The organism is Streptomyces sp. MBT53, from assembly GCF_016654115.1.
Taxonomy (GTDB): Bacteria; Actinomycetota; Actinomycetes; order Streptomycetales; family Streptomycetaceae; genus Streptomyces.
The window spans coordinates 1-55,060 of sequence record NZ_JAEQAZ010000084.1 but is presented as its reverse complement, the minus strand read 5'-3'; the positions used below and the strand labels follow the sequence as shown (position 1 = coordinate 55,060).

Genomic DNA, 55,060 nt, shown 5'->3' with positions numbered 1-55,060 from the left:
CCCTCCCCCACCCCAACCCGCCGCACCGCCGGAAACAGCACGTCCGGCAACGCCACGTTGTCCCGCTCCGGCTGCTGCCAGCCGGCGTTGGGCCCGTACCGCTCCACGTCCCCGTAGTCGATGTGCGGCTGTGTCTGGAAGCCGGCCCATTTGCCGCCCGCTACCGCCGAGTTGAAGCGGTCGGCGAGGGCGAAGTCCCGCGCGAGGGCCGCCTCCGCCGCGTCCGCCAGGGAGTTTGTCGCGGCCCGGCCCTGCGCCGCGTACAGCAGGTTCGTGAACTCGGCCGACCGCAGTTCATACAGGTTGGCGGTCGCCGCCACCGCGTACCCGACGAGTTCGAACCACGCGTCCCGCACTCCACCGCCCGGCAGCCGCCGCCCGATCCGCTCGGCCCGTCGCCCCAGCTCCCGCCACTCCTCCGTGACCCGCTCCAACTCCCGGTGCCCGAAGGCGAACGGCGTCTGCTGATCGTCGTAGACCACCTGGCCGTCGACGAGGGTGATCCGCCGGTTCAGCAGTTCCGGCTTGCGGCGCGCCTGCAGCTGCCCGTACGCGGCCAGCACCGAGGCGATCTCATCGGCCTGCCCTGCCCCGAAGTTCTGCCGCGCGTACCGCCGTTCCCACTCCCCGAGTCGCCCCAGGTCCCAATCCTCCGGATTCCAGGCGTAGTTGAGGAAGAACTCGGTCGGCAGTTCGTTCCCCTTCAGGTCGCCCACATTCGCGACCCACAACTCCCGGTTCCCGTACGCGTGCGCCGTGTGCAGCTGCTCCCACACGTTCCGCAGGTTCGCCGTGTCCACCCACTTGTAGTTCCGCCCGGCGCCCACATAGTCGAAGTGGTAGTAGAGCCCGTAGCCCCCGACGCGCCCGGGTTCAGCGGGATCCGGATGCTTGCGGACGTTCCCCCAGTTGTCGTCCGTGAGCACGACCGTGACATCCTCCGGCGCTCTCAACCCCCGGTCCCAGTACCGCTGGACCTCCTTGTACAGCGTCCACACCTGCCGGGTCTCCGCCGCCGGCCGGTCCGTCACTTCCTCGATGATCTGCCGCTGGGCCGCGATGATCTCCTGCATGAGTTCAATACCGTCGCCATCCGGGAGGCTCGTGTCGCCGTTGCCGCGCATGCCTAGCGTGACGACACCCTCGAAGCCCTGGTCGACCATCCGCTGCACACCGGCCCGCCAATAGGCCTGTATCGCCCGGGAGTTGAGCCGGTACGACCACTCCCCCGTCCCGCCGTACGGATCGTGGCCCGGTGTCACGATCGCGCCGGAGGAGTCGCGCACGGCGGCCACCGCGTGCCGGTTCCACTCCTCGATGCCGCGCATCATCGGCGCCTCGTGAGACGTGCCCATGACAATCCCGTACTCCGACGCCCGCCGGTGGTTCTCCGGGTCGTCCTCCGCGAAGGCCCGCCCCCACACCGCCGGCCAGAGGTAGTTCCCCTTCAGACGGAGCAGCACCTCGAAGACGCGGGCGTAGAAGTCCGCGGTGAAGCCGCCCGGATACCCCGGCGCCTTGCCCGGCCCGAAGTACGCCGGTGCCCAGGTCCCGAGCGCCGGGTTCTCGTCGTTGATGAAGAAGCCGCGGTACTTCACCGCGGGCGTGCCCTGCGAGTAGCGGCCCGGGAGGACCCATATCTCGTCACGCCGCGTCGGCGGTACATCGTCCCACCAGTGCCAGGGCGAGACCCCGATGCCGTACGAGACGTCGTAGGCACCGAAGATCGTGCCGCGCGGGTCGCTGCCCGCGACGACGAACGCCCGGTCCACCCCCGGCAGCGGACGCTCGACCACCGTCTGCAGCGAGGTCTCCCAGCTGCCGCGGATTCCGGAGACGTCCAGTTTTCCGGCGGCCACCAGACCGTCGATGAGCGCGCTGCGGCCGATCGTGCCGACCAGCACCACCTCCCGCGCGAGTCCCCCACCGGGGCGTACGCCCGTGACCCGTTCGATGTCGGCCCGCAGGTCCCCCGCCACCCGTACTACTCCGGGGTGATCGTCGGGGTCCACCACGACCGGGGCGCCGACGAGGGGGAAGGCACCCGTCGTACGTGAGAAGGAGATGTACGCACCCGCCTCCATGGGCTGGGGGCTCCTCGACGACAGCACCGGTACCGCGGCAAGTCCCGCTCCCAGAACGGCTCTTCGGCTGACGGACGCAGACATGGCACACCCCTCCACACCTCTCCGGACCTCATTTGGTCAGTGGCATGACAAATGGTGGGGCGGGTGGCCGGGGGCGACAACGGGTCGTACCCGCCGAATAGTTTCGTAACAGCGGGCACGGCGACGACAAAGGGGCCCGTACGACCGAAGTCGTACGGGCCCCTCTGGAAACCGCTACCTGAAACTACAACCAGGTCAGATCAGAACTACTTGTTGATCTTGATGACCTGGCCGGCGCCCACCGTGCGGCCACCCTCACGGATGGCGAACTTCAGGCCCTCTTCCATGGCGACGGGCTGGATGAGCGAAACGGTCATCTCAGTGTTGTCGCCCGGCATGACCATCTCGGTGCCCTCGGGGAGGGTCACGACGCCGGTCACGTCCGTGGTGCGGAAGTAGAACTGGGGACGGTAGTTGTTGAAGAACGGCGTGTGACGGCCACCCTCGTCCTTGGACAGGATGTACGCCTGGGCCTCGAACTCCGTGTGCGGGGTGACCGAGCCGGGCTTGATGATGACCTGGCCGCGCTCGACGTCCTCGCGCTTGATGCCACGGAGGAGGAGACCGACGTTCTCACCGGCCTGGCCCTCGTCGAGCAGCTTGCGGAACATCTCGATGCCGGTGACCGTGGTGGTGGTCTTCTCCTGCTTGATGCCGATGATGTCAACGGTCTCGTTGACCTTCAGGACACCACGCTCGATACGGCCGGTGACGACCGTACCGCGACCGGTGATCGTGAAGACGTCCTCGACGGGCATGAGGAACGGCTTGTCGACGTCACGCTCGGGGGTCGGGATCGACTCGTCGACGGCGGCCATCAGGTCGAGGACCGTCTGGCCCCACTCCTTGTCGCCCTCGAGAGCCTTGAGCGCCGAGACCTTGACGACCGGCAGGTCGTCGCCCGGGAACTCGTACTCGGAGAGGAGCTCACGGACCTCGAGCTCGACGAGCTCCAGGATCTCCTCGTCGTCCACCATGTCGGCCTTGTTCAGGGCTACGACGATGTACGGAACGCCGACCTGGCGGGCCAGGAGCACGTGCTCCTTGGTCTGCGGCATCGGGCCGTCGGTGGCCGCGACCACGAGGATGGCGCCGTCCATCTGCGCCGCACCCGTGATCATGTTCTTGATGTAGTCCGCGTGACCGGGGCAGTCGACGTGGGCGTAGTGACGCGTCTCGGTCTGGTACTCGACGTGCGCGATCGAGATCGTGATACCGCGCTGGCGCTCCTCAGGAGCCTTGTCGATCTGGTCGAAGGCCGAGGCCTCGTTCAGGTCCGGGTACGCGTCGTGCAGCACCTTGGTAATGGCGGCCGTGAGGGTCGTCTTACCGTGGTCGATGTGACCGATGGTGCCGATGTTGACGTGCGGCTTAGTCCGCTCGAACTTTGCCTTCGCCACTGGGGTCCTCCTGCGGAGTGGTTCTGGTACGCCTTACTCATCGGCGCCAGGTGATCTTTGCTGGGATGCCGCCCGCCGGGGTCTGCCCTCCCGGGTGAGACCCGGCGGTCGGTGTCAAGCCTAAAGCGTGCAAACGGTGTGTGTTACTCGCCCTTGGCCTTCGCGATGATCTCCTCGGCGACGTTCCGGGGAACCTCGGCGTAGGAGTCGAACTGCATCGAGTAGCTTGCGCGACCCGAGGTCTTGCTGCGGAGGTCGCCGACGTAGCCGAACATCTCCGAGAGGGGCACGAGGCCCTTCACGACGCGGGCACCGGCACGCTCCTCCATGGCCTGGATCTGGCCACGGCGGGAGTTGATGTCGCCGATGACGTCACCCATGTAGTCCTCGGGCGTGGTCACCTCGACGGCCATCATCGGCTCGAGGAGCACGGGAGACGCCTTGCGGGCGGCCTCCTTGAACGCCTGCGAACCGGCGATCTTGAACGCGAGCTCGGAGGAGTCGACCTCGTGGTAGGCACCGTCGAGCAGCGTGATGCGGACGCCCGTCATCTCGTACCCGGCGAGGATGCCGAACTGCATGGCCTCCTGCGCACCGGCGTCCACCGACGGGATGTACTCCCGCGGGATACGGCCACCGGTGACCTTGTTCACGAACTCGTACGCCGGACCGTCGGTCTCGGTGATCGGCTCGATCGCGATCTGCACCTTGGCGAACTGACCGGTACCACCGGTCTGCTTCTTGTGGGTGTAGTCCACGCGCTCGACGGCCTTACGGATCGTCTCACGGTAGGCGACCTGCGGCTTGCCGACGTTGGCCTCGACCTTGAACTCACGGCGCATACGGTCGACCAGCACCTCGAGGTGCAGCTCGCCCATACCACCGATGATCGTCTGGCCGGTCTCCTCGTCCGAGTGGACCTGGAAGGAGGGGTCCTCCTCCGCGAGACGCTGGATGGCGACACCCAGCTTCTCCTGGTCGCCCTTGGACTTGGGCTCGATCGCGACCTGGATGACCGGCGCCGGGAAGTCCATGGACTCCAGGATCACCGGGTTCTTGTCGTCGGACAGCGTCTCACCGGTGGTGGTCTGCTTCAGGCCCATGACGGCGACGATGTCGCCGGCGCCCACCGACTCGATCTCCTCACGCTTGTTCGCGTGCATGCGGTAGATCTTGCCGATGCGCTCCTTCTTGCCCTTGACCGAGTTCAGCACAGCCGAACCCGCCTCCAGGCGGCCCGAGTAGACCCGGACGAAGGTGAGCTTGCCCAGGTGCGGGTCGCTCATGATCTTGAACGCGAGCGCGGACAGCGGCTCGTCCACGGACGGCTTGCGCTTGACGACCAGCTCGGGGTCCTTCACGTCGTGGCCTTCGATGGCCTCGACGTCGAGCGGGGTCGGCAGGTAGCGCACGACCGCGTCGAGCAGGGGCTGGACGCCCTTGTTCTTGAACGCGGTGCCACAGAACACCGGGGTGACCGTGACGCCCTTGGACTTGCCGGACGCGATGGTGACGCGACGGATCGCGGCGTACAGCTGCTCCTCGGTGGGCTCCTGGCCCTCCAGGAACAGCTCCATGATCTCGTCGTCGTTCTCGGCGACGGCCTCGACCAGCTTGCCGCGGTACTCCTCGGCCGCCTCGGTGTGCGTGGCCGGGATGTCGACGACGTCGTACATCTCGCCCTTCGCCGCCTCGGCGGACCACACGAGCGCCTTCATGCGGACCAGGTCCACAACGCCCTTGAAGTCCATCTCGGCACCGATCGGAAGCTGCATGATCAGCGGTACCGCACCGAGGCGGTCCTTGATCATGTCGACGCAGCGGTGGAACTCCGCGCCGGTCCGGTCGAGCTTGTTGACGAAGCAGATGCGCGGCACGCCGTAACGGTCGGCCTGACGCCACACCGTCTCGGACTGCGGCTCGACACCGGCGACACCGTCGAACACCGTGACGGCACCGTCGAGGACGCGCAGCGAACGCTCCACCTCGACGGTGAAGTCGACGTGCCCCGGGGTGTCGATGATGTTGATCGTGTAGTCGTTGTCCTCAAGCGGCCAGTGACAGGTGGTGGCAGCAGAGGTGATCGTGATGCCACGCTCCTGCTCCTGCTCCATCCAGTCCATGGTGGCAGCGCCGTCGTGGACCTCACCGATCTTGTAGCTGACGCCGGTGTAGAAGAGGATCCGCTCAGTGGTGGTCGTCTTGCCCGCGTCGATGTGGGCCATGATCCCGATGTTCCGGACCTTGGCCAGGTCAAGTGAAGTGGTAGCCATAAGGCTTCGGTCTTCTCTCGGTCTCGATGTGGGTAGCGACTACCAGCGGTAGTGCGCGAAGGCCTTGTTGGACTCGGCCATCTTGTGGGTGTCCTCGCGCTTCTTGACGGCCGCACCGAGGCCGTTCGAAGCGTCGAGAAGCTCGTTGAGCAGACGCTCGGTCATGGTCTTCTCGCGACGGGCGCGGGAGTAACCGACCAGCCAGCGCAGCGCGAGCGTGTTGGCGCGACCGGGCTTGACCTCGATCGGAACCTGGTACGTCGCACCACCGACACGGCGGGACTTGACCTCGAGCGTGGGCTTGATGTTCTCGAGCGCGCGCTTGAGCGTGATGACCGGGTCGTTGCTGGTCTTCTCGCGCAGGCCCTCCATGGCGCCGTACACGATGCGCTCGGCGGTGGAGCGCTTGCCGTTCAGCAGCACCTTGTTGATCAGGGAGGTGACAAGAGGAGAACCGTAGACCGGGTCGATGATGACCGGGCGCTTCGGGGCGGGGCCCTTACGAGGCATTTTCTACTTCTCCTTCTTGGCGCCGTAGCGGCTGCGGGCCTGCTTGCGGTTCTTGACACCCTGGGTGTCAAGGGAGCCGCGGATGATCTTGTAGCGAACACCGGGCAGGTCCTTCACACGACCGCCACGCACGAGCACGATGGAGTGCTCCTGCAGGTTGTGTCCCTCACCCGGAATGTAGGCCGTGACCTCGATCCCGCTGGTCAGACGCACACGCGCGACCTTACGCAGGGCCGAGTTCGGCTTCTTCGGGGTGGTCGTGAACACACGCGTGCAGACGCCGCGACGCTGGGGCGAACCCTCGAGTGCGGGCGTCTTGTTCTTCTCGACCTTGTCCTGCCGGCCCTTCCGGACCAGCTGCTGGATCGTAGGCACTACTTCTCCGGTTTCTGTGTGCCGATGGTGAAGCTAACCTGGAACGTCGCCGACCCACGCGGTCGGGTGTGTCGAATCCCGCAGACTTTCGCCGGGCAGCAAAAGGGGCGCAGATTGCGGTGGCCAGTGTCGGCCCCCTTAGTGCGGTTCAAGGCACGCACGAGGGCCAGGGCACACCCCAGGCACAAGGTCTGAGCGTACCTACCTCATTCGCTGCGGTCAAAACAAATGGGTGTCACCCACGGCTCGGCACGGAACATGCCGAAGCCGCACCCGCTCCGCGATCTTCGAATCTACGGTCCGGAACGGTCAGGCGGAGCTCGCTCCGGCCACCACCAGCAGCATGAGGAACAGGGTCCAGGCGCTCACGGCGAGCCAGCCGAAGACCAGCCCGGTCAGCGCCAGCCCGTCACCCACCTCGTCGCTCCGCCGTATCTCCGCGCGGGCCGTGTGGCCGAGAATCACCGCCGGGATGCCGGTCAGACCCAGCGTCGGCACGATCAGCAGGCCGCAGACCAGGGCGCCGACCGCCTTGCCGTTGGTCGGCGGCAGCGGGGCCGGCAGGAAGGTCGGCGGCACCGGACGGAAACCCGGCGGCGGCACCTGGACGACCGCCGCCTGCGGGCCCTGGGGCAGATCGGCGACCAGCAGCATCAACTCGCCGACCGTACGGGCGTCGTAGGCCCGCGCCACCCGCTTCTCCAGCTCGTCCTCCCGCAGCCGCCCCTCGGCGAAGCCCGCCCGGAGCACATCCACGGCGCGCTCGCGGTCGGCGGTCGCGGCCAGCATGGACGCTCCGCCGTGCGGCTGCCACGGCTGCTGCGGTCCCTGCCCCTGCCACGGTGTCGGGTACGACACTGAGCACCTCCCCCGGCGCCGGAGACCGAATGCCTCCATGATGCTCCAACGTGTCGAAAACGGCACCGGTTCCCCTGCAACGCCGAAGGGCGGCCGTCCGGCCACGACGGCCGGTTGTCGCCCGTTCCTCCCACGTCTGCTTCAAGTACGTTGACAGGTTGCGAAGCCAATGACATCGGCGCAGGTGAACACGGGGGCAGTGGGATGGTCGTGGGCCGGACGCACGCGTGGGACGACGACGGTTTCGACGATCGGGTGCCGTTCCTCGCCCGGCTGGAGAAAGCGGACCGGATCGCCCTCCTCGCCATCGGCCGACCGCTGCGCTACCGGGCGCGGAACGTCATCCTGCGCCAGGACGAACCGTCCGCCCACGTCCTGCTGATCCTGCACGGCTGGACCAAGGTCACGGCGATCGCCGCCAACGGCTACGAGGCCCTGCTCGCGCTGCGCGGGCCGGGTGACATCGTCGGCGAGGGCGCGGCCCTCAGCAGGCGACAGCGGTCGGCGACCGTCACGGCCCTGGAGCCGGTCGAGGCCGTGGTCATCGAGCAGAGTCGTTTCACCGCCTTCCTCGGCGACCACCCCCCGGTGGCGCTGCACCTGCTCGGCCTCGCCACCGACCGGCAGCGGTCGACCGATCGCCGCAGACTCGAATGGGCGGCGCTCACCGTGCGCGAGCGGCTGGCCGTCCTGCTGCTCGAACTCGTCCGCACCCACGGCCACCGCACGGACGAGGGCATCGAACTCACCATCGGGCTCAGCCAGCAGGAGTTCGCCGGCTCGGTCGGCTCGTCCCGGGAGGCCGTGGCCCGGCTCCTCAGGGAGCTGCGCACCCGCAAGGTCGTCACGACCGAGCGCCGTCGCATCGTGGTCCTCCGTCCCGACGTACTGCGCCGTATCGTCGGCGGCCACATCGTCTGACCGTACGGCCGCACGCTGTCAAGCGGCCTTCTGTGCACACGGTCACAGTTCCTCCGTGTCATCGGCCCTCTGCCGCGCGCCCCGGACCCGCCATCGTGCTGGGCAACCGTCCGACCCGCGAGAGGCGACCATGACCGACCCCGTGTACCGAACCATCCTTCTCTTCGACATCGAGCAGTTCGGCAAACGCGACAACGTGGAGCAGGCCTACCTGCGCCGGGTGCTCTACGACGTCGTCGACGACACACTCCGCGCGGCCGACGTGGACGAGACGTCCCGGCTGCGCGCGGACCGCGGTGACTCCGTGATGGAACTCATCGACACCCAGGTCTCCGTACCGACGCTCACCAAGACCCTCCTGACGGAGACCCCCGCGCTCCTGCACAGCAAGAACCGGCTGATCGCCGACAGCACGCGGATGCGCCTGCGGATCGTGCTCGCCGCCGGCTACGTCGCCGTGGACGAGCTCGGCGGCTGGGTCGGCCGGGATCTCAACCACGCGGTGCGGCTGCTGAACTCCGATCCCCTGCGGGCCGCCTTGCGGGACCGCGGCGAGGACTGCGTCCTGTGCACGTCCGACGGCGTCTACGAGGGGGTCGTACGCAACGGTCCGCTGGGCGTACGACCGGAGGACTTCCACCGGATCACGGTGGAGACGAAGGAAGGGCCGACGGTGGCCTGGCTGCACGGGGCACCCCGCGCACCCGGCTCCCCGGCAGCCGCCCCCGCGCTCCCGGACGCGCCCGGCGGACTCCCGGCCACCCAGCACAACGAGACCCATGTCGAACACGACCACATCGGTATGAGCGGTGGCACGGCCCACGGCGATCTCAACTTCACGATCGGCCGGCCGGAGAGCGGTGACCCCCGGTGAGCCAGGACGAGGCGTCGGCGGGCGGCGCGGCAGCCGCCGACGGGAAGCCGTCGGACGGCGATCAGAAGAAGCAGGACGACACGGCCGAGGCCCAGGAACAACAGCGGCAGGAGGCCTGGGCCGCCCGCCGGGCGCTGATCGCGCACGGCCCGGAGTTCGTCACCGCGCTGGCCCGGACCGCCACGGACGTCGGACGTGACCAGTACGGCCTCAGCGGCGGTGTGGTCCATCGCGACGTGAACTTCAACATCGGCCTCCCGCCCGGGCGTTCCGAACACCTCTCCGGCGAGGTGCCTCCGGACGACGTCGAGGAGCTGGCTCAGGTCTTCCACGGCTGCCCGAGCTTCGACGAGGCACTGGCCCGGCTGAAGCGCGGCGACCGGATCGTCGTGCTGTCCGGCGGCCGGGACACCGGCCGGGGCACGGCGGCGCGGATGCTGCTGCGCAGCCTGGACGCCATGCCCATGCGCATCCTCGACCCGCCCGGCTCCCTCTCCGCCCTGCCCGAACAGTTGAACGGAGCGGCCGGCTACCTCCTGCTCAACCTGACCACCAGCCGGAGCCATCCCCTGCGCGAACCGCATCTGCTGGGCCTGCGTGAGCGGCTGGAACGCGCCCAGGGCCACCTGGTGATAACGGTCGAGCCGTCCGCGGCCCTGGAGGACGTACCGTACGTCCGCTGGGAGCCGCCCACGGCCGAGGACATGCTGCGCTCCCACGTCACCCCGCACACCGGCGAGGACGCGTGGGCCGGCCTGTGCGGGCTGACCCCGGTGAAGGAGTTCCTCGCCCGGCACCAACAGCCGGGCGGGATCGCCGGGTTCGCGGAGCGGCTCGTCGCCTTCCAGCGCGAGGAGACCGACGAGGAGTCACTCGCCGCCTACGGGAAGGCGGCCGTGGCGGCCCAGGTCTCCGGCTGGCTCACCGACGCCGAGCTGCCCCTGCACGAGAAGGCCTTCCTCATCTCGCTCGCCGTCTTCGACAAGGCCCCGTACGCGATCGCCGCCGAGTGCGCCGACACGCTCTACACAGAGCTGCAGCGCACCGCCAATCCCCGTGAACCGGCCGTCATCCCGGTCTTCGGCAGCTCCCGGGAGGAGCGGCTCGGCCTGGCCCAGGCCCGTGGGTACGTGGACACCGAGGTCACCGAGTGGGGGCCGCTCGTCGGCAGGTACTTCGCCGCGTTCCGGGAGGAGGACACCGCCCGGATCCTGCTGGAGCAGGTGTGGAACCTCCACCCGTCCGCGCGTCCCGCCCTCGTCGAGTGGATCCAGGACCTCGCGGACGACGGCCGCCCCCTGGTGTGGACCCGGGCGGCCTCGGCGACCGCTCTGCTCGCGCAGGCCGATCTGTCGTCCGCCATGGCTCTCCTCATCGAACCCTGGGCGGACGACGACCACTTCGGCTCCTGGCTGACCGCGGCCAACGCGCTGACCATGGCCCAGCTGCTGTCGGTGCCCACCGTCCTCAGGATCCTGCACGACTGGTGCACCGAGGACTACGGCGACCTCGAAGGCCGCCGCTGGACCGCCATCCGCGCGTACGGCCTGCTGGGCCCCGTCCACTATGAACGCGCCCTGGAGGCTCTGCTCGACGCCATCCACCGGCCGCGCCCCCACGACGATCCGGAGGCCGACGAGGAAGAGGCCGCGGAGTACGCGAAGGAGGAGGCCTACCAGTTCGCCGACGCCCTCGAACTCCTGCTCCTCGCGGTACGGAACCCGGTGCTGAGCGCCCTCGCCGAACGCCTCCCCAAGGACCGCACGCTCCGCCCACACGCGCTGCTCGCCTTCCTCCAGAGCTGCAAGCAGTCCGACGAGCGCACCGGGCGCCCGATCGTCCTCGACTGGTACGCCGAGGCCGCCGCGGCCGTCGACGACACCACGGCACGGCATCTGGTCGCGTTCTGGGAGGCCGCGCTGACCGACCGCGCGCGTACCTCCGAGGCCCTGCGCATCCTGCGCGGCTGGATCCTCACGGCCGCCGGCGACCCGACGTCCGAGGCGGCCCTCACCTCGCTGCTGCCCGCCCTCGCCGCCCAGCCCACCAACCACCGGCGCGTCAGCCATCTGCTGCGCACGGTCCGCGACGGCACGAAGCCCGCCGCGCCGGTGGCGGAGCGGCTGCTGGCGCGTATCACCGCCCGCTGATCCCCGTCCCCGGAGAGCGAAGGACATCAAGGAGGTCGACCATGGAACACCCCGGCCCACGGCCCGAGGACGCCGCACGGGACGAAAAGAACGAACAGAATGAAAATGACGGACAGGATGAACAGGACGAACGGCTCGACTGGTTCCGTCAGCGGCCCGATTTCCCCGTGCCGCGCGACGCCGACGCGGACCCCGTCGTCAAGGTCTGGCAGCTGACCCGCTTCCGCCTCCGCAGCCGCCGCTTCACCGGACGCGTCGACCACGCGCTGGTCCTCGTCACCCGCAAGGGGTCCTACCGGGTGTTCCTGCCTCCCGAGCGGCCCACCGGCGTGCGGGGCTGCATCGCCCTGTACGAGGTGGACACGGACACCCACTCCTTCCGGCTGGACGTGCCCCTGCCCAGCCGGGAGGACACCTTCGAGTTCGAGGTCACCGCCGACGTCACCTGGCGTGTCATGCGGCCGGACCTGTTCGTCGCGAGCCAGGAGCGTGACGTACCGGGCCTCGTCGCCCGCCACCTCCTGCCCGTCCTGCGGGCGGCGAGCCGGAGCCACCCCATGACGGAGAGCGCCGCCGCCGAGGAGGCCGTACGACGCGCGGTGGAGGCCAACTCGTCCGTCGGCGCCGCCGAGGGCCTACGGGTCACCTGCTTCGTACGGCTGCGCCGCGACGCCACCGAACGCTCGCACCAGGCCCGCCTGCGAACCGCCCGGCACGCCTGGGAAGCCGCCGAACCGGAACACCGGGCCTCCACCCTCCGCGACCGGTACGAGGCGGCACGACTGGCCGAGAAGATCAAGTTCTACGACGATCAGCTGGCCAAGGGCGGAACGGTCGTCCTCGCCCTGCACCTGGCGGCCCACCCCGAGGACACCCTGGCGGTCCTGGAACGCCTCCGCGCCGACGACGCGGAACGGGTCAAGAACCAACTGCACCTGATCGACCAGGCGTTGGAGGGCAAACGGCTGGAGGACTACCAGCTCGCGGAGCCCCACCAGCTCATCGCCGAACGGATGGCGGCCATCCTGCACCCGAAGGAGCCCGCGCCGGCCACCGAACTCCCGCCGCACCACAGCGAGTTGACGCGCGAGGACAGCCCGGAGTCCGGCACATGACCGCGGCACCGGGCGACCGGCGGTCGCCCGCCGGCGTCCGACTGCTCGCCGACCTGCGCGGCGAGATCGCCCGCGCCGACGCCAAGGCCTCGATCCTGGTGGCCATGCTCGGCATCACCACGGGCGTGCTGAGCGCGGTGCTGATCGACCGCCGCTGGAGCCCGGCCCTGCTCCCGGCCCGGGCCGCCGTCCTGTGGTGGACCGGAGCGGCACTGCTCGTCACCTCGCTGTTCGCCCTGCTCCTCGCCGTGCTGCCCCGCTACCGCCGCAGCCGCTGGGCCCCCGGCCTGCCGCTCACCTACTTCGGCGACATCCGACGCGCCGTACGCACCGGCCGGCTCGTCACCGCCCTCGCGGACACGGAACGCGCCTCCGCCCAGGCGCTGTGCGCCGCCCTCGCCGAGAACAGCCGCATCACCGTACGCAAGCACTTCTGGATCCGCACCGGCCTGATCGCCTTCGCCGGCGCGGCGGTACTGCTCCCCACGTCGCTGCTCGTCGCCTGAACCGCTCTCTCCCCACGGAAGGACCGCCATGTCTCAGCCGCGCGAACCCGAGGAACCGGAGAAAGAGGCACCGGAGAAACAGGGGAACGAGGATCTGCGGTTGCGCCGCGGCCGCGTCCACATCGCCGCCCGGCAACGGGGCGTGGACGCCACCGCCCTCGGCCATCTCGCCCTGCACCTCCCCCACCTGGCGGGCAGCCTGGGCGTGGTCTTCGTGCTGTCGTACCTCGTCGACGCCCTGAGCGGCCTGCCCTGGTGGCTCCCGTTCGGCTGCTGGGTGCTCAGCGGCGTCCTGGTCTTCCACCGGCCCAGCGAGCGCCTCCTGGCCCGCCTGCTGTTCCACCTCCGGTACCCGTCCCCGGACGAGGCGTCGAAGTTGCAGCCCGTCTGGCGGGAGGTGGCCGGCCGGGCGGGAGTCGACGCCGACGCGTACCAGCTGTGGATAGAGAACAGCGACGACATCAACGCCCTGGCGGCCGCCGGCCACATCGTCAGCGTCACCAGCCACTCCATGAGGGCGCTCACCCCGGCCCAGCTCGGCGGCGTACTCGCCCACGAGCTCGCCCATCACACCCGGGGCCATGCCTGGACCTCGCTGCTCGCCTTCTGGTACGCGTTACCCGCGCGCCTGGCCTGGCGCCTGCTGCTCAGGCTCGCCGCACGCGTCGAACACCTCTCGGCGGGCGCCACCACCCTGGCGGTCGTCGTCACGGTGGCCGTCGTCATCGCGCTCGCGACCGCCACCTACGGCCTGATCCTCCTGCCGCTGGCCACGCCCTACCTGGTGGCCGCGGTCTCCCGCCGATCGGAACTGCGGGCCGACGAGCACGCCGCGCGTCTCGGCTTCGCCGCCCAGTTGCTGGCCGTCCTGCGCAAGGAGCACGACCGGGAGGAGACCGCCCGGGCCGCCGCCGCGGCGGCGGGTGTCCCCATCGCCGAGGAAGGCGCGATCCTACGGCTGCTGGACTCGCACCCGGACGTCCACACGCGCATGCACCACCTCCAGACCTATCTGGAACGCGGGCGCTGACACGCCGAAGGGCGGCCACCCCGTACGAAACGAGGTGACCGCCCTTCAGAACCAACTACTACTGGTTGTACGGACCGTAGTCGTAGTCCTCCAGCGGGACGGCCTGGCCGGAGCCGGTGCCGAACGGGCTGTAGTCGATGTCGTCGTAGCCGACGGCCGAGTACATCGCGGCCTTGGCCTCCTCGGTGGGCTCCACCCGGATGTTGCGGTAGCGGGACAGACCCGTACCGGCCGGGATGAGCTTACCGATGATGACGTTCTCCTTGAGGCCGATCAGGGAGTCGGACTTGGCGTTGATCGCCGCGTCCGTCAGGACCCTGGTCGTCTCCTGGAAGGACGCCGCCGACAGCCAGGACTCCGTGGCCAGCGAGGCCTTGGTGATACCCATGAGCTGCGGACGACCGGAGGCCGGGTGACCGCCCTCCTGCACCACACGACGGTTCTCCTGCTCGAAGCGGGAGCGCTCGACCAGCTCGCCGGGCAGCAGCTCGGCGTCGCCGGACTCGATGATCGTCACACGGCGGAGCATCTGCCGGATGATGATCTCGATGTGCTTGTCGTGGATCGACACACCCTGCGAGTTGTAGACCTTCTGGACCTCGCCGACCAGGTGGACCTGGACGGCACGCTGACCCAGGATGCGCAGCACGTCGTGCGGGTTGGTGGCACCCACGGTGAGCTTCTGGCCCACCTCGACGTGCTCGCCCTCGCTGACCAGAAGACGGGCACGCTTCGAGATCGGGAACGCCGTCTCGTCGCTGCCGTCGTCCGGGGTGACGACGATCTTCTTGGTCTTCTCGGTCTCCTCGATCCGCACGCGGCCCTGGGCCTCGGAGATCGGGGCGACACCCTTCGGCGTACGAGCCTCGAAGAGCTCGACGACACGGGGCAGACCCTGGGTGATGTCGTCACCGGCCACACCACCGGTGTGGAAGGTACGCATCGTCAGCTGCGTGCCGGGCTCACCGATGGACTGGGCGGCGATGATGCCGACCGCCTCACCGATGTCGACCAGCTTGCCGGTGGCCAGCGAGCGGCCGTAGCACATGGCGCAGGTACCGACGGCGGACTCGCAGGTCAGGACCGAACGGGTCTTGACCGTCTCGATGCCGTGCTTGACCAGCTCGTCGATGAGGACGTCGCCGAGGTCGGTGTTGGCCGGGGCCAGCACCTTGCCGTCGACGGTGATGTCCTCGGCCAGCGCACGGGCGTACACGCTGGTCTCGACGTTCTCCGCCTTGCGCAGGACACCGTCCGCGCCGCGCTCCGCGATGTGCAGCTTGAGGCCGCGGTCGGTGCCGCAGTCCTCCTCGCGGATGATGACGTCCTGGGAGACGTCGACGAGACGACGGGTGAGGTAACCCGAGTCGGCGGTACGGAGGGCCGTGTCGGCCAGACCCTTACGGGCACCGTGGGTGGAGATGAAGTACTCCAGCACGGACAGGCCTTCACGGAAGGACGCCTTGATGGGACGGGGAATCGTCTCGTTCTTGGCGTTCGACACCAGACCACGCATACCGGCGATCTGACGCATCTGCATCATGTTTCCTCGGGCACCCGAGTCAACCATCATGAAGATGGGGTTCGTCTTGGGGAAGTTCTCGTTCATCGCCTCGGCGACCTCGTTGGTCGCCTGGGTCCAGATCTGGATGAGCTCCTGCGTGCGCTCTTCCTTGGTGATCAGACCGCGCTCGTACTGCTTCTGGACCTTCTCGTCCTTGGCCTCGTAGCCCTTGACGATCTCCTTCTTCGCCTCGGGAACGACGACGTCGGAGATGGCCACGGTGACACCGGAACGGGTCGCCCAGAAGAAGCCGGCCGCCTTCAGGTTGTCGAGCGTCGCCGCCACGATGACCTTGGGGTAGCGCTCGGCCAGGTCGTTGACGATCTCGGAGAGCTGCTTCTTGCCCACCGAGTAGTCGACGAACGGGTAGTCCTCGGGCAGCAGCTCGTTGAAGAGCGCGCGGCCCAGGGTCGTACGGAGGCGGAAGGTGTCACCCTGCTGCCACTCGGGCTCGCCCTCCTCGCGGACCGGCGGCACCCAGCCACGCGGCGGGATGGTGCCCACCGGGAAGCGGATGTCGACGGCCGACTGGAGCGCCAGCTCGCCGGCGTCGAACGCCATGGTCGCCTCGGCCGTGGAGCCGAACGCGCGGCCCTCGCCCTTGACGTCACGGAGCTCGCCGTCGGTGGTGAGGAAGAACAGACCCAGCACCATGTCCTGGGTCGGCATCGTCACCGGACGGCCGTCGGCGGGCTTCAGGATGTTGTTCGAGGACAGCATCAGGATGCGGGCCTCGGCCTGCGCCTCCGCGGAGAGCGGCAGGTGCACGGCCATCTGGTCACCGTCGAAGTCCGCGTTGAACGCGGTGCAGACGAGCGGGTGGATCTGGATGGCCTTGCCCTCGACCAGCTGCGGCTCGAAGGCCTGGATGCCGAGGCGGTGCAGCGTGGGCGCACGGTTCAGCAGAACCGGGTGCTCCGCGATGACCTCTTCCAGGACGTCGTACACGACCGTGCGGCCGCGCTCGACCATCCGCTTGGCGCTCTTGATGTTCTGCGCGTGGTTCAGGTCCACCAGGCGCTTCATCACGAACGGCTTGAAGAGCTCCAGCGCCATGGCCTTCGGCAGACCGCACTGGTGCAGCTTCAGCTGCGGGCCGACGACGATCACGGAACGCGCCGAGTAGTCCACGCGCTTGCCGAGCAGGTTCTGACGGAAGCGACCCTGCTTGCCCTTGAGCATGTCGGACAGCGACTTCAGCGGACGGTTGCCGGGGCCCGTCACCGGGCGGCCACGACGGCCGTTGTCGAAGAGCGCGTCGACGGCCTCCTGGAGCATGCGCTTCTCGTTGTTCACGATGATCTCGGGGGCACCGAGGTCGAGAAGGCGCTTCAGGCGGTTGTTGCGGTTGATCACACGGCGGTACAGGTCGTTCAGGTCGGAGGTCGCGAAGCGGCCACCGTCCAGCTGCACCATCGGGCGGAGGTCCGGCGGGATGACCGGGACGCAGTCGAGGACCATGCCCTTGGGGCTGTTGGAGGTCTGCAGGAACGCGGACACGACCTTCAGCCGCTTCAGGGCGCGGGTCTTCTTCTGGCCCTTGCCGGTACGGATGATCTCGCGAAGCCGCTCGGCCTCTTCATCCAGGTCGAAGGACTCCAGGCGCTTCTGCAGCGCCGCGGCACCCATCGAACCGTCGAAGTACGTGCCGAAGCGGTCCCGCAGCTCGCGGTAGAGCAGCTCGTCACCCTCGAGGTCCTGGACCTTGAGGTTCTTGAACCGGGTCCACACCTCGTCCAGGCGGTCGATCTCGCGCTGCGCACGGTCGCGCAGCTGCTTCATCTCCCGCTCGGCGCCTTCGCGCACCTTGCGGCGCACATCGGCCTTGGCACCCTCGGCCTCCAGCTCGGCCAGGTCGGCCTCGAGCTTCTTGGCGCGGGCTTCGAGGTCGGAGTCACGCCGGTTCTCGACCTGCTGACGCTCCACGGAGACATGCGCCTCCAGGGAGGGCAGGTCGCGGGTGCGGCGCTCCTCGTCGACGAACGTGATCATGTACGCCGCGAAGTAGATGACCTTCTCGAGGTCCTTCGGGGCGAGGTCGAGCAGGTAGCCCAGACGTGACGGGACACCCTTGAAGTACCAGATGTGCGTGACGGGCGCGGCCAGTTCGATGTGGCCCATCCGCTCACGGCGCACCTTGGCGCGGGTCACCTCGACGCCGCAGCGCTCACAGATGATGCCCTTGAAGCGGACGCGCTTGTACTTGCCGCAGTAGCACTCCCAGTCCCGGGTCGGACCGAAGATCTTCTCGCAGAAGAGTCCGTCCTTTTCGGGCTTGAGCGTGCGGTAGTTGATGGTCTCGGGCTTCTTGACCTCGCCGTGGCTCCACTGACGGATGTCGTCAGCGGTTGCCAGACCGATCCGGAGCTCATCGAAGAAGTTGACGTCGAGCACTATGCGTCAATCCCTCTCAGGGTTGTAAGTCTTGGGGTCTGATACGGGGGTCCTGGGGCCGGAGACCTGCGCGCGGCAGGTCTCCGGACTCCCGTCAGACCTCTTCGACGCTGCTCGGCTCGCGCCGGGACAGGTCGATGCCGAGCTCCTCCGCTGCGCGGAAGACATCCTCGTCGGTGTCACGCATCTCGATGGACATACCGTCACTGGACAGCACCTCCACGTTCAGGCAGAGCGACTGCATCTCCTTGATGAGCACCTTGAAGGACTCGGGGATGCCGGGCTCGGGGATGTTCTCGCCCTTGACGATGGCCTCGTAGACCTTCACGCGGCCGGTGACGTCGTCGGACTTGATGGTCAGCAGTTCCTGGAGGGCGTAAGCGGCGCCATAAGCCTCAAGCGCCCACACCTCCATCTCGCCGAAGCGCTGACCACCGAACTGCGCCTTACCACCCAGCGGCTGCTGGGTGATCATCGAGTACGGACCGGTCGAACGGGCGTGCAGCTTGTCGTCGACCAGGTGGTGCAGCTTCAGGATGTACATGTAGCCGATCGAGATCGGCTCCGGGAACGGCTCGCCGGAGCGGCCGTCGAACAGGTTGGCCTTTCCGGACGCCTGGACGAGGCGGTCGCCGTCGCGGTTCGGGATCGTGGCCTCGAAGAGACCGGAGATCTCGTCCTCGCGGGCACCGTCGAAGACCGGGGTCGCGACGTTGGTGCCCGGGGCGACCTGGTCGGCGCCGATGACCTGCAGGCGGCGCGCCCAGTCCTCGCTGAGTCCGGAGACGTCCCAGCCGCGGCTGGCGAGCCAGCCGAGGTGGATCTCCAGGACCTGTCCCGGGTTCATTCGGGACGGGACACCCAGCGGGTTGAGGATGATGTCGACCGGGGTACCGTCCTCAAGGAACGGCATGTCCTCGATGGGCAGGATCTTGGAAATAACACCCTTGTTGCCGTGACGGCCGGCCAGCTTGTCGCCGTCGGTGATCTTGCGCTTCTGCGCAACATACACCCGGACCAACTGGTTGACGCCGGGCGGCAGTTCGTCGCCCTCCTCGCGGTCGAAGACGCGGACGCCGATGACCTTGCCGATCTCGCCGTGCGGCACCTTCAGCGAGGTGTCGCGCACCTCGCGCGCCTTCTCACCGAAGATCGCGCGGAGCAGGCGCTCCTCCGGGGTCAGCTCGGTCTCGCCCTTGGGCGTGACCTTGCCGACGAGGATGTCACCGGCGACGACCTCGGCACCGATCCGGATGATGCCGCGCTCGTCGAGGTCGGCGAGGACCTCCTCGGAGACGTTCGGGATGTCCCGGGTGATCTCCTCGGGGCCGAGCTTGGTGTCGCGGGCGTCGACCTCGTGCTCCTCGATGTGGATCGAGGAGAGGACGTCGTCCTGTACGAGGCGCTGCGACAGGATGATCGCGTCCTCGTAGTTGTGACCCTCCCAGGGCATGAACGCCACGAGCAGGTTCTTGCCGAGCGCCATCTCGCCGAACTCGGTCGCCGGACCGTCGGCCAGCACCTGGTTGGCGACGACGCGGGCGCCCTCGTCCACGACAACCTTCTGGTTGACGGAGGTGCCCTGGTTGGAGCGGGAGAACTTGGCGAGGCGGTACGTGGTGTACGTGCCGTCGTCGTTGGCGGTGGTGATGTAGTCCGCGGAGACCTCCTGGACCACACCGTCCTTCTCCGACTTCAGGACGTCACCGGCGTCGACCGCGCAGCGGTACTCCATGCCGGTGCCGACCAGCGGCGCCTCGGACTTGATGAGGGGCACGGCCTGACGCATCATGTTCGCGCCCATGAGGGCACGGTTGGCGTCGTCGTGCTCCAGGAACGGGATCATCGCGGTCGCGACCGACACCATCTGGCGCGGGGAGACGTCCATGTAGTCGACGTCGTCACCGGGGACGTAGTCGACCTCGCCGCCGCGGATGCGGACCAGGACGCGGGACTCCTCGAAGCGGAACTCCTCCGTCAGCGGCGCGTTGGCCTGCGCGATGACGAATCGGTCCTCTTCGTCGGCCGTCAGGTAGTCGACCTCGTCGGTGACGACACCGTCGGTGACCCGGCGGTACGGCGTCTCGACGAAACCGAACGCGTTGACGCGGCCGTAGGAGGCGAGCGAGCCGATCAGGCCGATGTTCGGGCCTTCAGGGGTCTCGATCGGGCACATGCGGCCGTAGTGCGAGGGGTGCACGTCACGGACCTCGAAGCCGGCCCGCTCACGGGAGAGACCACCCGGGCCAAGAGCCGACAGACGGCGCTTGTGGGTGAGACCCGACAGCGGGTTGTTCTGGTCCATGAACTGCGACAGCTGGCTGGTGCCGAAGAACTCCTTGATGGAGGCGACGACCGGCCGGATGTTGATCAGGGTCTGCGGCGTGATCGCCTCGACGTCCTGGGTCGTCATCCGCTCGCGGACGACTCGCTCCATTCGCGCCAGACCCGTACGGACCTGGTTCTGGATGAGCTCGCCGACGTTGCGCAGACGACGGTTGCCGAAGTGGTCGATGTCGTCGGTCTCGACGACGATCGTCGTGCCGTTGTCACCGACGGTCTCGGTCTCGCCGGCGTGCAGCTTCACCAGGTACTTGATCGACGAGATGATGTCCTCGACGGTCAGCACACCGGCGTCCAGCGGGGCTTCGCCGCCCAGCTTCTTGTTGACCTTGTAGCGGCCGACCTTGGCGAGGTCGTAGCGCTTCGGGTTGAAGTAGAGGTTCTCCAGAAGCGTCTGCGCGGCCTCGCGGGTCGGGGGCTCGCCCGGACGCAGCTTGCGGTAGATGTCGAGGAGCGCGTCGTCCTGACCCTGGGTGTGGTCCTTCTCCAGGGTGGCGCGCATGGACTCGTACTCGCCGAACTCCTCCAGGATCTGCTCGGTCGTCCAACCGAGAGCCTTGAGCAGGACGGTGACGGACTGCTTGCGCTTGCGGTCGATGCGGACACCGACCATGTCGCGCTTGTCGATCTCCATCTCCAGCCAGGCACCCCGGGAGGGGATCACCTTGGCGGAGAAGATGTCCTTGTCGGACGTCTTGTCGATCGAGGAGTCGAAGTAGACGCCCGGCGAACGGACCAGCTGCGACACGACGACACGCTCGGTGCCGTTGATGACGAAGGTGCCCTTGTTGGTCATGAGCGGGAAGTCGCCCATGAAGACCGTCTGGGACTTGATCTCGCCGGTCTCGTTGTTGGTGAACTCAGCGGTCACGAAGAGTGGGGCGGCGTACGTGAAGTCGCGCTCCTTGCACTCGTCGATGCTGTTCTTGGGAGGTTCGAAACGGTGGTCGCGGAAGGTCAGCGACATCGACCCGGAGAAGTCCTCGATCGGAGAGATCTCCTCGAAGATCTCCTCCAGACCGGACTTGGTGGGGACGTCCTGACCCGACTCCAGAGCCGCCTCGACCCGACTCTGCCAGGCGGTGTTGCCGAGCAGCCAGTCGAAGCTCTCGGTCTGCAACGCGAGCAGGTTGGGAACCTCGAGGGGCTCCTTGATCTTTGCAAAGGAGATGCGCAGCGGGGCGGTGCTGGCGCCGTTGTTCATATTCGCGGTCGAGGCAGTGCGCGAGGCGGCCAAGAGGGGGTCCTTCCGAGGGCTCGGACTCACTACGCGCGTACCGGCCCCCCACTCGCGCACAGAGACAGAAGTCCCAGGTCAGGGACGATCCGATCGTCGGTGCTAAAGCGAGGGCATGCCCCTGGTGACGGGCAGGGAGCAGCTAACAGGCAGCGCAAAGGGTCAGTGTAGCCACTTGGCGCACTGATGTCCAGCCCCGCTTTTTTGAGACCCTCGTCGTGCTCAACACCCTCGGCAAGCTCACGTCCTCAACGCGTTGATACTGCCCACTTCGCCGCCGATCCATGCCTCGGATTCGGATCGTTGTGACGACGCGTCCTGAGAATTGCGCGCTGCGTGCGGTTCGTCAAGACCTCCATGGCCCACCCCACATGCCGCCAGGGTGCTCGGAGGCACGAAGAAGATCACCATACTCCGCGAACCCCTGGCCGCAAGGCTGCCGCTCACCCGACCCAGGAACGCCGAAGAGCGACCACCCAGATGGATGATCGCTCTTCAGTGCCTAGGCGTTACAAGGTCCTTGGGACCTCGTCCACGACCTGGAAGGTGTTACTTGACCTCGACGGAGGCGCCGGCGGCCTTGAGGGACTCGGCGGCCTTCTCGGCGACGTCCTTGGCGACCTTCTCGACGACGGGCTTCGGGGCGCCGTCCACGAGGTCCTTGGCCTCCTTCAGGCCCAGCGAGGTCAGCTCACGCACGACCTTGATGACCTGGATCTTCTTCTCGCCGGCGCCGGTGAGGATGACGTCGAACTCGTCCTGCTCCTCGACGGCCTCGGCGGCGGCGGCCGGACCGGCCGGACCGGCGACGGCGACCGCGGCAGCGGCGGTGACGTCGAACTTCTCCTCGAACGCCTTCACGAACTCGGAAAGCTGGATGAGGGTCATGGTCTCGAACTCGGCGAGCAGTTCGTCCTGGGTGAGAGCCACGATGGCTTCCTTCCACTAATTTTCGGCTGGTGCCGGTGTGTACATGTCTGGCGGGCGTACGTTCGGCCCGCTACGACCGTTGCCGTGCGGCGCGGAGCCTCAGGCAGCGGTCATGCTGCGAGCCGAATTACTCGGCACCGCCCTGCTCTTCTTGCTTGGCGCGAAGGGCGTCCACCGTGCGGACGAGCTTCGACGGGAGCGCCTGGAAGAGCTGCGCAGCCTGAGTCTGCTTGCCCTTGAAGGCACCCGCCAGCTTGGAGAGCAGAACCTCGCGGGACTCGAGGTCCGCGAGCTTCTTGATCTCGTCGGCGGACAGCGCCTTGCCGTCAAGGACACCGCCCTTGATGACGAGGTTCGGGTTGTCCTTGGCGAAGTCACGAAGACCCTTCGCCGACTCCACCGGGTCACCGGTGATGAAGGCGACCGCCGTCGGACCGTTGAACAGGTCGTCGAGCGTAGAGATCCCGGCCTCGTTGGCCGCAATCTTGGTCAGCGTGTTCTTCACCACGGCGTACTGGGCGTTCTCACCGAGCGAACGACGCAGCGTCTTGAGCTGCGCCACGGTGAGACCCCGGTACTCGGTCAGCACGGCGGCGTTCGAGTCGCGGAACTGTCCCGCGAGCTCGGCTACCGCGGCAGCCTTGTCGGGCCTTGCCATAGAGCGTCGGCCTCCTTCCGGGTGATGAGGACCGCTCAGAAGGGGCTGGGACAGAGAAAACGCCCCGGCGCAGGCGCACGGGGCGTAGCTCTACCGAAAACAACGTCTCCGGGAGCACATCCAGTTCACCTGCGCGGGTCGTCCACTGTTCAGCGGATCCTTCGGTCACCACACCCTGTGACAGGCACGGCAACGACCAGCGGTCTTTGGCTTCTCCAGAAGAGTACGGGACCCGTACACGCCCAAGCAAATCCGCCCGTACGGCTCAGCCCCGCGCGTCCGGAACCGCTTGGTGCGGTGGTCGCCGTCGACCCACATGTCCATGCCGCGCCGGTCCCGTTGGCGGTGAGGTTGTTCCCCAGGTCGCCCAGGGCGGACATGTCGAGCTTCAGCCAGTGCTTGCCGCCCAGTTCCTCATGCTCATGGCCGCGGCAGGCTTCGAGCAACCGACCACTCCCCCAGCGAGGAGCAGGACGGCGAGCCCGGCACCGGCCGCTCGTGAATTCCCTTGGCCCCAGGGCGAGTTGGGCGGCTCAGGAGCTGGTGCCCGACCCGGTCGCCGTGTCGGAGCTGCCCGGGGTCACACCCTGCTTCTTCAGCAGCGTCATGAAGTCCTCGGTGTCGCTCGCCGGGGGCACGGTGGCCTCGACCTTCACGCCGTAGTCGCTGTAGTAGGCGGTCTGGCTGTACTCGCCCGACGACATCTCGCCCTTCTCGACCTTCTTGACCAGCAGATCCTTGGCGTTGATCCAGATGTCGACCTGCTCCGTGGAGACACCGGCCGAGGTGAGCTGCTTCTTCAGGCCCTCGAGCTGGCTCGCGGTGAGGTTGGAGTTCTTCGAGGCGAGGTCGGCGACGTTCACCGTGCCCGAGTAGTGCGTGGTCTGCTGGCCGCGGACCGACTCCGTACCGACCTTCTTGACGTCCCCGGAGGCCAGCAGGAGCTTCACCGACTGGTTCGGGGTGGAGTTCTGCATCTGGTCCTTGAGGTACGCGCCGGAGCTGCCGCCGAGCTTGGCGAGGTCGTCGTACGCGTACTTGATCCAGTGCTTGCCGCCGGCCTGCGCGGCGAACTTCTCGCCCATCTTGGCGTAGTAGGCGTCGGGCAGATAGCGCGCCTCCATCGAGGTGCTGCCCGCCGCGCGCATCGCGTCGGCCATCGAGCCGCCGGTGTAGTTCATCGTGAGGGTGCCGCTGATGCCGTCGCTCCAGCCGAGGTTGCCCTTGGCGTCCATGGACATCAGGGTGCCCAGGACCGTCGAGGACTCGACCTTGGCGGAGTCGGCCTTGTCCGTGGACTGCTCGGCGGTGCGCAGGGCCGCTATGGGGCTCACATGGGTCGTGCCCTTGCCGACCGTCTTGTCGTCCTTGCCGGCGCCCCCGGAGGAGCCCGTGGAACTGCAGGCGGCCACCGAGGCCAGCGCGGTCCCCAACGCGATCGAGAGACCCATCCTGCGCACGGTACTGCTCTTCATCCGTCCCCCACCCCTAAGCGATTGCTGTGCCTGCCTCAAACGCTAGCGCAAGGCACTGACACCCCGTACGAAAGAGGACGAGCCCCGCACCTCGAAGGTTGCGGGGCTCGTCCAGTTCTGACGCGTACGCGACGCGGCTACCGGGGTGAGCGTTAGGGCCTGTCCGGCGGATCCTGTCGCAGACGCGGGGTCTGGCACGCACACCGGCGCTGATCAGTCACCGTTGCTTCTCTGCGACCTGATCCGCCGGACAGGCCCTGGCTCAGACGGCGGCCGGGTCCTCCTCGACGAGGAGGTTGCGGGTGCGGTTCGGGTCGAGCGGAATGCCGGGGCCGATCGTGGTGCTGATCGCGGCCTTCTTGATGTAGCGACCCTTGGCGGCGGACGGCTTCAGACGGAGGATCTCCTCCAGGGCCGCGCCGTAGTTCTCCACCAGCTGGGTGTCGTCGAAGGACGACTTGCCGATGATGAAGTGCAGGTTCGAGTGCTTGTCGACGCGGAACTCGATCTTGCCACCCTTGATCTCGGTGACAGCCTTGGCGACGTCCGGGGTCACGGTGCCGGTCTTGGGGTTCGGCATGAGACCACGGGGACCGAGCACGCGGCCGAGGCGGCCGACCTTGCCCATGAGGTCCGGGGTGGCGACGACGGCGTCGAAGTCCAGCCGGCCCTTCGCCACCTCGTCGATGAGTTCGTCGGAGCCGACGATGTCGGCGCCCGCGGCGGTCGCGGCCTCGGCACGGTCACCGGTCGCGAAGACCAGGACCCGGGCGGTCTTGCCGGTGCCGTGCGGGAGGTTCACGGTGCCACGGACCATCTGGTCGGCCTTGCGCGGGTCGACACCCAGACGGAAGGCGACCTCGACGGTGCCGTCGAACTTGGAGGTGGAGGTCTCCTTGGCGAGACGCACGGCCTCGAGCGGGGCGTAGAGCTTGTCCCGGTCGATCTTGGCGTCCGCAGCGCGGAGAGACTTGCTGCGCTTGCTCACTACTGCTCCTGTTGTGTTCTGAGGAGTCGTGGTACGGACCGAGCAGGTCCCACCACAATCACTTCTGCGGGTGAAGGTCAGCCCTCGACCGTGATGCCCATGGAACGGGCGGTGCCGGCGATGATCTTCGACGCGGCGTCCAGGTCGTTGGCGTTCAGGTCGGGAAGCTTGGTCGTGGCGATCTCGCGGACCTGCGCCTGGGTGATCTTGGCGACCTTGGTCTTGTGCGGCTCGCCGGAGCCCTTCTCGACACCCGCGGCCTTGAGGATCATCTTCGCGGCCGGCGGAGTCTTGGTGACGAAGGTGAAGGAGCGGTCCTCGTAGACCGTGATCTCCACCGGGATCACCCAGCCACGCTGCGACTCGGTCGCCGCGTTGTAGGCCTTGCAGAACTCCATGATGTTGACGCCGTGCTGACCGAGCGCGGGGCCGACCGGCGGGGCCGGGTTCGCCGCACCGGCGTTGATCTGGAGCTTGATAAGCCCCGTGACCTTCTTCTTCTTGGGAGGCATTGCTCTCTCCGGGTCCTAGTGAGAGTGTTCGGCCGCCGTCCGGTTAATCCGGATGGAGGCATACCGCACAACGATAACGGGTATCCATGTGCGGCCAAAAACCGAGCAGGTCAGAGAGGCTTTTGACAGCCCGTCTGACCTGCTCGGAAGACGTACGTCCAGGGAGAACTAGTTCTTCTGGATCTGGTCGAAGGAGAGCTCGACCGGCGTCTCGCGGCCGAAGATCTCGACGAGACCCTTGACCTTCTTCGAGTCGGCGTTGATCTCGTTGATGGTCGCCTGCAGCGTCGCGAACGGGCCGTCGGTGACGGTGACCGAGTCGCCGACCTCGAAGTCCAGCACCTGGACCTCGACCTTGCGCTGCGGAACCGGCTTGCCCTCGGCCTCGGCGGCCTCGCGGGCGGCCTTCTCCTCGGCCTCCGGGGCGAGCATCTTGACGATCTCGTCCAGGGTCAGCGGGTACGGGTCGTAGGCGTTGCCCACGAAGCCGGTGACGCCGGGGGTGTTGCGGACGACGCCCCAGGACTCGTTCGTCAGGTCCATGCGGACCAGGACGTAGCCCGGGAGCTTGTTCTGCTTGATGGTCTTGCGGTCGCCGTTCTTGATCTGGACGACCTCTTCCTGCGGCACCTCGGCCTGGAAGATGTAGTCCTCGACGTTCAGCGAGACGGCGCGCTGCTCCAGGTTGGTCTTCACGCGGTTCTCGTAGCCGGCGTACGTGTGGATGACGTACCACTCGCCGGGCAGGAGACGCAGTTCCTCGCGCAGGGCGACCACCGGGTCGACGGGCTCGGCCGGTTCGGCCTCTTCCTCGTCGTCCTCGGCCGTGTCCTCGTCGTCGAGATCCTCGGTCGCTTCCGCGTCCTCGTCCTCGACGTGCAGGGCGGCTTCCTCGGCGGGCTCGCCCGCGTCGGCGTCCGCAGCCTCGACCTCGTCCAGGTCCTCGTCCGCGCCCTCGACGATGTCGAGTTCGTCTTCCACGGACTCGTCCGGCTCGACGGCCTCGTTCAGCTTCGGGTCAGACACGGTGGCTGCTTCTTCCTGGATACATGGGGGTGGAACACGCGAAAGGGGCGCCGGTCAGGGCGCCCTTCGCTTCCGGCCTCAGCCGAAGACGTACTTCGCGGCGTGATTCAGTCCGTAGTCAATCACGGTCACGAGACCGATCATGATGACGACGAAGACGATCACGACGGTCGTGTACGTCGTCAGCTGGTTGCGCGTCGGCCAGACGACCTTGCGGAGTTCCGCGACGATCTGGCGATAGAAGATGCCGAGTCGCTTCAGCGGGCCCTTCTTGGCGCGCTTACCGCCCTTGCGGGCCTTCTTCTTGGACTCCGACACCTCGTCCTGGGCATCAGGCATGTCGATGGAGCCCACGGCGTCCGCCATTCATCCTCACCTGTTCCCGGGTCGTGGCCGTGCCGCGCCCGGTCTGAGCCGCACGGCGGTGCATTGCTGTACGTACATGCGCTGCGCACACATCTCTTGGTGAAGGTGTGTGTAGCAGGGCCGGAGGGACTTGAACCCCCAACCGCCGGTTTTGGAGACCGGTGCTCTACCAATTGAGCTACGACCCTTTGTGACATCCCCAACGTACCGCATCCACCCGGGTGCTCGGTGTGCACCAAGTAGGGCGCGGCTGCTGAAGGCCAACGAGGTAGGAGTGTACGTGCTCCTGGGGCGGCCGTCGAACAGAAAGTGCCTGTACGGGGATTGCCGACGGAAGATCGCCCAGGCGGGAGCGGGAATCCGGACGGTTGTTCAATGCCCGCCCGATCCTGTTCAGTCTGTGAAACCGGTGTGCCGGGCGGGTTTCCGGTCTGAAACGATGGGCCCATGAGCGCCTCAATCCCTCCCACCGAGCGCCGGGTCTCCGCCCGAGTCGGCGCGATCTCCGAGTCCGCCACCCTCGCCGTGGACGCCAAGGCCAAGGCCCTCAAGGCCGCCGGACGTCCGGTGATCGGCTTCGGCGCGGGTGAACCGGACTTCCCGACTCCGGACTACGTCGTCCAGGCCGCGATCGAGGCCTGCTCGAACCCCAAGTACCACCGCTACACCCCGGCCGGCGGTCTGCCGGAGCTGAAGGCCGCGATCGCCGCCAAGACGCTGCGCGACTCGGGCTACGAGGTGGACGCCTCCCAGATCCTGGTCACCAACGGCGGCAAGCAGGCCATCTACGAGGCCTTCGCCGCGATCCTCGACCCGGGCGACGAGGTCATCGTCCCCGCGCCGTACTGGACGACGTACCCGGAGTCGATCCGGCTCGCGGGCGGTGTCCCCGTGGACGTCGTCGCCGACGAGACGACCGGATACCGCGTCACCGTCGAGCAGTTGGAGGCGGCCCGCACCGAGAACACCAAGGTCGTCCTGTTCGTCTCGCCGTCGAACCCGACCGGCGCCGTCTACAGCGAGGCCGAGGCCGAGGCGATCGGCCGCTGGGCCGTCGAGCACGGCCTGTGGGTCATGACGGACGAGATCTACGAGCACCTCGTCTACGGCGACGCGAAGTTCACCTCGCTGCCGGCGATCCTCCCCGAGCTGCGCGACAAGTGCATCGTGGTCAACGGCGTCGCCAAGACGTACGCGATGACCGGCTGGCGGGTGGGCTGGATCATCGGCCCGAAGGACGTCGTCAAGGCCGCGACCAACCTCCAGTCGCACGCCACGTCGAACGTCTCGAACGTCGCCCAGGTCGCCGCGCTGGCCGCCGTCTCCGGTGACCTGACGGCCGTGGCGGAGATGCGCGAGGCCTTCGACCGCCGCCGTAAGACGATCGTGCACATGTTGAACGAGATCGACGGCGTGCTCTGCCCCGAGCCCGAGGGCGCCTTCTACGCCTACCCGTCGGTCAAGGCGCTGCTCGGCAAGGAGATCCGCGGCAAGCGTCCGCAGGACTCGGTCGAGCTGGCCGCGCTGATCCTGGAGGAGGCCGAGGTCGCGGTCGTCCCGGGCGAGGCTTTCGGGACCCCCGGTTACCTGCGGCTGTCGTACGCCCTGGGTGACGAGGACCTCGTCGAGGGCGTCAGCCGCATCCAGAAGCTGCTGGCGGAGGCCACGGACTGAGTTTTCGTACCTCCACGCGTGCGTGCGGGCCGTTTCCCTCCGGGGAGGCGGCCCGCTGCTGTGTGCGAGCAAGACCACTATCGGGGAAAGTGGTACCGGCACGGCGGGAACGTACGGCAGGATTCCCGGATGGAGCGTGTACGTGATGTCTCTGAACTGCCGAAAGCCCATCTGCACCTGCACTTCACCGGGTCGATGCGGCCGACCACCGTGCTGGAGCTGGCCGACAAGTACGGCGTACGCCTGCCGGACGCCCTGACCGACGCGCTGACCAGCGGGGAGCCGCCGAGGCTGCGGGCGACGGACGAGCGGGGCTGGTTCCGTTTCCAGCGGCTGTACGACGCCGCGCGGTCGTGCCTGCGGGAACCCGAGGACATCCAGCGCCTGGTGCGCGAGGCCGCCGAGGAGGACGTCAGGGACGGCTCGGGCTGGCTGGAGATCCAGGTGGACCCGACGTCGTACGCGCCGCGCCTGGGCGGGCTGATCCCGGCGCTCGAGGTCATCCTCGACGCGGTGGAGACGACCTCCCGCGAGACCGGGCTGGGGATGCGGGTGCTGGTCGCCGCGAACCGGATGAAGCACCCCTTGGACGCGCGCACGCTGGCCCGGCTGGCGGTCCGGTACGCGGACCACGGAGTGGTCGGTTTCGGCCTCTCGAACGACGAACGCCGGGGTATGGCAAGGGACTTCGACCGGGCCTTCGCGATCGCCCAGGAGGGCGGCCTCCTGTCGGCCCCGCACGGCGGCGAACTGGCGGGCCCGGCCTCGGTGCGCGACTGCCTGGACGACCTGCACGCCACCCGGATCGGCCACGGCGTGCGCGCGGCGGAGGACCCACGGCTGCTGAAGCGCCTCGCCGACCGGGGCATCACCTGCGAGGTGTGCCCCGCGTCGAACGTGGCCCTGGGCGTCTACGAGAAGCACGAGGACGTGCCCCTACGGACCCTCTTCGAGGCCGGCGTCCCCCTGGCGCTGGGCGCCGACGACCCGCTCCTGTTCGGCTCCCGGCTGGCGGCCCAGTACGAGATCGCCCGCCGCTACCACGCCTTCTCGGACCGCGAACTGGCCGAACTGGCCCGGCAGTCGGTACGCGGATCAGCGGCCCCGGAGGACATGAAGACCAAGCTGCTGTCGGGCATCGACGACTGGCTCAGCGCCCCGGTCTCTTGAAGTGGGTGTAGGGCGGATACGGCTTGAAACAGATCGCCACCTCGGGGTAGCGCCCGCTTTCCGGGTCGGGGGCCAGCTCGCCGACCAGGCTGGCCATGCACGCCGAGTGCCCCTTGACGACCCGCTTCTCGCGCGGCCCCCAGCCGGCCGCGAAGGCGAAGCAGGTGGAGACGGACGCGAGGACGTCCCGACCGCCGATGAGGAAGTACGTCCGCGCGTACGTGGTGTGCCGCAACTCCTCACGGTCGTACGGCCGCTCCAGCCACGCGCGCGCGTGCCGCTCGGTACGTGCCTCGTCCGTGCCCACGGTGAGCGGTGTGCCGTGCCTGAGCGCCCGCCGCAGCTCGGGCCACTTGGAGGGCCGCAGCCCCGCCTCCGGGTGCGCCAGCACCAGGTCGACGAGCTCCCCGCACCCCTCGTCGGGCGGCACGCAGTCCCGCAGCGGAACGTGCACGATGGTGTGCCGCGAGTGGGCGGCGAACGAGAACAGACCGGCCAGCCGATTCAGCCCGTCATGGTCCCCCATGAGCATTCCGTACGGCGCCGGGTCGCGCAGTGAGGTGTGGCGCAGCGGTGTCCTGGGCTGCACGACACGGTGTTCGCGCGGACCGATCCTGGGTCTGAACTGCGTGAGTCTCAGCTCCACTTGGCGTGCCTCTTGGTGTGCCTCATACGCCAAGGATCACGGCCCGGAGGGGCCCTCGGCAACGGAGATTCCGCCCAGCAGCGTCCTGGCGATGCGTGGCGCGAACTCGTCCACGGGCGGGCGTACGCCGGTCTGCGTCGCCTCGTAGGCGAACACGCGCTGTGCGCAGGCGCCGAGGAGGAGGGACGCGGCGGCGAAGGTGTCCACGTCGCGGCGGACGCGGCCGGCGGTCTGTTCGGCGCGGAGGTAGGCGTCGAGGGCCTCGATCGGCTTGTGGGGGCCGGAGCCGAGCTGTCGCAGCGCCTCGTCGTGGCGTCGCTTGAGCTGGGTCTCGGCGTACAGGGAGGCCGCGATCGGGAAGCTCTGCTCGTAGAAGAGGGCCGCCTGGCGGGCGATCTCGGTGAGGTTGTCCTCCAGGGAGTGCTGTCCGGGCTCGGCGGCGAGGCTGTACAGCAGCGGGGTCAGCTGGGGCAGCCGTTCGGAGAGGACGCTGATGAACAGCTCCTCCTTGCTTGCGAAGTACTTGTAGAGGGCGGCTTCGGAGCAGTCGGCGGCCTTCGCGATCTCCTTGGTGGTCGCACGGGCCAGCCCGACGGTGAACATCAACTCGTGGGCGGCGTCGAGGATGCGGACCCGGGCGGGCTTCGAGGATTCCATGACGGGTCCGTTCGGGCTTGACGAGTGGGTGAGTGCTTACTCACTCTAGAGGGAGGTAGGGGTGAGTGAATGCTCACCCACCTCGTGAGGCTGAGGAGCAGGCCATGAAGCTCACCGTTTTCGGTGCCACGGGAGGCATCGGTCAGGAGATCGTCCGCCAGGCGCTGGCCTCGGGTCACCAGGTCACAGCGGTCGTACGCGACCCGGCCGGGATGACCGTGCGGGGCGAGGGCCTGGAGGTGTTCCGCGCGGACCTCACCGACCCGGAGGCGCTGCGCCCCGCGGTCGCGGGCCGGGACGCGGTCCTCTCGGGGCTCGGTGCCCGCAGCCGCAAGGACGCCGGGGTCGCGACCCGGCTCACCCGGACGGTGCTGGCGGCCATGGAGGCGGAGGGGGTGCGCCGGGTGCTGGTGGTGAGCGCCGGTCCGGTCGGCCCCGAACCGGCGGGCGCGGGCCTCCTCGACCGCACCGCGCGCGGGCTGATCTCGGCGCTCCTGAAGGACGTGTACGCCGATCTGCGGGAGATGGAGGCGGAGTTGGCCCGCAGTACGACCGACTGGACCTCGGTCCGCCCACCGCGCCTGCAGAACAAGCCGGTGACCGGCACGTACCGCACGGTCGTGGGCGGCTTCCCGGACAAGGGCCGGTTCATCGCCCGCGCGGACGTGGCCCACGCGATGCTGGCGATGACCGACGACCCGGGGACGGTGAAGCAGGGGGTGGGGGTGGCCTATTGAGCCCCTCCGGAGGGCGCTGTCAGAGGCTGACGCCGACCGTCACCGGCTCGTTGACGAGGGTGATCCCGAAGGTGTCGTGGACGCCGGTGACGACCTCGCGGGCCAGGGCGAGCAGGTCGGCGGTGGTCGCCTCGCCCCGGTTGGTGAGGGCGAGGGTGTGCTTGGTGGAGATGCGGGCGGGCCCGCTGCCGTACCCCTTGGTGAAGCCCGCCTTGTCGATCAGCCAGGCGGCGGAGGTCTTGGTGTGCCCCTCCCCCGCCGGATAGGCGGGCGGCTCCGCGCCTTCCCCGAGGCGCTCCCGCACGCGCGCGTGGAACGCGGTGAACTGCTCCTCGGTGAGGATCGGGTTGGTGAAGAAGGAACCGGCCGACCAGGTGTCGTGGTCCTCGGGGTCCAGGACCATGCCCTTGCCGGCGCGCAGCGCGAGGACGGTCTCGCGGGCCTGCGCGAGCGGCACTCGGTCGCCGGGCTCGACGCCGAGGGCGCGGGCCGTCTCGGCGTACTTGACCGGCGCCGACAGCCCGTCCGCGTCCTCCAGGCGGAAGCGGACGCGCAGCACCACGTAGCGCTCGGGCTCGGCCTTGAAGCGGCTGTGGCGGTACGAGAAGGCGCACTCCTCGTTGGTGAGGGTGACCGTCGCGCGGGTGGTGCGGTCGTAGGCGACGACCTCGGTGATGGTGGCGGAGACCTCCTGGCCGTACGCCCCCACGTTCTGGATCGGGGTCGCGCCCGCCGAGCCGGGGATCCCGGCGAGGCACTCGATTCCGGCGAGTCCGGCCTCCACGGTGCGGGCGACGGCGTCGGTCCACACCTCGCCGGCGGCCAGCTCCAGCCGTGTGCCGTCGAGGGCGAAGCCGCGGGTGGCGATGCGCAGGGCGGTGCCCTCGAACCCCTTGTCCCCGATGACGAGGTTGGACCCGCCCCCGATGACGAGCAACGGCGTCCCGGTGTCGTCGGCCGCGCGGACGGCGTCGATCACCTCGGCGTCGGTGCCGGCGGTGATCAGACGGGTCGCGGGACCGCCCAACCGGAAGGTGGTCAGCGGGGCGAGGGGAGCGTCGTGGAGTTCCTGCACGGGGCCAAGACTACGAGACGGGACCGACAACGCCGGGCGCGGTGGGGTGGCGCGCACGCGCGCGTGGGGCCCCACCGGTGTTGATGGGGCCCCACGCGCGCGTGCCGGTTGTTCGTTCTCGGTCGTGCCGGTTGTTCGTTCTCAGCGGCCGGCCGGCTCCATGACCGTCTCGGACCCGGCGCTGTCGGCCGACTCGGCCACCTTCACCAGCTCCGCCGCACGGCGCCTGGTCGGGATCAGCAGGGTCGCGATCCCGGCGAGAGCGACCACCCCGGAGCCCGTGACCAGCGCGGGCTTCAGTCCGTCGACGAAGCTCTGTCCGGTCTCGTAGCCGCCCTGCGCCGAGAAGATCGACGCCATGATCGCGATGCCGAGGGCGCCGCCCACCTCGCGGAGCGCGTTGTTGGCGCCGGAGGCGATGCCCTGTTCCGACGGGCGGACGCTGGACATGACCAGGTTGGCGGCCGGTGCGAAGAACAGGGCCATGCCGATCCCGCTGAGGATCAGACCGGGCAGCTGGGCGGCGTAGGAGACGTCGGTGGTGACGATGTACGCCATGTAGCCGAGACCGGCGGCCTGGAGGAAGAGGCCGGCGGCGACGACCGGGCGGCCGCCGACGCGGTCGGACAGGATGCCGGCGACGGGTGCGACCAGCATCGGCATACCGGTCCAGGGGAGCATCCGCAGGCCCGCCTCGGTGGGCGAGTAGCCGAGGACGCCCTGCATGTACTGGCTGAGCAGGAAGATCGACCCGAACATCCCGAGGAACATCAGCAGGCTCGCCGCGTTGATCCCGGAGAAGGCGCGGGAGCGGAACAGCCGCATCGGGAGCATGGGGTTCTTGGCGTTGACGCTGTAGATGATGAAGCCGACGAAGAGCGCGCCGCCCGCGAAGAGCCCGGTGAGGACGAGGGAGCTGGCCCATCCGTCGGCGGGGCCGCGGACCAGGCCGTAGACGATCCCGAAGAGGCCGCCGCTGACGAGCAGGGTGCCGGGGAAGTCGAGCGGGGCGCCGGTGCCATGGGACTCGGAGAGGCGGAGGCGGGCGAGCGGGATCAGGGCCAGGCCGAGGGGGACGTTCAGCCAGAAGATCCAGTGCCAGGAGACGTGTTCGGTGAGGCTGCCGCCGATGAGCGGTCCGGAGGCGACGGCGAGTCCGTTGACGGCGCCCCAGATGCCGTAGGCCATGCCGCGCTTGGCTGCGGGTACGGCCGCGGTGAGCAGGGTCAGTGTCAGCGGCATCATGATCGCCGCGCCGACGCCCTGGACCGCGCGGGCCGCGATCAGGGAGTCGATGCCGGTCGCCATGGCCGCGGCGGCGGAGGCGCCGGTGAATATGGTGATGCCGACGAGGAAGAGCCGGCGGCGGCCGAACCTGTCACCCAGGGCCGCGCCGAACATCAGCAGGACGGCGAAGGTGAGCGTGTAGGCGCTCACGGTCCATTCCAGGTCGCCCAGCGCGCCCCCGAGGTCCTTGCGGATGGAGGGCAGGGCGGTGGTGACGACGAGGTTGTCGAGGGCCGCCATGAAGCCGGCGACGCTGGTGATGACGAGGGCCCAGACCATGCCCCCGCGCGGTGCGGTCTGTTCTGACATCGCTCCCCCAGTGTGGGTGATCGCTACCGATGATTAGTTATTGATGACTAACTTTTACGCTCATGAAAAGGCGCGGAATCCGCCTCTTGCCCGCCGCTACGACTTCTCCAGCCGACCGGTGACACGGGCCTCCGGGTACATCCCCTCCCAGACCCTGTGCTCGGGCGGGAAGCCCATGGCCGCAAGGGTGTTGATCAGCATTCCGTGCGCCATGAAGGTCGCGGTGTCGTTCACATCCGCCCCCATGGACAGATGCACGATGTCCCAGAGCCGCAACCAGCCCTTGCGTACGGCCTCGCCGAACTCGTGGTCGCCCTCCGCCTCGGCGGCGGCCACCGTGATGTACGTCTGCATCTGCATCCGGAGCTTCTCGGGATGCTCCGTGATGAGCCGCACGTAGGCGTCGGCCATGGCGTGCACGGCCTCTTCGCCCTCCAGCCCCTCGGACGACTCCTCCATGACCCGGCACACGTCCTCGACACACCTGAGCGCGGCCGCCGCGAACATCGCCTTCTTGCCCGGGAAGAGCCGGAAGAGATACGGCTGCGAGACACCGACCCGCTTGGCGATCGCCTCCGTGGAGGTGCCGTAGTACCCCCGCTGCGCGAACTCGGCGATCGCCGCGCGGACGACACTCTCGCGCCTCTCTTCTGCGCTCATCCTGACCATGCGAGAAAGTTAGTACTCAATCACTAACCAAGTCAAGAGGTGGTCTGGGAGGAGTTCCGGGCGGGCTGTGCGGGTCGTTCGATGTGCGGCACGACACACGCGCCGGGCCGCCGGCGTCACTACCGGTGACCGAAGTCCGCCGGGGTCGGCCCAACCGTAAGGGGCGCCCGCAATGGCGGACGCCCCTTACCTCGGCTCGAGTTCACGCCAGTCGTACAACGGCTCGTGACATCCCGAGCACCTTCTGTCCGGCGCTGGTCGCGGTGAGGTCCACGCGGACCGTGTTGTCGTCGAGCTTGGCGGTGACCTTGGCGCCGACCTCGACGGTGGCGCCCTGGTCGTCGTTCGGAACGACGACCGGCCTGGTGAAGCGGACGCCGTACTCGACGACCGCGCCCGGGTCGCCGACCCAGTCGGTGACCACCCGGATCGCCTCGGCCATGGTGAACATGCCGTGTGCGATGACGTCCGGGAGTCCGACCTCCTTGGCGAACTTCTCGTTCCAGTGGATCGGGTTGAAGTCCCCGGAGGCACCCGCGTACTGGACGAGGGTGGCGCGCGTCACGGGGAAGGTCTGGGCCGGCAGCTCGGTGCCGACCTCGATGTCGTCGTACGCGATCTTCGCCGTCATGTCAGTTCCCCTCCGCCGCGCGGGCCACGAGCTTGGTCCAGGCGGTCACCACGTGTTCGCCGACCTCGTCGTGGACCTCACCGCGGATGTCCAGGATGTCGTTGCCCGCCAGCGACTTGATCGCCTCGATCGTGGAGGTGACCGTGAGGCGGTCGCCCGCGCGCACGGGGCGGACGTAGACGAACTTCTGGTCGCCGTGCACCACGCGGCTGTAGTCGAGGCCCAGTTGCGGGTCCTGGACGACCTGTCCCGCGGCCTTGAAGGTGATGGAGAAGACGAAGGTCGGCGGGGCGATCACATCGGAGTGTCCGAGCGCCTTGGCGGCCTCCGGGTCCGTGTATGCCGGGTTGGCGTCCCCCACCGCCTCCGCGAACTCACGGATCTTCTCCCGGCCCACCTCGTAGGGGTCGGTGGGCGGGTAGGTCCGCCCCACGAAGGACTGGTCGAGCGCCATGACTCGGCACCTCCTGATGTGTCTTGCTCCGCTGAATAACGACACGAGGCCGCCCCCAAAATGCGGGGGCGGCCTCGTGTACGAGCCTGATTTATCGCGTTTCGCGGTGCGCGGTGTGCGCATTGCAACGCGGGCAGTGCTTCTTCATCTCCAGTCGGTCCGGGTTGTTACGCCGGTTCTTCTTGGTGATGTAGTTCCGCTCCTTGCACTCCACGCAGGCCAGCGTGATCTTCGGGCGGACGTCGGTGGCAGCCACAGGAGTGCTCCTTGACGAACGGATGGGACTATGAACGCATAACAGAGTAGCCGATCGAAGGACCGACCCCGCAATCGGCTACTGTCAGTAGCGGTGACCGGACTTGAACCGGTGACACAGCGATTATGAGCCGCTTGCTCTACCGACTGAGCTACACCGCTGTGATGGGATTGGTTCCAACCTTGCGGCAGGAACCTCTCACACCAGAGCCCCAATGCGGAATCGAACCGCAGACCTTCTCCTTACCATGGAGACGCTCTACCGACTGAGCTATTGGGGCGAGCGATGAAGACATTACACGCTCCGCCGCCGTTCACCCAAATCCGTTTCGTGGCACCGCTCCAGCCCCTTCCACGGCCCTCCCAGCGGCCTCGGGACCCCCTCCCGTACGGGGGACCACACCGGTACGACTATTGCGCTCCTCCCGGCCGCGAGCGGATCACCGCCCTAGGCTCGACTCACTCTGCGTGATCTTGCGCCCCTCTGCGCAGCCACCTGCCGTGAGCCCCCGAAGCCGAGCCCGCGAAGCCCTGAGCCCCTGGAGCGCGATGCCCGACAGCCAGCCCCAGCCGTCCCACTCGTCATCGGGTTCGTCGGGTTCCTCGGGCTCGTCGGGACCGGCCGACCCGGCCGCGCTCCTGTTGTGCGGGGCCCGGCTGACCGACGGCCGGACCGTGGACGTACGGCTGGGCGGCGGACGCATCGAGGCGGTCGGCACGGCGGGCAGCCTGGCGACGGACGCCACGCGCGCGTGCGGCGCGCGCGTAGACCTCAGCGGCTATCTCCTCCTCCCTGCCCCGGCCGAGCCGCACGCGCACAGCGACACCGCGCTGTCGGCCGAGAACGGCGGACCGGCCTCCTACGACCCCCAGGACGTCCAACGCCGCGCCACGGAGGCCGCGTTGCTGCAACTCGGGCACGGGGCGACGGCGCAGCGGGCACACGTGCGCGTGGGGGACGTCCAGGGGCTGGGCGCGCTGGCCGCCGTACTGCGGGCGCGGCGGGCGCTGCGCGGGCTGGCGGAACTGACGGCGGTGGCGATGCCCCGGCTGCTGACCGGGGTGGCTGGGGCGGACGGGCTCGCGATGCTGCGGGACGCGCTGAAAATGGGTGCCTCCGTAGTGGGCGGTTGTCCAGATCTGGACCCCGATCCGACGGGGTACGTGGAGGCCGTCCTGGAGGTCGCGTCCGAGCACGGCTGCCCGGTCGACCTGCACACCGACGCCGCCGACCCGACCCGGCTGGCCCGGCTGGCGGCCGTGGCGGGCGGAATGCGGCCCGGGGTGACGCTGGGCCCGTGCGGCGGCCTGGGGCGGCTGCCCGCGGACACGGTCACCCGGATCGCGGACCAACTGGCCGCGGCCGGTGTGACGGTGGTGTGCCTGCCGCAGGGCGGCTGCGGCGGCGTCGACCGGCGGGGCACGGCTCCCGTACGACTGCTGCGTACGGCCGGCGTCCAGGTGGCCGCGGGCAGCGGCGCCCTGCGTGACATGTCCAACCCCGTGGGCCGCGGTGACCCCTTGGAGGCGGCCTACCTGCTGGCCTCGCGGCACGGGATGCGGCCCGAGGACGCGTACGACACGGTGAGTGCGTCGGCGCGGACGGCGCTCGGTCTGCCCGAGGTACGGGTCGAGGCGGGATTTCCGGCCGAACTGCTCGCGGTGCGCGGCGACCGGCTCGCGGGCGCGCTCTCGCTGGCGTACAGCCGGATCGTGGTGCACCGGGGGCGCGTGGTGGCACGGACGAGCGCGGTGCGGGAGTACTGCAACACGGCTGCGGGCGGAGAGTTGGGGCTGCCGCGGCAGGGGCGGGGCGAGCTGTCGTGAGCCTGGTCGGGGGCGGGACGCGGTGCTTGAGCTGCCCGACGTGACCCGAGGCGGAAGCGGGGCGGGGTCCGTAAGCCGTTCGACGGGACCGGAAGCAGGGGCTGGGCGCGGTGCGTGAGGCGTTTGGCGTGACCCGCTGCCGCTCGGGGGCGCACGCCTGGGGCGCGAAGACCCGCGTGCACCCCTGCTCGCGCGCCCGGCGCGTGCGGCACGGGGGTGTGCTGCCGGGACGGGGCTGAAGTCATGCGGCGTGTGCGGCCGTCCGGGCGTACGGTCGAAGGCATGCGCATTGTCATCGCTGGAGGTCATGGTCAGATCGCGCTGCGGCTGGAGCGTCTGCTCGCCGCGCGTGGTGAAGAGGTCGCGGGCATCATCCGCAACGCCGGGCAGAGCGACGATCTGCGGGCGGCCGGCGCCGAACCGCTGGTGCTCGACCTGGAGTCGGCCTCGGTCGAGGAGGTCGCGGCGCTGCTGCGGGGCGCGGACGCGGCGGTCTTCGCGGCGGGCGCGGGCCCGGGCAGCGGTACGGCCCGGAAGGACACGGTGGACCGGGGTTCGGCGGTGCTGTTCGCCGACGCGGCGGTCCTGGCGGGCGTACGACGTCATGTCGTCGTCTCCTCGATGGGCGCGGATCCCGCGCACCCCGGGGACGGTGTGTTCGACGTGTACCTGCGGGCCAAGGGCGAGGCCGACGCGTACGTACGCGGCCTGGATGCCCTGGACTGGACGATTCTGCGCCCCGGTTCGCTCACGAACGACGCCGGCACCGGCCTGGTCCGCCTGGAGGCCCACACCGGGCGCGGCGCGATCCCGCGCGACGATGTGGCCGCCGTACTCGCGGAGTTGGTGGAGACCCCGGCGACGGCCGGCCTGACGCTGGAGCTGATCGGTGGGTCCGCGCCGGTGTCGGTGGCGGTGAAGTCGGTGGCGGGGAACTGAGCTTGTCCGCCGGACGTTCTCCTGCTGACTAGAACAGTGGCATCTGGCCCGGGAAGTCCGGCACCGCGTAGCCGTCCAACGCGGGCTGGGCCGCCCCGAGTTCCGCCTGTCGGCGCGAGCCGGGGCACGACACGAGCTCGCCGCTCTCGCGTGCGCCGGGCGGGTCGTGGCGCGCGAACCGTCCGGCGACGACGGCGATCTCGCGACGGCACTCGGGGCAACTCCTGCGGCGTGACGACATGGGATCAGTCTGCCCCGCCGCAGGCCGCGTCGGCCGTCGAGGCTCGCTCAGCTGTGGGAGACGGTGAGTCCGTAGAAGGCGACCCGGGCACCCTTGGTGGTGCTGTCGGAGGACGACTGGTTGTACGAACCGGCCTTGAAGTACTGCTTGTAGGCGTTGAAGGACGACGGGATGGCGTAGTGCGTGGTGCTCCCGTTGACCGTCAGGTTGATGGTGTTGCCGCCCGAGACGCCGATCGTGTAGCTCCAGGTCTTGCCGACGGCCACGTTGCCGACGGTGTGGAGCGTCTGGCCGCCGTCGGGCGAGTTCTCCGTGCCGAGGACGATGTCGCCGCTCGACCGGTAGTACAGCTCCAGCAGCGGCTTGGTGGACGTGCCGCCCGTGCCGAGGTGGATCTGGCCCACGCAGACGTTCGACGTGACGGAGACGACCCGTAGCGTCGCCTTCATCGTGTGCGTGCCGCTGAGCGACCAGTTGGCGGCGCTGCCGCTGCGGTTCATCTCCCGCAGTTCGGAGCGGGCGTAGTTCGAGTTGGGCGTGGTGACGCCCTTCTCCGGCGCCCAGAAGGTCATCGCGCCGTCGCGGGTGTCCGTGTAGAAGTACGAGTCCTGGAAGCCGTTGGCCCCCTGGAGGCGGGCCGACGAGATCGTCGTGGGCGAGCCGGGGGAACCCACCGGCTCCTGAAGCTGCCACACCCCCAGGTCGAAGTTCCCGCCGGGCGCGACGGTCGGGTCGGCGAGGGGTGCGGCGACGGCGCCGGTGACATTGGTACTGCCCGACGCGGCCGGAGCGGCAAGGGCCAGCCCGCCGGTGACGGCGGTGACGGTGGCCAGGGAGGTGAGCAGCGTACGCATGCGCATGGGGGGGTGCCTTCCTGTCTGCTCGATGGACTCGGTTGGCAATGCGTGTTCATGTAGATGAACTTTGTGTTTCAACATGAACGCGATGCCGCGACAGTAGGGCTGTGGCACGGTCACGTCAAGACTTTGGTCCATACCAGGGCGGCGGGGGCCCCGAGTTGCCGGCGTGCGGCATCGAGCAGGCGGGCGCAGCGGTTTCGGTGACGCCCCTGCACCGGCCCTTGGCGGGTCGCGGACCGCCTCCCCGCATTGGCCGCATTGGCCCTGCCTCGATCAAATCAGCGACTGCGAGCCGGACTTGAGGATCGCTAGTCGGCCTTCGTCCACCTGTTGCAGCCGGTGGTGGTGAACGCCTTGTCCGTGGGCGCGATGGTGACCGTCGTCTGCCCCATGGTGTTTCCGTTGGCGATGATGTCCCGCAACTCGCCGGAAGTACTGCTCAGTCGAGCCCAATAACAGTTGGTGACGAGCCCGCCCTGCGGGCCGTCCGTACGGTACGTGCCGGGTTTGATGTCCTTGCCGACCACGTACGTACCGTCCCCCGGAATCTCGCCGGAACGCGCCTTCTGGGCAGTGCCGGAGCTGTCGGTCGACGAGGTTTCTGTCGCGATGGAGGTTGCCGTGACGGTGACCCTCGGTGTCGCCGGAGTGTCCGTCGAGCCGCCAGCGCCCGCATAGCCGGCGACGGCTCCGATCGCGAAGCCGATCACGATGGCCGCGATGTGCGTCAGGACGCCCCTGCTCAACCTCCCCCACCGAGGTCGAGGAGAGGCGCTGCTCTGCCGCCCGTCCTGCCGCAGCGGGCCTTCCGGGGGCCCTGATGGAGCACCGGCCGTCATGCCCTCAGCCTGCGCCTGCCCAACGCCGTCCGCATCTCGTCCAGATGGGCCTCGGACGCACCGCCGCGCAGATGACGAACAGAGCTGGTCCTCGCAACAGGTCGGCCCTTCGACCTGGGCCGCGTATGGTCCGGAAGACCCGATCGGCCAAGGGTCCGTGCGTCACAGAGTGAGGCCGGTCACCTGGTTTCGGCCCCGTGCGGAAAGATCGTCCCGGACAGGAAAAGACCCCCTCCAGTCTGCGTTCCCGCAGATCGGAGGGGGTCTACCTACATGTGGCGGCGCCAGGGTTCGAACCTGGGTAGGCTTAGCCGGCAGATTTACAGTCTGCTCCCTTTGGCCGCTCGGGCACACCGCCGGGGTTGCTGCCTCTCGTACCGCTTTTCGGCGGTGCTCCGTGGCAACGACGTAAACGATACCCGATGCGTGGGGGTGCTTCGCCACCCGATAGATCGGCGCCCGGAGGGGAGCGGGTGGCTAGGCTTATACGGATGCGGCCCGGCGCCTACACCGGGCTCGGCGGCTGTCCCCACGCACGCCGATACGCAGTGACACGCATCGATACGCACCCCGATACAAGGAGCCACAGGACATGGCCGACTCCAGTTTCGACATCGTCTCGAAGGTCGAGCGGCAGGAGGTCGACAACGCCCTCAACCAGGCCGCCAAGGAGATCTCGCAGCGCTACGACTTCAAGGGCGTGGGTGCCTCGATCGCATGGTCCGCCGAGAAGATCCTCATGGAGGCGAACTCCGAGGAGCGGGTCAAGGCGGTGCTCGATGTCTTCCAGTCCAAGCTGGTCAAGCGCGGCATCTCGCTGAAGGCGCTGGACGCCGGTGAGCCTCAGCTCTCCGGCAAGGAGTACAAGATCTTCGCGTCCATCGAGGAGGGCATCTCCCAGGACAACGCGAAGAAAGTGGCGAAGATCATTCGCGACGAGGGTCCCAAGGGCGTGAAGGCCCAGGTTCAGGGCGACGAACTGCGGGTCAGCTCGAAGAGCCGCGACGACCTTCAGGCCGTGCAGGCCCTGCTCAAGGGCAAGGACTTCGACTTCGCGCTGCAGTTCGTCAACTACCGGTAGAACCATGGCTCGCGCGCCCGGCGCGCAGCGGTACGCGGTACGAGAAGGGTGGGTGCCCGTCGGCACCCACCCTTCTCCCCTGCTGGCTGCGGTACGGGGGCGCGCTGAGGCAGGTTCTAGTTGCGCGAGTTGCCGAAGAAGATGCGGTAGGCGATCAGGAGGACGAGTGCGCCGCCTATCGCCGAGGCCCAGGTGGCGCCGTCGTAGAAGTTCTTCGCGACCGGGTGGTCCAGCCAACGGGCCGATATCCATCCGCCGATGAACGCGCCCGCGATGCCGATGACGGTCGTACCGATGAAGCCGCCCGGGTCGCGGCCCGGCAGCAGGAATTTGGCGATGGCTCCGGCCAACAGTCCCAGGATGATCCAGCTGATGATGCCCATGCCGTGAACCTGCCCTTTCACACTGTGCTCGCACTGATCCGGAGCTGTGAATTCCGCCCGGACAGGCTGTGTTCGTAGGTCCTTGCCCACGGCCTGTCGCTGCATGTTCCGCCGTGTCGATGAACAGGACGTCACGGATGCGTGTGGTGGTTGCAGGCATCGGCGGAGAGGAGCGGGGTGGTGCCGGGAGGGGCGGCACGGTCGGCCGTGCCGGGAGTCGGTCAGGACGCCTGCGGGGTCGTGCGTATGCGGAAGTCGTCCCACGGCTCGGGCTCGATGCCGATGTTGGCGTCGACGTACCAGCCGGTGCCGTCGAGCCAGCCCTGGAGCCAGTCGGCGAGGCTGGGCGCGTCCACGTACCACGCGTGGTCCGCCTCGTCCGCGTTCGGCTCGTAGAGCAGCACGGTGGCCTGCGGGGTTCGGCAGTCCACGCACGCGTACATCGCGCAGCCCCAGTGGGATATCGGCAGGACGCCCTCGGGCCAGGGCCAGTCGGGGTCCTTGCGTCCGCTCTCGCGGTTGGCGAGGTACTGCGTGACGGCGGCGGGCTCGCCGGCGGGCGGGCTGTCGAGCAGGGGCAACAGGCCGTACTCCGGGCCGAATCCGCCGTCCCCTATGCGCGAGTAGAGCGCCGCGAGCAGTGGGGGCAGGCTGAAGCCCAGGGTGGCCTCGGCGCGAGTCACCGTGGCCTCGTCCACCGGGGCGGGGAGTGAAGTCCAGCCCCACGGCAAGGTGTTGCGGGCCTCGGCGGCCACCCGGGTCAGCAGTCGCTGCTCGTTCTCGGTCATGGCTTCATAGTGCAACGCGCCACTGACAATCGGGCCGGCCTGTGGACAGCCCGGCGGTTGTGGAGAACCGGCTCACCTGGGGTCCGGTGACGAACGGTCAGGCCAGGCGGACGTCGACATGCCTTTCGGCGAGGAGGGCGAGCAGTTCCTCGAACGTCGGTGGGCGTGGGCCGGTGAGCGGGGCGAGGCCCAGGCAGGTGCGGGCGACGGTCGCGTCGTGCCAGACGAGGGTGAAGGGCGGAGCCGCTCCCCAGTGACCGCGCAGGCAGTCGTCCAGGGCGTCGACGCCCCGACCGAAGTATCCGCCGGGGCCGTTGACCGCCTCGCCGAGAGCGCAGAAGAAGCCCTGCGGGTCGGTGATGTGTCTGCCGTCGAGGTGGTAGGTGGTGCCCGGCGGCCGGTCCGGGGCGCCGTGGGCGTGGTTCGCCAGCGCGATGCCGAGCCAGAACCGGCGCCCCTCGGCGTCGCAACCGGCCCAGCGGCCGGGCTCGGAGGGACGCCCCTCGCCCCACAGGTCCCACACCGTCCGGGCCGCGAACGGTGGCCGTTCCGCCCAGGGGTCGAGGGTGAGGTCGACCAGGCCGGGGCCGCGCGCGGACGGGATCCAGGCCCGCAACTCGCCCTCGGTGGCGGGCTGCAGGGGCCGACCCGAGGCGTCGATGCGCAGCACCTTGGCGTGGCCGAGATCCTCGTCCCCGCTGTCCATGGCGGCCCGCAGCGCGCCGCGCGGGGAACAGCCCAACAGGCGCACGGGAGGGTCCAGCGGTTCGGGCCGGTCCTCCTGGGGATGGGCCAAGTCCCGGCAGCCGCCCCAGGGTTCGCCGTCCGGGCCGAGCAGCCGGTAGCCCGGGGAGAGCGGTGGGCAGTGCGGGTAGTCGTAGGGGTTGTCGTCGGACGGCAGCCCCTCGACGGTGACGTCCCTCAGCGACAGGTCACGCGCGCAGGGGCGGTCGCCGACCACGCGTACGTCCTCCAGCCACCAGTCCCCGTCCGTTCCCGCGCCGGTGCCGGTCTTGTCGAGGATCTCCAGGGTGAGCAGGCCGAGCGGCGCCGAACCGTCGGCACGCGCGCGTGCGAGGGCTGCGGCGAGTTCGCCCTCGGGTGCGCAGCCGAGCAGTTCGTACGTCTCCCGGATGAGTGGGGGCGGGTCGGCGAAGAGGTCGTCGGCGTCCTGGCACAGGGCCCAGGTCTGCTCGTACCCGTGCTCGCCGGTGGACTCGGAGCCTTCGTCGTACGACAGCAGGACGTACTTCGGCGCCCCCACCACGGTCGGCCCCGTCAGCGGGTGGCGAACGGCTGGTCCGTGGGCACGATTTCGCGGCCCAGGGGGAACAGCGAGACCGGGATCAGCTTGAAGTTGGCGATGCCGAAGGGGATGCCGATGATCGTGATACACATGGCGATGCCGGTGACGATGTGCGCGAGGGCCAGCCACCAGCCCGCGAGGACCAGCCACAGGACGTTGCCGACGCAGGACGCCGCACCGGCGTCACGGCGCTCGACCGTGGTGTACCCGAAGGGCCACAGGGCGTAGACGCCGATGCGGAACGCGGCGATGCCGAACGGGATGCCGATGATGGTGATGCACAGCAGCGCGCCGGCGAGCAGGTACCCGAGGAACAGCCAGAAGCCGCTCAGGACGAGCCAAATGACGTTCAGGATGGTTTTCACTGAGGGCGACCTGCCATCTTCTCGAGCCGGGCGATGCGCTCCGCCATCGGCGGGTGTGTCGAGAACATCTTGGAGAGTCCCTGGCCCGGGCGGAAGGGGTTCGCGATCATCATGTGGCTCGCGGTCTCGATGCGGGGCTCCGGGGGCAGCGGAAGCTGCTTGGTGCCCGCGTCGAGTTTGCGCAGGGCGCTGGCGAGGGCGAGGGGGTCCCCGGTCAGCTGCGCGCCGGACGCGTCCGCCTCGTACTCCCTGGAGCGGCTGATGGCCAGTTGGATGAGGCTGGCCGCGAGAGGGCCCAGAATCATGATCATCAGCATGCCCAGGATGCCGGGTCCGTCGTCGTCGTTCGAGCGGCCGATCGGGATCAGCCAGGCGAAGTTGACCAGGAACATGATCACCGAGGCGAGGGCACCGGCGACCGACGAGATCAGGATGTCGCGGTTGTAGACATGGCTCAGCTCGTGGCCGATGACTCCGCGCAGCTCGCGCTCGTCCAGGATGCGCAGGATGCCTTCCGTGCAGCACACGGCGGCATTGCGCGGGTTGCGGCCCGTCGCGAAGGCGTTGGGCGCCTCCGTGGGCGAGATGTACAGGCGCGGCATGGGCTGACGGGCCTGGGTCGAGAGCTCGCGGACCATGCGGTACAGGGCGGGGGCCTCGAACTCGCTCACCGGGCGGGCGCGCATCGCGCGTAGCGCCAGTTTGTCGCTGTTCCAGTACGCGTACGCGTTCGTGCCCAGCGCGATCACGACCGCTACGACGAGCCCCATGCGGCCGAAGAAGCTGCCGATGACGATGATGAGTGCGGACAGTCCCCCGAGGAGAACTGCGGTCCTGAGCCCGTTGTGCCGGCGGTGCACGGTACGCCCTCCAAAATCGTGCGGCAGGGGAACCCTTTGCTTGCTGATCTCCGATGCCACTGGTCTCGTGGTGCCACGTCCAGTGGACCCTTCCGCACTGGTCAACGCCAGGCGAGGGCCACTAGTTCCCTTGTGCGTACGGCGCCGGGCGTGGGCCGTCCGGGTGAGGACGGTGGTATGTGCCGGTGGCTCAGAAGAGTCCGGTGTCGGCGAAGCGCAGGACCAGTTGGGGTGCTCCGGAGAGGGCGATTCCGAGGGCACCGGTGAGCGCGAGGGCGGCGGTGAGGGGGGCCGGGACGCGGTGCTTGTCGTGCTCTCCCTCGGGCGCGCGGAACAGCAGAGCCGTCCACTGGAGGTAGTAGAAAAGCGCGATCACCACGTTGACGGCCATGACGACCGCCAGCCAGCCCAGACCCGCGTCGACGGCCGCCGAGAAGACGGTGACCTTGGCGAAGAGCCCGATGACCCCCGGCGGCAGTCCGGCGAGGCACAGCAGGAAGAAGGCCAGGAGGAGGGCTGCCAGGGGGTTCGACGCGTACAGGCCGCGGTAGTCGCTGATGCGGTTCAGGGCTCTGCTACGGCCCACCAGCGCGGCCACCGCGAAGGCGCCGAGGTTCACGGCCGCGTACATGAGGGCGTAGGCGACGGTGGAGCCGATCGACTTCTGGGCGTCCTTGGAGTACGCGGCGGCGGCGATCGGTACGAGGAGGTAGCCGGCCTGGCCGACGGAGGACCAGGCGAGCAGCCGTACCGCGCTGTACGCGCGCGTGGCCTGTTGGCGCAGGGCGCCCAGGTTGCCGACCGTCATGGTGAGGGCGGCCAGTGCGGCGAGCGCCGGACCCCACACGTCGGCGTACGACGGGAAGGCGACGACGGTGACGAGGATCAGGCCGGAGAAGCCGACCGCCTTGCCGACGACCGACAAGTAGGCGGCGATCGGGAGGGGCGCCCCTACGTAGGTGTCGGGTACCCAGAAGTGGAAGGGGACGGCGGCCGTCTTGAAGGCGAAGCCGATGAGGGTGAGGACGACGCCGGTCTGGGCGAGGGTGTGGAACTGGCCGTCGACGTGCTGGATGCGGTCGGCGATCTCGGTGAGGTACAGGGTGCCCGTGGTGGCGTAGACGAAGCTGACGCCCATCAGGCTGACCGCGGTCGCGGTGACCGAGGACAGGAAGAACTTGAGGGCCGCTTCTGCGGACTTCTTGTCGCCGTGCCGGATGCCGACGAGGGCGAACGCGGGCAGGGAGGCGACCTCCAGGGCGACGATCAGGGTCGCGAGGTCGCGGGAGGCGGGCAGGAGGGCGGCGCCCGCGGCGGAGGAGAGCAGCAGGAACCAGTACTCCCCTTCGGGGAGTCCCTTGTCGGCGTCCTTCAGGGTGGTGATCGACAGGAGGGCCGCGAGGAGGGCGCCTCCGAGGACCAGGAACTGGATGACCAGGGTGAAGCGGTCCGCCGTATAGCTGCAGGCGGTCGGGGCGCCGGTGAGGCAGAAGGTGGCGCGGTCGCCGTCCAGGAGGGGCAGCAGCATGAGCGCGGAGGCGGCGAGGCCCGCGACCGACGCCCACCCCAGGAGTGCCTTCTTGGCGTCCGGGAGGAACAGGTCGGCGACGAGGACGACCAGGCCGACGACGGCCGTGATGGTGGGCGGTGCGATCGCGAGCCAGTCGACGGACTGGACCATCGACTCCGCGAGAGGCTGGACCGGGGCGCTCATCGGGTGCCTCCTGCGAGGAGCTGCTGGACGGCCGGGTCGGTCAGGCCGAGGAGTGCCTTCGGCCACAGGCCGGCGGCGACGGTGAGCGCGACGAGCGGGGTCCAGGCCGCGAACTCGTACGTCTGGACGTCGGCGAGCTTCGGCGCCTCCTGCGCCACGGCGCCCATGCAGACGCGGCGGACGACGGCGAGCATGTAGGCGGCGGTCAGCAGGGTGCCGAAGGCCGCGATCGCCATGAAGGTGAGGAACGCGGGGCGGCTGAGGTCGGCGGCGGGCTTGAACGCGCCGAACAGTGCCAGCATCTCGCCCCAGAATCCGGCGAGTCCGGGGAGTCCGAGCGAGGCGACGGCGGCGAACGCGAGCAGGCCGCCGAGGCGCGGGGCCTTGCCGTAGAGGGCCGCGCCGGTCTCCTCGGCGAGGGTGTCCAGGTCGGTCGTGCCCGTGCGGTCCTTGAGGGCGCCGACGAGGAAGAACAGGAGGCCGGTGATGAGGCCGTGGGCGATGTTGGCGAACAGGGCGCCGTTCACGCCGGTCGGGGTCATCGTCGAGATGCCCAGCAGGACGAAGCCCATGTGGCCGACGGACGAGTAGGCGATGAGGCGCTTGAGGTCGCCCTTCGCGCCCTGTTTCGCGAGGGCGAGGCAGGCCAGGGAACCGTAGATGATCCCGACGACGGCGAAGGCGGCGAGGTAGGGCGCGAAGGTGTGCATGCCGTCGGGGGCGATCGGCAGCAGGATGCGGACGAACCCGTACGTGCCCATCTTCAGCATCACGCCCGCGAGCAGGACCGAGCCGACGGTCGGAGCGGCGGTGTGGGCGTCGGGCAGCCAGCTGTGCAGCGGCCACATCGGCGTCTTGACCGCGAGCCCGATCCCGACCGCCAGAACGGCGATGACCTGCACGGATGTGGTGAGCGAGCGGCCGTTGTCAGTGGCGAGTGCCACCATGTCGAATGTGCCCGCCTTGATTCCGATCAGGAGCAGGCCGAGCAGCATGACGACGGAGCCGAGCAGTGTGAAGAGGATGAACTTCCAGGCGGCCTGGGTGCGTTGGGCACCGCCCCAGCGGGCGATGAGGAAGTACATCGGGATGAGGACGGTCTCGAAGGCGAGGAAGAAGAGGATCAGGTCGAGGACGGCGAAGGTGGCGAGGGTGCCGGACTCCAGGACGAGGATCAGGGCGACAAATGCCTTCGGGGACGGGCCCGTTGGCATCTTGAAGTAGGAGTAGAGCGCGCAGAGGAAGGTCAGCAGCGCGGTCAGGACCAGGAGGGGGAGGGAGATGCCGTCGATGCCGAGGTGGATGCGCACGTCGAGTGCGGGGATCCAGCTGATGTCGGTCGTGGCCTGCATCTTCGACGGATGGTCGTGGTCGAAGCCGAGCGCGAGGACGATCGCGGCGATGAGGATCACGCCGGTCACGGTGACGCCGTGCCGTAGGACGGCCTGCTCGGGCGACTTCCCCTTCAGCCCCGGCGGGGCGGGCAGGAGAGCGGCGACGGCGCCGAGGAGCGGGCCGACGACGACGAACGCCAGAAGAACCTGCATCACGGACTCGTTGATATCGATCACGCCTGCTCACGCTCCCGTGGCGACGAGGAGGACGGCGACCGTCAGGACGACGGTGCCGGCGAGCAGCGCGCTCACATAGGTCTGCAGATTGCCGGTCTGGGCGCGCCGTACGGCGGCTCCGGCGAGGCGGGGCAGGGTGCCCGCGCCCCGTACGTAGGTGTCGACGACCTCGCGGTCGAGGAACCGGACGAGACCCGCCGCCGCCATCACCGGGCGGACGAACAGGGCCGCGTAGACGGCGTCCAGGTGGAAGCCGGTGGCCGCGTGGCGGTGCAGCGGGCCGAGCAGGAGGCGGCCCGGGTCCGCCGGGTCGGGTGCCGATGCCACGTCTCCGTAGGCGGGCGTGTGGCTCGCGATGGCCTCGGCCTCGACGAGTCCGGCGTCGCCCTCCGGGTGGGCCGCGACCGCGCCCAGCGGTGTGCGGGCCGCGAGCGCGGTGGTGTGCCGCCAGGCGCCGTAGGTGACGATGCCGCCGACGAGCGCGACACCCGTGCCGAGGACGGACGTGGTGAGCGTCGGGGTCAGGTCGCGGCCGTCGAACCAGTCCGGGAGCACACGGTAGGCGAGTCCGCCGAGGGCGAGGGACGGGACGGCGAGCACCCACAGCACCGCGTTCATCACGACGGGCTGCCTGCCGTGGTCGGGGGCCTCGACTCCCCTGCCGTGGAAGGCGAGCAGCCACAGGCGCGTCGCGTAGGCGGCGGTGAGCAGGGCCGTGAGCAGGCCGGCGACGAGGACGATCCAGCCCGCGGCGCCGGGGATGCGCGCGGTGTGCTCGGTGGCCGCGTGTTCGGCGGCGCCGAGGACGGACTCCTTGGAGAAGAAGCCGCTGAACGGCGGGATCGCGGCGAGTGCGAGGAGCGCCACGGTCATCGTCCAGAAGGCATCGGGGACGCGGGCGCGCAGGTTGCCCATGCGGGACATGGCGGCCAGTGAGTTGGTGCCGGAGGCGTGGATGATCACGCCGGCGGCGAGGAAGAGCAGCGCCTTGAAGGCGCCGTGGGACAGGAGGTGGAAGACGGCGGCACCGCGGTCGCCGACGGCCAAGGCACCGGTCATGTAGCCGAGTTGGCCGATCGTCGAGTAGGCGAGGACGCGCTTGATGTCGTCCTGGGCGAACGCGGCGAGGCCCGAGCCGGTCATCGTCACGGCGGCCATGACGGCGAGGACGACCATCGCGGCCGAGGAGGCCTCGAAGACCGGGAGGAGACGGGCGACGAAGTAGACACCGGCGGCGACCATCGTCGCGGCGTGGATCAGCGCGGACACGGGGGTCGGGCCGGCCATCGCGTCGGGCAGCCAGGTGTGCAGCGGGAACTGCGCCGACTTGCCCGCCACGCCGGCCAGGAGCAGCAGCGCGATCAGTGTCGGGTGGTGCAGCCCACCGCTCGCGACGGTGCTCAGGATCTTGGTGATGCGGAAGGACCCGGCGTCGGTGGCGAGCGCGAACAGGCCGATCAGGAAGGGGACATCGCCGAGCTTGGTGACGAGGAAGGCCTTCATGGAGGCGGCGCGGGCCTCCGGGGTCTCCCAGTAGTGGCCGACGAGGAAGTAGGAGCAGATGCCCATGACTTCCCAGCCGACCAGCAGCACGATCAGGTCGCCGGAGTAGACGACCAGGAGCATCGCGGAGGTGAAGAGGGAGACGAGCGCGGCGTACGAGGGGTAGCGCGGGTCGTCGCGCAGGTAGCCCGTCGAGTAGATCTGCACGCAGGTGGCGACGAAGGCGACCAGGACGGCGACGAGGGCGGCGAAGCCGTCGATGTGCAGGGCGAGTTCGACGGGGACCGAGCCGGTGGGCGTGAGCTCGGTGGCGGAGTCGATGGCCGCCTCGCCGCCCTGGCGTACGGCGACGATCGCGGCCAGCGCGAGCGCGGCGAGCGTCGGCAGCACGGCGAGCGGGCGGACGAAGCCGGGGGCGGTACGGCCCAGGAGCAGGCCGGCCGCGGCGCCCAGGAACGGGAGAAGGGGGACGAGGACGGCGAGGGTGGTCGTGGTCACGCGGTGGCCTCAGCCTTCTCGGCCGCGGGGGGCTCGGTGCCGTCGCTGTCGGGGCCGTCGACCCCACTGGGATCGCCGGGTCCGCCAGGTCCACCGGGACCGCCGGGACCGTCCGGTTCGTGGCCCTCGGCGGTGTCGCGGAGCCTGTCGATGTCCGAGGTGCCGCGGGCTCGGTAGACGGCGAGGACGATCGCCAGGCCGATGCCGATCTCGGCGGCGGCGATGGCGATGGTGAACAGCGTCAGGGCCTGGCCGGAGTGGAGCTTGTCCTCGGCGGTCCGGCTGAGCCAGACGTCGAAGGCGACCAGGTTCAGGTTGACGGCGTTGAGCATCAGCTCGACCGACATCAGGACGAGGATCGCGTTGCGGCGGGCGAGGACGCCGTAGACGCCTGTGCAGAAGAGGAGGGCGGCGAGCACGGCGGGATAGACGAGGTGCATCAGCGGGCTCCTTCCTGCTCGGTCGGGTTGTTCCGGGCGGTGGGACCGTTGCCCTCAACCGCACCTTTTCGCCCGATCGTGTGATTACGGGAATCCGGGACGGATGGGGAACTACCGGTCGCGGGCCGGGAGTTCACAGGGGGAGAGCTCGACTCCGCCTTCGACTTGCGGGAGAGGACGATCGCGCCGACCAGCGCCGCGAGGAGAAGGACGGAGAGGGCCTCGAAGGGGAGGACCCAGTTCTGGAACAGGCTCGCGCCGGTCACCGCGGTGGAGCCGGCGGCCGGACCGTCCAGGTCCATCCAGGTCGCGCGGAAGGCGTCGACGACGACCCACACCAGGGCCGCCGCGGCGGCGACGGCCACGGCGAGGGCGGCCCAGCGGTTGCCGGAGTCCGCGTCCGGGGAGCGGCCGATGGGGGCCTTGGTGAGCATCAGACCGAAGAGAAGGAGGACGACTACGGAACCGACATAGATGAGGACCTGCACCCAGGCGATGAACTCGGCGGTGAGCAGGAGGTATTCGACGGCGACGCCCCCGAGGGCCACCACGAGCCACAGGGCGGCGTGCACCAGCTGCTTGGTGGTGACGGTGACGAGGGCGGCGCCGAAGGTGACCAGGCCGACGAGGAGGAAGGCGATCTCCACGCCGGTCGGGGAGAGAAAGCCGTGGGTGTGGGTGGCGGCGAGGGTTGCCGTGGCGGTGGCAGTGGCGGCGAGGGTCACGACTGTCCCTCCGGCGGGTCGGTGGGCGAGGCCGACTCGGCGTGGCCGGGCTCGGCGGGCTCGGGCGCCTCGGGTGACTCGGGTGACTCGGGCGCGGTCTGAGCGACCCCGGTGACCTCCGCGGCCTCGGTGACCTCCGCGGCCTCGGTGACCTCCGTGACCTCGGTGACCTCGGTGACCTCCGCAGCCTGGGCGACCCCTGCAGCCCCGGTGTCCTCCGCAGCCTGGGCCGCCTCCACCGCCTCGGCGGCCTCCGCCTCCGCGGCAGCTTGAGTCGCGGCCAGCTTCTCGGCGGTCTTGCGGGCGGCGGCGATCTCCTTGGGCTCCTCCGCGCCGGGGTCGAGGGCGGGTGGGGCCGGGACGGTCCACATCCACTCGCGGAGCTTGTCGCGTTCGTGCGTGAGTTCGTGGATGTCGGTCTCGGCGTACTCGAACTCCGGGGACCAGAACAGGGCGTCGAAAGGACAGACCTCGATGCAGATACCGCAGTACATGCACAGGGAGAAGTCGATGGCGAAGCGGTCGAGGACGTTGCGGCTGCGCTCGCGGCCACCCGGGGCCGCCGCCGGGACCGTCTCCTTGTGGGAGTCGATGTAGATGCACCAGTCGGGGCACTCGCGGGCGCAGAGCATGCAGACCGTGCAGTTCTCCTCGAACAGGCCGATGACTCCGCGGGTGCGGGGCGGGAGGTCGGGCTGGGTGTCCGGGTACTGCTCGGTGACGGTCTTCTTCGTCATCGTGCGGAGGGTGACGGCCAGGCCCTTGGCCAGGCCGGAGCCGGGAAACGGGGTCACTGGAGGAACACCACCTTCACGATGCCGGTGAGGGCGATCTGAGCGAGGGAGAGGGGGACAAGGAGGGTCCAGGAGAGCTTCTGGAGCTGGTCCTCGCGCAAGCGGGGATAGGTGACGCGGAGCCAGATGACGACGAAGGCGAGGAGCGCGGTCTTCAGCAGGGTCCACACCCAGCCGAGTCCGTCCGCACCCCACGGGCCGTGCCAGCCGCCCAGGAAGAGGACGGTGGTCAGGCCGCACAGGACGACGATTCCGGCGTACTCGGCGAGGAGGAAGAGAGCGAAGCGGAGACCGGTGTACTCGGTGTAGGCGCCGAAGATGATCTCGGAGTCGGCGACGGGCATGTCGAAGGGGGGCCGCTGGAGTTCGGCCAGGCCGGCCACGAAGAAGACGATCGCGCCGACGATCTGCCAGGGCAGCCACCACCAGTGGAAGGCGTCGAGGATGCGGGGGAGGGAGACCGTGCCGGCCGCCATGGCCACGGAAGCGGCGGTGAGCAGCATGGGGAGTTCGTAGGCGAGGAGTTGGGCGGCGGTGCGGAGGCCGCCGAGGAGGGAGAACTTGTTGGCGGAGGCCCAGCCGGCCATGAGGGAGCCGAGGACACTCACGCCCATCACCGCGAGGACGAAGAAGATACCCGCGTCCAGGACTTGACCGACGGCACCCTCGCCCGGGCCGATCGGGATGGCGAGGAGGACGAGCAGGTACGGGAGGAGGGCGACGGCGGGGGCGAGTTGGAAGATACGGCGGTCCGCACCCGCCGGGACGATGTCTTCCTTCTGCGCGAACTTCACGCCGTCCGCGACGAGTTGGGCCCAGCCGTGGAAGCCACCGGCATACATCGGACCGAGGCGGCCCTGCATGTGGGCCATCACCTTGTGCTCGGTCTGACCGACGATGAGGGGGAAGGTGAGGAAGACGACGAAGACGATCAGGAGTCGCAGGGCGACGTCGAACGCGTCGTTCACTGCGGGCCTCCTGCGGGGGTGTCGGGGGTCGGATCTTCGGGGCCTTGGCCTTCGGGGGTTGGATCGGCTGCGGCCGGGCCGGCTTGACCCTCGGCCGAGTCGGCTCCGGCTCCGGCTCCGG

At 69.0% G+C, this 55,060-nt stretch carries 50 protein-coding genes and 4 tRNA genes; 12 read left to right on the top strand and 42 right to left on the bottom strand.

Going from position 1 to position 55,060, the window contains the following annotated elements; translation table 11 throughout:
* From JHN45_RS27810 to JHN45_RS27785, 6 genes are all read right to left on the bottom strand, one after another.
* Positions 1-2,168: glycosyl hydrolase 115 family protein (locus JHN45_RS27810; RefSeq protein ID WP_201051110.1), on the bottom strand; the 2,168-nt coding region annotated here is incomplete at its 3' end.
* 206 nt (positions 2,169-2,374) lie between these two features.
* On the bottom strand, positions 2,375-3,568 hold the full coding sequence (gene tuf / locus JHN45_RS27805; protein WP_200710711.1) for an elongation factor Tu: 1,194 nt from the start codon (positions 3,566-3,568) through the stop codon (positions 2,375-2,377).
* A 143-nt stretch (positions 3,569-3,711) separates the two neighbouring features.
* Positions 3,712-5,841: an elongation factor G gene (fusA, locus tag JHN45_RS27800; RefSeq protein WP_200710710.1), complete on the bottom strand. Its 2,130-nt coding sequence runs from the start codon at positions 5,839-5,841 to the stop codon at positions 3,712-3,714.
* A gap of 39 nt (positions 5,842-5,880) precedes the next feature.
* Positions 5,881-6,351 carry a 30S ribosomal protein S7 gene (gene rpsG / locus JHN45_RS27795; protein WP_005481264.1) on the bottom strand — a complete coding sequence of 157 codons (471 nt, stop codon included), beginning with the start codon at positions 6,349-6,351 and terminating at the stop codon, positions 5,881-5,883.
* A gap of 3 nt (positions 6,352-6,354) precedes the next feature.
* Entirely contained in the window at positions 6,355-6,726 is a 372-nt protein-coding gene (rpsL, locus tag JHN45_RS27790) for a 30S ribosomal protein S12 (RefSeq protein ID WP_003948652.1), read from the bottom strand.
* A 309-nt stretch (positions 6,727-7,035) separates the two neighbouring features.
* A complete protein-coding gene (locus JHN45_RS27785) occupies positions 7,036-7,584 on the bottom strand; it encodes a DUF1707 and DUF4190 domain-containing protein (protein WP_307783205.1) in 549 nt (182 codons plus the stop codon).
* Positions 7,585-7,788: 204 nt separating this feature from the next.
* On the opposite strand from JHN45_RS27785, the gene JHN45_RS27780 reads away from it, so the two are divergent.
* The 6 genes from JHN45_RS27780 to JHN45_RS27755 all read left to right on the top strand — a co-directional run bounded on the left by JHN45_RS27780 (position 7,789) and on the right by JHN45_RS27755 (position 14,180).
* The gene (locus tag JHN45_RS27780; RefSeq protein ID WP_200710709.1) at positions 7,789-8,505 is read left to right on the top strand and encodes a Crp/Fnr family transcriptional regulator; all 717 of its coding nucleotides are present in this window, start codon (positions 7,789-7,791) and stop codon (positions 8,503-8,505) included.
* Between the two features lie 130 nt (positions 8,506-8,635).
* Positions 8,636-9,379, top strand: coding sequence for a hypothetical protein (locus JHN45_RS27775; protein WP_201051108.1), 744 nt, complete (start codon positions 8,636-8,638; stop codon positions 9,377-9,379).
* Positions 9,376-11,529, top strand: a complete 2,154-nt coding sequence (locus JHN45_RS27770; protein ID WP_201051106.1) for a hypothetical protein — start codon at positions 9,376-9,378, stop codon at positions 11,527-11,529. The genes JHN45_RS27775 and JHN45_RS27770 overlap by 4 nt, the downstream gene beginning before the upstream one ends.
* 41 nt (positions 11,530-11,570) lie before the next feature.
* Positions 11,571-12,644: a hypothetical protein gene (locus JHN45_RS27765; protein ID WP_236584174.1), complete on the top strand. Its 1,074-nt coding sequence runs from the start codon at positions 11,571-11,573 to the stop codon at positions 12,642-12,644.
* The gene (locus JHN45_RS27760) at positions 12,641-13,150 is read left to right on the top strand and encodes a Pycsar system effector family protein (protein ID WP_201051104.1); all 510 of its coding nucleotides are present in this window, start codon (positions 12,641-12,643) and stop codon (positions 13,148-13,150) included. Before JHN45_RS27765 ends, JHN45_RS27760 begins: the two co-directional genes overlap by 4 nt.
* A gap of 28 nt (positions 13,151-13,178) precedes the next feature.
* On the top strand, positions 13,179-14,180 hold the full coding sequence (locus JHN45_RS27755; protein ID WP_201051102.1) for a M48 family metalloprotease: 1,002 nt from the start codon (positions 13,179-13,181) through the stop codon (positions 14,178-14,180).
* A 58-nt stretch (positions 14,181-14,238) separates the two neighbouring features.
* On the opposite strand, the gene JHN45_RS27750 is transcribed toward JHN45_RS27755, so the two are convergent.
* The 10 genes from JHN45_RS27750 to JHN45_RS27705 form a co-directional block, all read right to left on the bottom strand.
* Positions 14,239-18,138: a DNA-directed RNA polymerase subunit beta' gene (locus JHN45_RS27750; RefSeq protein WP_200710703.1), complete on the bottom strand. Its 3,900-nt coding sequence runs from the start codon at positions 18,136-18,138 to the stop codon at positions 14,239-14,241.
* Positions 18,139-18,232: 94 nt separating this feature from the next.
* Complete coding sequence (gene rpoB, locus JHN45_RS27745) at positions 18,233-21,718, bottom strand: DNA-directed RNA polymerase subunit beta (RefSeq protein WP_200710702.1); 3,486 nt, start codon at positions 21,716-21,718, stop codon at positions 18,233-18,235.
* A 549-nt stretch (positions 21,719-22,267) separates the two neighbouring features.
* Positions 22,268-22,651: a 50S ribosomal protein L7/L12 gene (gene rplL / locus JHN45_RS27740; RefSeq protein ID WP_200710714.1), complete on the bottom strand. Its 384-nt coding sequence runs from the start codon at positions 22,649-22,651 to the stop codon at positions 22,268-22,270.
* A 124-nt stretch (positions 22,652-22,775) separates the two neighbouring features.
* Complete coding sequence (gene rplJ, locus JHN45_RS27735) at positions 22,776-23,306, bottom strand: 50S ribosomal protein L10 (RefSeq protein WP_033279978.1); 531 nt, start codon at positions 23,304-23,306, stop codon at positions 22,776-22,778.
* A gap of 533 nt (positions 23,307-23,839) precedes the next feature.
* Positions 23,840-24,781 carry a hypothetical protein gene (locus tag JHN45_RS27730; protein ID WP_201051095.1) on the bottom strand — a complete coding sequence of 314 codons (942 nt, stop codon included), beginning with the start codon at positions 24,779-24,781 and terminating at the stop codon, positions 23,840-23,842.
* 262 nt (positions 24,782-25,043) lie between these two features.
* Positions 25,044-25,769, bottom strand: coding sequence for a 50S ribosomal protein L1 (rplA, locus tag JHN45_RS27725; protein ID WP_200710700.1), 726 nt, complete (start codon positions 25,767-25,769; stop codon positions 25,044-25,046).
* A 77-nt stretch (positions 25,770-25,846) separates the two neighbouring features.
* Complete coding sequence (rplK, locus tag JHN45_RS27720) at positions 25,847-26,281, bottom strand: 50S ribosomal protein L11 (RefSeq protein ID WP_019072313.1); 435 nt, start codon at positions 26,279-26,281, stop codon at positions 25,847-25,849.
* Between the two features lie 168 nt (positions 26,282-26,449).
* Positions 26,450-27,307: a transcription termination/antitermination protein NusG gene (gene nusG, locus JHN45_RS27715; protein ID WP_200710699.1), complete on the bottom strand. Its 858-nt coding sequence runs from the start codon at positions 27,305-27,307 to the stop codon at positions 26,450-26,452.
* 78 nt (positions 27,308-27,385) lie between these two features.
* On the bottom strand, positions 27,386-27,673 hold the full coding sequence (secE, locus tag JHN45_RS27710) for a preprotein translocase subunit SecE (protein ID WP_019055477.1): 288 nt from the start codon (positions 27,671-27,673) through the stop codon (positions 27,386-27,388).
* A 115-nt stretch (positions 27,674-27,788) separates the two neighbouring features.
* Positions 27,789-27,861, bottom strand: a tRNA-Trp gene (locus JHN45_RS27705).
* A gap of 259 nt (positions 27,862-28,120) precedes the next feature.
* Between JHN45_RS27705 and JHN45_RS27700 the strand changes: the two genes are divergently transcribed.
* Together JHN45_RS27700 and JHN45_RS27695 are read left to right on the top strand one after the other, a co-directional pair.
* The gene (locus JHN45_RS27700; RefSeq protein WP_200710698.1) at positions 28,121-29,347 is read left to right on the top strand and encodes a pyridoxal phosphate-dependent aminotransferase; all 1,227 of its coding nucleotides are present in this window, start codon (positions 28,121-28,123) and stop codon (positions 29,345-29,347) included.
* A 129-nt stretch (positions 29,348-29,476) separates the two neighbouring features.
* Positions 29,477-30,517 (top strand): adenosine deaminase, encoded by a 1,041-nt coding sequence (locus JHN45_RS27695; RefSeq protein ID WP_200710697.1) that lies wholly within the window; start codon positions 29,477-29,479, stop codon positions 30,515-30,517.
* Here the strand turns inward: JHN45_RS27695 and JHN45_RS27690 are convergent.
* Together JHN45_RS27690 and JHN45_RS27685 are read right to left on the bottom strand one after the other, a co-directional pair.
* Entirely contained in the window at positions 30,498-31,163 is a 666-nt protein-coding gene (locus JHN45_RS27690) for a hypothetical protein (RefSeq protein WP_201051093.1), read from the bottom strand. The genes JHN45_RS27695 and JHN45_RS27690 overlap by 20 nt on opposite strands.
* Positions 31,164-31,199: 36 nt before the next feature.
* A complete protein-coding gene (locus JHN45_RS27685) occupies positions 31,200-31,820 on the bottom strand; it encodes a TetR/AcrR family transcriptional regulator (RefSeq protein ID WP_201051091.1) in 621 nt (206 codons plus the stop codon).
* Positions 31,821-31,924: 104 nt separating this feature from the next.
* On the opposite strand from JHN45_RS27685, the gene JHN45_RS27680 reads away from it, so the two are divergent.
* Positions 31,925-32,557: an NAD(P)-dependent oxidoreductase gene (locus tag JHN45_RS27680; protein ID WP_201051089.1), complete on the top strand. Its 633-nt coding sequence runs from the start codon at positions 31,925-31,927 to the stop codon at positions 32,555-32,557.
* 19 nt (positions 32,558-32,576) lie between these two features.
* Here JHN45_RS27680 and JHN45_RS27675 read toward each other — a convergent pair whose 3' ends face one another.
* The 8 genes from JHN45_RS27675 to JHN45_RS27640 form a co-directional block, all read right to left on the bottom strand.
* Positions 32,577-33,632: a UDP-N-acetylmuramate dehydrogenase gene (locus JHN45_RS27675; RefSeq protein WP_201051087.1), complete on the bottom strand. Its 1,056-nt coding sequence runs from the start codon at positions 33,630-33,632 to the stop codon at positions 32,577-32,579.
* A gap of 141 nt (positions 33,633-33,773) precedes the next feature.
* Positions 33,774-35,228: a DHA2 family efflux MFS transporter permease subunit gene (locus tag JHN45_RS27670; RefSeq protein ID WP_234468018.1), complete on the bottom strand. Its 1,455-nt coding sequence runs from the start codon at positions 35,226-35,228 to the stop codon at positions 33,774-33,776.
* Positions 35,229-35,324: 96 nt separating this feature from the next.
* Positions 35,325-35,897 (bottom strand): TetR/AcrR family transcriptional regulator, encoded by a 573-nt coding sequence (locus tag JHN45_RS27665; RefSeq protein ID WP_200710692.1) that lies wholly within the window; start codon positions 35,895-35,897, stop codon positions 35,325-35,327.
* 202 nt (positions 35,898-36,099) lie between these two features.
* Positions 36,100-36,528 (bottom strand): MaoC family dehydratase, encoded by a 429-nt coding sequence (locus JHN45_RS27660; protein ID WP_201051084.1) that lies wholly within the window; start codon positions 36,526-36,528, stop codon positions 36,100-36,102.
* 1 nt (position 36,529) lies between these two features.
* Positions 36,530-36,982: a MaoC family dehydratase N-terminal domain-containing protein gene (locus tag JHN45_RS27655; protein ID WP_201051082.1), complete on the bottom strand. Its 453-nt coding sequence runs from the start codon at positions 36,980-36,982 to the stop codon at positions 36,530-36,532.
* 91 nt (positions 36,983-37,073) lie between these two features.
* Positions 37,074-37,238, bottom strand: coding sequence for a 50S ribosomal protein L33 (rpmG, locus tag JHN45_RS27650; RefSeq protein WP_003948671.1), 165 nt, complete (start codon positions 37,236-37,238; stop codon positions 37,074-37,076).
* 88 nt (positions 37,239-37,326) lie between these two features.
* Positions 37,327-37,399 (bottom strand) — tRNA-Met (locus JHN45_RS27645).
* Between the two features lie 46 nt (positions 37,400-37,445).
* Positions 37,446-37,518: transfer RNA gene (locus JHN45_RS27640), tRNA-Thr, on the bottom strand.
* Between the two features lie 268 nt (positions 37,519-37,786).
* Here JHN45_RS27640 and JHN45_RS27635 point away from each other — a divergent pair.
* Positions 37,787-39,064, top strand: coding sequence for an amidohydrolase family protein (locus tag JHN45_RS27635; protein ID WP_201051079.1), 1,278 nt, complete (start codon positions 37,787-37,789; stop codon positions 39,062-39,064).
* A 282-nt stretch (positions 39,065-39,346) separates the two neighbouring features.
* On the top strand, positions 39,347-40,003 hold the full coding sequence (locus tag JHN45_RS27630) for an NAD(P)H-binding protein (RefSeq protein ID WP_200710688.1): 657 nt from the start codon (positions 39,347-39,349) through the stop codon (positions 40,001-40,003).
* 28 nt (positions 40,004-40,031) lie between these two features.
* Here the strand turns inward: JHN45_RS27630 and JHN45_RS27625 are convergent, their stop codons facing one another.
* The 4 genes from JHN45_RS27625 to JHN45_RS27610 all read right to left on the bottom strand — a co-directional run bounded on the left by JHN45_RS27625 (position 40,032) and on the right by JHN45_RS27610 (position 42,301).
* Positions 40,032-40,244 (bottom strand): hypothetical protein, encoded by a 213-nt coding sequence (locus JHN45_RS27625; protein ID WP_093627344.1) that lies wholly within the window; start codon positions 40,242-40,244, stop codon positions 40,032-40,034.
* A gap of 47 nt (positions 40,245-40,291) precedes the next feature.
* Positions 40,292-41,104 (bottom strand): polysaccharide lyase family 7 protein, encoded by an 813-nt coding sequence (locus JHN45_RS27620; protein ID WP_201051077.1) that lies wholly within the window; start codon positions 41,102-41,104, stop codon positions 40,292-40,294.
* Between the two features lie 308 nt (positions 41,105-41,412).
* Positions 41,413-41,850 (bottom strand): hypothetical protein, encoded by a 438-nt coding sequence (locus JHN45_RS27615; protein WP_201051075.1) that lies wholly within the window; start codon positions 41,848-41,850, stop codon positions 41,413-41,415.
* Positions 41,851-42,219: 369 nt separating this feature from the next.
* Positions 42,220-42,301: transfer RNA gene (locus JHN45_RS27610), tRNA-Tyr, on the bottom strand.
* A gap of 234 nt (positions 42,302-42,535) precedes the next feature.
* Between JHN45_RS27610 and JHN45_RS27605 the strand changes: the two genes are divergently transcribed.
* Positions 42,536-43,024: a YajQ family cyclic di-GMP-binding protein gene (locus JHN45_RS27605; RefSeq protein ID WP_200715184.1), complete on the top strand. Its 489-nt coding sequence runs from the start codon at positions 42,536-42,538 to the stop codon at positions 43,022-43,024.
* A 116-nt stretch (positions 43,025-43,140) separates the two neighbouring features.
* On the opposite strand, the gene JHN45_RS27600 is transcribed toward JHN45_RS27605, so the two are convergent.
* The 12 genes from JHN45_RS27600 to JHN45_RS27545 all read right to left on the bottom strand — a co-directional run bounded on the left by JHN45_RS27600 (position 43,141) and on the right by JHN45_RS27545 (position 54,939).
* Positions 43,141-43,407, bottom strand: a complete 267-nt coding sequence (locus JHN45_RS27600) for a GlsB/YeaQ/YmgE family stress response membrane protein (protein WP_200679136.1) — start codon at positions 43,405-43,407, stop codon at positions 43,141-43,143.
* A gap of 221 nt (positions 43,408-43,628) precedes the next feature.
* A complete protein-coding gene (locus JHN45_RS27595; RefSeq protein WP_201051073.1) occupies positions 43,629-44,195 on the bottom strand; it encodes an SMI1/KNR4 family protein in 567 nt (188 codons plus the stop codon).
* A 97-nt stretch (positions 44,196-44,292) separates the two neighbouring features.
* The gene (locus JHN45_RS27590) at positions 44,293-45,462 is read right to left on the bottom strand and encodes a barstar family protein (protein ID WP_307783204.1); all 1,170 of its coding nucleotides are present in this window, start codon (positions 45,460-45,462) and stop codon (positions 44,293-44,295) included.
* A gap of 11 nt (positions 45,463-45,473) precedes the next feature.
* Positions 45,474-45,866 (bottom strand): YccF domain-containing protein, encoded by a 393-nt coding sequence (locus tag JHN45_RS27585; protein ID WP_200715186.1) that lies wholly within the window; start codon positions 45,864-45,866, stop codon positions 45,474-45,476.
* The gene (htpX, locus tag JHN45_RS27580) at positions 45,863-46,726 is read right to left on the bottom strand and encodes a zinc metalloprotease HtpX (protein WP_200715187.1); all 864 of its coding nucleotides are present in this window, start codon (positions 46,724-46,726) and stop codon (positions 45,863-45,865) included. The genes JHN45_RS27585 and htpX overlap by 4 nt, the downstream gene beginning before the upstream one ends.
* Positions 46,727-46,916: 190 nt before the next feature.
* Positions 46,917-48,440, bottom strand: a complete 1,524-nt coding sequence (locus JHN45_RS27575; protein ID WP_201051071.1) for an NADH-quinone oxidoreductase subunit N — start codon at positions 48,438-48,440, stop codon at positions 46,917-46,919.
* Positions 48,437-50,011, bottom strand: a complete 1,575-nt coding sequence (locus JHN45_RS27570; RefSeq protein WP_200715189.1) for a NuoM family protein — start codon at positions 50,009-50,011, stop codon at positions 48,437-48,439. The genes JHN45_RS27575 and JHN45_RS27570 overlap by 4 nt, the downstream gene beginning before the upstream one ends.
* Positions 50,012-50,017: 6 nt before the next feature.
* On the bottom strand, positions 50,018-52,012 hold the full coding sequence (locus tag JHN45_RS27565) for an NADH-quinone oxidoreductase subunit L (protein ID WP_201051066.1): 1,995 nt from the start codon (positions 52,010-52,012) through the stop codon (positions 50,018-50,020).
* The gene (nuoK, locus tag JHN45_RS27560; protein WP_201051064.1) at positions 52,009-52,452 is read right to left on the bottom strand and encodes an NADH-quinone oxidoreductase subunit NuoK; all 444 of its coding nucleotides are present in this window, start codon (positions 52,450-52,452) and stop codon (positions 52,009-52,011) included. Before nuoK ends, JHN45_RS27565 begins: the two co-directional genes overlap by 4 nt.
* Positions 52,452-53,177, bottom strand: coding sequence for an NADH-quinone oxidoreductase subunit J (locus tag JHN45_RS27555; RefSeq protein WP_201051062.1), 726 nt, complete (start codon positions 53,175-53,177; stop codon positions 52,452-52,454). Before JHN45_RS27555 ends, nuoK begins: the two co-directional genes overlap by 1 nt.
* Positions 53,174-53,971, bottom strand: a complete 798-nt coding sequence (locus JHN45_RS27550) for an NADH-quinone oxidoreductase subunit I (protein WP_201051061.1) — start codon at positions 53,969-53,971, stop codon at positions 53,174-53,176. The genes JHN45_RS27555 and JHN45_RS27550 overlap by 4 nt, the downstream gene beginning before the upstream one ends.
* Positions 53,968-54,939 carry a complex I subunit 1 family protein gene (locus JHN45_RS27545; protein ID WP_201051059.1) on the bottom strand — a complete coding sequence of 324 codons (972 nt, stop codon included), beginning with the start codon at positions 54,937-54,939 and terminating at the stop codon, positions 53,968-53,970. The genes JHN45_RS27550 and JHN45_RS27545 overlap by 4 nt, the downstream gene beginning before the upstream one ends.
* Positions 54,940-55,060: the final 121 nt, after the last annotated feature.

Bases quoted from the DNA above. Each gene is read 5' to 3' on its own strand.
- JHN45_RS27660 (WP_201051084.1), bottom strand. From the start codon at position 36,528: ATGACGGCGAAGATCGCGTACGACGACATCGAGGTCGGCACCGAGCTG.
- JHN45_RS27600 (WP_200679136.1), bottom strand. From the start codon at position 43,407: ATGGGCATCATCAGCTGGATCATCCTGGGACTGTTGGCCGGAGCCATC.
- fusA (WP_200710710.1), bottom strand. From the start codon at position 5,841: ATGGCTACCACTTCACTTGACCTGGCCAAGGTCCGGAACATCGGGATC.
- JHN45_RS27685 (WP_201051091.1), bottom strand. From the start codon at position 31,820: ATGGAATCCTCGAAGCCCGCCCGGGTCCGCATCCTCGACGCCGCCCAC.
- rpsG (WP_005481264.1), bottom strand. From the start codon at position 6,351: ATGCCTCGTAAGGGCCCCGCCCCGAAGCGCCCGGTCATCATCGACCCG.
- JHN45_RS27575 (WP_201051071.1), bottom strand. From the start codon at position 48,440: ATGAGCGCCCCGGTCCAGCCTCTCGCGGAGTCGATGGTCCAGTCCGTC.
- secE (WP_019055477.1), bottom strand. From the start codon at position 27,673: ATGGCGGACGCCGTGGGCTCCATCGACATGCCTGATGCCCAGGACGAG.
- JHN45_RS27655 (WP_201051082.1), bottom strand. From the start codon at position 36,982: ATGGCGCTCGACCAGTCCTTCGTGGGGCGGACCTACCCGCCCACCGAC.
- nuoK (WP_201051064.1), bottom strand. From the start codon at position 52,452: ATGCACCTCGTCTATCCCGCCGTGCTCGCCGCCCTCCTCTTCTGCACA.
- JHN45_RS27630 (WP_200710688.1), top strand. From the start codon at position 39,347: ATGCGCATTGTCATCGCTGGAGGTCATGGTCAGATCGCGCTGCGGCTG.
- JHN45_RS27635 (WP_201051079.1), top strand. From the start codon at position 37,787: ATGCCCGACAGCCAGCCCCAGCCGTCCCACTCGTCATCGGGTTCGTCG.
- JHN45_RS27780 (WP_200710709.1), top strand. From the start codon at position 7,789: ATGGTCGTGGGCCGGACGCACGCGTGGGACGACGACGGTTTCGACGAT.
- rplJ (WP_033279978.1), bottom strand. From the start codon at position 23,306: ATGGCAAGGCCCGACAAGGCTGCCGCGGTAGCCGAGCTCGCGGGACAG.
- JHN45_RS27700 (WP_200710698.1), top strand. From the start codon at position 28,121: ATGAGCGCCTCAATCCCTCCCACCGAGCGCCGGGTCTCCGCCCGAGTC.
- JHN45_RS27775 (WP_201051108.1), top strand. From the start codon at position 8,636: ATGACCGACCCCGTGTACCGAACCATCCTTCTCTTCGACATCGAGCAG.
- JHN45_RS27625 (WP_093627344.1), bottom strand. From the start codon at position 40,244: ATGTCGTCACGCCGCAGGAGTTGCCCCGAGTGCCGTCGCGAGATCGCC.
- JHN45_RS27755 (WP_201051102.1), top strand. From the start codon at position 13,179: ATGTCTCAGCCGCGCGAACCCGAGGAACCGGAGAAAGAGGCACCGGAG.
- JHN45_RS27730 (WP_201051095.1), bottom strand. From the start codon at position 24,781: ATGAAGAGCAGTACCGTGCGCAGGATGGGTCTCTCGATCGCGTTGGGG.
- JHN45_RS27665 (WP_200710692.1), bottom strand. From the start codon at position 35,897: ATGGTCAGGATGAGCGCAGAAGAGAGGCGCGAGAGTGTCGTCCGCGCG.
- JHN45_RS27765 (WP_236584174.1), top strand. From the start codon at position 11,571: ATGGAACACCCCGGCCCACGGCCCGAGGACGCCGCACGGGACGAAAAG.
- JHN45_RS27605 (WP_200715184.1), top strand. From the start codon at position 42,536: ATGGCCGACTCCAGTTTCGACATCGTCTCGAAGGTCGAGCGGCAGGAG.
- JHN45_RS27595 (WP_201051073.1), bottom strand. From the start codon at position 44,195: ATGACCGAGAACGAGCAGCGACTGCTGACCCGGGTGGCCGCCGAGGCC.
- JHN45_RS27695 (WP_200710697.1), top strand. From the start codon at position 29,477: ATGGAGCGTGTACGTGATGTCTCTGAACTGCCGAAAGCCCATCTGCAC.
- JHN45_RS27670 (WP_234468018.1), bottom strand. From the start codon at position 35,228: ATGTCAGAACAGACCGCACCGCGCGGGGGCATGGTCTGGGCCCTCGTC.
- JHN45_RS27620 (WP_201051077.1), bottom strand. From the start codon at position 41,104: ATGCGCATGCGTACGCTGCTCACCTCCCTGGCCACCGTCACCGCCGTC.
- JHN45_RS27760 (WP_201051104.1), top strand. From the start codon at position 12,641: ATGACCGCGGCACCGGGCGACCGGCGGTCGCCCGCCGGCGTCCGACTG.
- JHN45_RS27680 (WP_201051089.1), top strand. From the start codon at position 31,925: ATGAAGCTCACCGTTTTCGGTGCCACGGGAGGCATCGGTCAGGAGATC.
- rplK (WP_019072313.1), bottom strand. From the start codon at position 26,281: ATGCCTCCCAAGAAGAAGAAGGTCACGGGGCTTATCAAGCTCCAGATC.